The organism is Acinetobacter sp. ANC 4218 (assembly GCF_002135245.1).
Classification (GTDB): Bacteria; Pseudomonadota; Gammaproteobacteria; order Pseudomonadales; family Moraxellaceae; genus Acinetobacter.
Genome location: NZ_NEGD01000014.1, coordinates 1 through 57,671 on the forward strand (window position 1 = coordinate 1; position 57,671 = coordinate 57,671).

General features: G+C 41.3%; 48 protein-coding genes and 3 pseudogenes (1 of these 51 running past the window's edge). 23 read left to right on the plus strand and 28 right to left on the minus strand.

The window, feature by feature from the left end; translation table 11 throughout:
* Positions 1 to 171 precede the first annotated feature (171 nt).
* Positions 172 to 1,173, minus strand: coding sequence for a helix-turn-helix transcriptional regulator (locus tag B9T38_RS13310; protein WP_086197259.1), 1,002 nt, complete (start codon positions 1,171 to 1,173; stop codon positions 172 to 174).
* A gap of 234 nt (positions 1,174 to 1,407) precedes the next feature.
* Here B9T38_RS13310 and B9T38_RS13315 point away from each other — a divergent pair, with 234 nt between their 5' ends.
* From B9T38_RS13315 to B9T38_RS13330, 4 genes are read left to right on the plus strand one after another with little or no spacing between them, the layout of a single operon-like run.
* A complete protein-coding gene (locus B9T38_RS13315) occupies positions 1,408 to 2,967 on the plus strand; it encodes a circularly permuted type 2 ATP-grasp protein (protein WP_086197260.1) in 1,560 nt (519 codons plus the stop codon).
* 24 nt (positions 2,968 to 2,991) lie between these two features.
* Positions 2,992 to 3,594 (plus strand): alpha-E domain-containing protein, encoded by a 603-nt coding sequence (locus tag B9T38_RS13320; RefSeq protein ID WP_086197261.1) that lies wholly within the window; start codon positions 2,992 to 2,994, stop codon positions 3,592 to 3,594.
* Entirely contained in the window at positions 3,591 to 4,370 is a 780-nt protein-coding gene (locus B9T38_RS13325; protein ID WP_086197262.1) for a transglutaminase family protein, read from the plus strand. Before B9T38_RS13320 ends, B9T38_RS13325 begins: the two co-directional genes overlap by 4 nt.
* Positions 4,371 to 4,397: 27 nt before the next feature.
* A complete protein-coding gene (locus tag B9T38_RS13330) occupies positions 4,398 to 5,138 on the plus strand; it encodes a proteasome-type protease (protein WP_086197263.1) in 741 nt (246 codons plus the stop codon).
* Between the two features lie 66 nt (positions 5,139 to 5,204).
* Here B9T38_RS13330 and alr read toward each other — a convergent pair whose 3' ends face one another.
* From alr to ppsA, 12 genes are all read right to left on the minus strand, one after another.
* Complete coding sequence (gene alr, locus B9T38_RS13335; RefSeq protein ID WP_086197264.1) at positions 5,205 to 6,269, minus strand: alanine racemase; 1,065 nt, start codon at positions 6,267 to 6,269, stop codon at positions 5,205 to 5,207.
* 299 nt (positions 6,270 to 6,568) lie between these two features.
* Entirely contained in the window at positions 6,569 to 8,014 is a 1,446-nt protein-coding gene (dnaB, locus tag B9T38_RS13340; RefSeq protein ID WP_086197265.1) for a replicative DNA helicase, read from the minus strand.
* 260 nt (positions 8,015 to 8,274) lie between these two features.
* On the minus strand, positions 8,275 to 8,721 hold the full coding sequence (gene rplI / locus B9T38_RS13345; protein WP_086197266.1) for a 50S ribosomal protein L9: 447 nt from the start codon (positions 8,719 to 8,721) through the stop codon (positions 8,275 to 8,277).
* A gap of 9 nt (positions 8,722 to 8,730) precedes the next feature.
* A complete protein-coding gene (gene rpsR / locus B9T38_RS13350) occupies positions 8,731 to 8,958 on the minus strand; it encodes a 30S ribosomal protein S18 (RefSeq protein WP_004719336.1) in 228 nt (75 codons plus the stop codon).
* 12 nt (positions 8,959 to 8,970) lie between these two features.
* The gene (gene rpsF / locus B9T38_RS13355) at positions 8,971 to 9,357 is read right to left on the minus strand and encodes a 30S ribosomal protein S6 (protein WP_086197267.1); all 387 of its coding nucleotides are present in this window, start codon (positions 9,355 to 9,357) and stop codon (positions 8,971 to 8,973) included.
* 316 nt (positions 9,358 to 9,673) lie between these two features.
* Complete coding sequence (gene cyoE / locus B9T38_RS13360; protein ID WP_086197268.1) at positions 9,674 to 10,552, minus strand: heme o synthase; 879 nt, start codon at positions 10,550 to 10,552, stop codon at positions 9,674 to 9,676.
* A gap of 10 nt (positions 10,553 to 10,562) precedes the next feature.
* Positions 10,563 to 10,889, minus strand: coding sequence for a cytochrome o ubiquinol oxidase subunit IV (locus B9T38_RS13365; RefSeq protein WP_086197269.1), 327 nt, complete (start codon positions 10,887 to 10,889; stop codon positions 10,563 to 10,565).
* Positions 10,889 to 11,509 (minus strand): cytochrome o ubiquinol oxidase subunit III, encoded by a 621-nt coding sequence (gene cyoC, locus B9T38_RS13370; protein WP_086197270.1) that lies wholly within the window; start codon positions 11,507 to 11,509, stop codon positions 10,889 to 10,891. Before cyoC ends, B9T38_RS13365 begins: the two co-directional genes overlap by 1 nt.
* Positions 11,510 to 11,513: 4 nt before the next feature.
* Positions 11,514 to 13,502 (minus strand): cytochrome o ubiquinol oxidase subunit I, encoded by a 1,989-nt coding sequence (cyoB, locus tag B9T38_RS13375; protein ID WP_086197271.1) that lies wholly within the window; start codon positions 13,500 to 13,502, stop codon positions 11,514 to 11,516.
* Between the two features lie 3 nt (positions 13,503 to 13,505).
* Complete coding sequence (gene cyoA / locus B9T38_RS13380; protein ID WP_086197272.1) at positions 13,506 to 14,576, minus strand: ubiquinol oxidase subunit II; 1,071 nt, start codon at positions 14,574 to 14,576, stop codon at positions 13,506 to 13,508.
* A gap of 318 nt (positions 14,577 to 14,894) precedes the next feature.
* Complete coding sequence (locus B9T38_RS13385) at positions 14,895 to 15,665, minus strand: RDD family protein (RefSeq protein WP_086197273.1); 771 nt, start codon at positions 15,663 to 15,665, stop codon at positions 14,895 to 14,897.
* An 89-nt stretch (positions 15,666 to 15,754) separates the two neighbouring features.
* Positions 15,755 to 18,133: a phosphoenolpyruvate synthase gene (ppsA, locus tag B9T38_RS13390; RefSeq protein WP_086197274.1), complete on the minus strand. Its 2,379-nt coding sequence runs from the start codon at positions 18,131 to 18,133 to the stop codon at positions 15,755 to 15,757.
* 153 nt (positions 18,134 to 18,286) lie between these two features.
* On the opposite strand from ppsA, the gene ppsR reads away from it, so the two are divergent.
* Together ppsR and B9T38_RS13400 are read left to right on the plus strand one after the other, a co-directional pair.
* The gene (ppsR, locus tag B9T38_RS13395; RefSeq protein WP_086197275.1) at positions 18,287 to 19,123 is read left to right on the plus strand and encodes a posphoenolpyruvate synthetase regulatory kinase/phosphorylase PpsR; all 837 of its coding nucleotides are present in this window, start codon (positions 18,287 to 18,289) and stop codon (positions 19,121 to 19,123) included.
* Positions 19,124 to 19,189: 66 nt separating this feature from the next.
* Positions 19,190 to 19,960 (plus strand): hypothetical protein, encoded by a 771-nt coding sequence (locus B9T38_RS13400; protein WP_086197276.1) that lies wholly within the window; start codon positions 19,190 to 19,192, stop codon positions 19,958 to 19,960.
* A gap of 43 nt (positions 19,961 to 20,003) precedes the next feature.
* Here B9T38_RS13400 and B9T38_RS13405 read toward each other — a convergent pair whose 3' ends face one another.
* The 5 genes from B9T38_RS13405 to B9T38_RS13420 form a co-directional block, all read right to left on the minus strand.
* Positions 20,004 to 20,534, minus strand: coding sequence for an NAD(P)/FAD-dependent oxidoreductase (locus B9T38_RS13405; RefSeq protein WP_251992248.1), 531 nt, complete (start codon positions 20,532 to 20,534; stop codon positions 20,004 to 20,006).
* Positions 20,467 to 20,610 (minus strand): hypothetical protein, encoded by a 144-nt coding sequence (locus B9T38_RS17035; protein WP_251992249.1) that lies wholly within the window; start codon positions 20,608 to 20,610, stop codon positions 20,467 to 20,469. Before B9T38_RS17035 ends, B9T38_RS13405 begins: the two co-directional genes overlap by 68 nt.
* Before the next feature lie 461 nt (positions 20,611 to 21,071).
* The gene (locus B9T38_RS13410; protein ID WP_086197278.1) at positions 21,072 to 22,073 is read right to left on the minus strand and encodes an LLM class flavin-dependent oxidoreductase; all 1,002 of its coding nucleotides are present in this window, start codon (positions 22,071 to 22,073) and stop codon (positions 21,072 to 21,074) included.
* 157 nt (positions 22,074 to 22,230) lie between these two features.
* Entirely contained in the window at positions 22,231 to 22,749 is a 519-nt protein-coding gene (locus B9T38_RS13415) for a YMGG-like glycine zipper-containing protein (RefSeq protein WP_086197279.1), read from the minus strand.
* 194 nt (positions 22,750 to 22,943) lie between these two features.
* The gene (locus tag B9T38_RS13420) at positions 22,944 to 23,375 is read right to left on the minus strand and encodes a hypothetical protein (protein ID WP_086197280.1); all 432 of its coding nucleotides are present in this window, start codon (positions 23,373 to 23,375) and stop codon (positions 22,944 to 22,946) included.
* A 365-nt stretch (positions 23,376 to 23,740) separates the two neighbouring features.
* Here B9T38_RS13420 and prfA point away from each other — a divergent pair, with 365 nt between their 5' ends.
* The gene (gene prfA, locus B9T38_RS13425; protein ID WP_086197281.1) at positions 23,741 to 24,829 is read left to right on the plus strand and encodes a peptide chain release factor 1; all 1,089 of its coding nucleotides are present in this window, start codon (positions 23,741 to 23,743) and stop codon (positions 24,827 to 24,829) included.
* Positions 24,829 to 25,647: a peptide chain release factor N(5)-glutamine methyltransferase gene (prmC, locus tag B9T38_RS13430; RefSeq protein WP_086197282.1), complete on the plus strand. Its 819-nt coding sequence runs from the start codon at positions 24,829 to 24,831 to the stop codon at positions 25,645 to 25,647. Before prfA ends, prmC begins: the two co-directional genes overlap by 1 nt.
* 37 nt (positions 25,648 to 25,684) lie before the next feature.
* Here the strand turns inward: prmC and B9T38_RS13435 are convergent.
* The 4 genes and pseudogenes from B9T38_RS13435 to B9T38_RS13450 form a co-directional block, all read right to left on the minus strand.
* Positions 25,685 to 26,471 (minus strand): annotated as a pseudogene (locus tag B9T38_RS13435) (ABC transporter permease).
* Positions 26,472 to 26,515: 44 nt separating this feature from the next.
* Positions 26,516 to 27,479, minus strand: a pseudogene (locus B9T38_RS13440) (aliphatic sulfonate ABC transporter substrate-binding protein).
* Between the two features lie 528 nt (positions 27,480 to 28,007).
* Positions 28,008 to 28,361 (minus strand): hypothetical protein, encoded by a 354-nt coding sequence (locus B9T38_RS13445; RefSeq protein ID WP_086197283.1) that lies wholly within the window; start codon positions 28,359 to 28,361, stop codon positions 28,008 to 28,010.
* A gap of 213 nt (positions 28,362 to 28,574) precedes the next feature.
* The gene (locus tag B9T38_RS13450; RefSeq protein ID WP_086197284.1) at positions 28,575 to 29,594 is read right to left on the minus strand and encodes an AraC family transcriptional regulator; all 1,020 of its coding nucleotides are present in this window, start codon (positions 29,592 to 29,594) and stop codon (positions 28,575 to 28,577) included.
* Positions 29,595 to 29,751: 157 nt separating this feature from the next.
* On the opposite strand from B9T38_RS13450, the gene B9T38_RS13455 reads away from it, so the two are divergent.
* The 7 genes from B9T38_RS13455 (at position 29,752) to B9T38_RS13485 (ending at position 36,917) form a co-directional block, all read left to right on the plus strand.
* Positions 29,752 to 30,522, plus strand: coding sequence for a 3-hydroxyacyl-CoA dehydrogenase (locus B9T38_RS13455; protein ID WP_086197285.1), 771 nt, complete (start codon positions 29,752 to 29,754; stop codon positions 30,520 to 30,522).
* Between the two features lie 213 nt (positions 30,523 to 30,735).
* Positions 30,736 to 31,872 carry an acyl-CoA dehydrogenase family protein gene (locus tag B9T38_RS13460; protein WP_086197286.1) on the plus strand — a complete coding sequence of 379 codons (1,137 nt, stop codon included), beginning with the start codon at positions 30,736 to 30,738 and terminating at the stop codon, positions 31,870 to 31,872.
* 240 nt (positions 31,873 to 32,112) lie between these two features.
* The gene (locus B9T38_RS13465) at positions 32,113 to 33,759 is read left to right on the plus strand and encodes an AMP-binding protein (protein WP_086197287.1); all 1,647 of its coding nucleotides are present in this window, start codon (positions 32,113 to 32,115) and stop codon (positions 33,757 to 33,759) included.
* A gap of 151 nt (positions 33,760 to 33,910) precedes the next feature.
* Positions 33,911 to 34,666, plus strand: coding sequence for a HesA/MoeB/ThiF family protein (locus B9T38_RS13470; protein ID WP_086197348.1), 756 nt, complete (start codon positions 33,911 to 33,913; stop codon positions 34,664 to 34,666).
* Between the two features lie 58 nt (positions 34,667 to 34,724).
* On the plus strand, positions 34,725 to 36,023 hold the full coding sequence (locus tag B9T38_RS13475) for an ABC1 kinase family protein (protein ID WP_086197288.1): 1,299 nt from the start codon (positions 34,725 to 34,727) through the stop codon (positions 36,021 to 36,023).
* Positions 36,024 to 36,142: 119 nt separating this feature from the next.
* Positions 36,143 to 36,523: a dihydroneopterin aldolase gene (gene folB, locus B9T38_RS13480; protein ID WP_086197289.1), complete on the plus strand. Its 381-nt coding sequence runs from the start codon at positions 36,143 to 36,145 to the stop codon at positions 36,521 to 36,523.
* A complete protein-coding gene (locus tag B9T38_RS13485) occupies positions 36,480 to 36,917 on the plus strand; it encodes a 2-amino-4-hydroxy-6-hydroxymethyldihydropteridine diphosphokinase (RefSeq protein ID WP_086197290.1) in 438 nt (145 codons plus the stop codon). Before folB ends, B9T38_RS13485 begins: the two co-directional genes overlap by 44 nt.
* 435 nt (positions 36,918 to 37,352) lie before the next feature.
* Here B9T38_RS13485 and B9T38_RS16800 read toward each other — a convergent pair whose 3' ends face one another.
* From B9T38_RS16800 to B9T38_RS13510, 5 genes and pseudogenes are all read right to left on the minus strand, one after another.
* Positions 37,353 to 37,595: a hypothetical protein gene (locus tag B9T38_RS16800; RefSeq protein WP_171263245.1), complete on the minus strand. Its 243-nt coding sequence runs from the start codon at positions 37,593 to 37,595 to the stop codon at positions 37,353 to 37,355.
* Between the two features lie 92 nt (positions 37,596 to 37,687).
* Positions 37,688 to 38,962 (minus strand): annotated as a pseudogene (locus B9T38_RS13490) (S8 family peptidase); the annotation flags it as partial.
* Positions 38,963 to 39,555: 593 nt separating this feature from the next.
* Positions 39,556 to 39,882, minus strand: coding sequence for a pyrimidine/purine nucleoside phosphorylase (locus tag B9T38_RS13495; RefSeq protein ID WP_086197291.1), 327 nt, complete (start codon positions 39,880 to 39,882; stop codon positions 39,556 to 39,558).
* 755 nt (positions 39,883 to 40,637) lie between these two features.
* On the minus strand, positions 40,638 to 41,273 hold the full coding sequence (coq7, locus tag B9T38_RS13505; protein ID WP_086197293.1) for a 2-polyprenyl-3-methyl-6-methoxy-1,4-benzoquinone monooxygenase: 636 nt from the start codon (positions 41,271 to 41,273) through the stop codon (positions 40,638 to 40,640).
* Positions 41,274 to 41,277: 4 nt separating this feature from the next.
* Positions 41,278 to 42,600: an MFS transporter gene (locus B9T38_RS13510; protein WP_086197294.1), complete on the minus strand. Its 1,323-nt coding sequence runs from the start codon at positions 42,598 to 42,600 to the stop codon at positions 41,278 to 41,280.
* A gap of 177 nt (positions 42,601 to 42,777) precedes the next feature.
* Between B9T38_RS13510 and B9T38_RS13515 the strand changes: the two genes are divergently transcribed.
* The 3 genes from B9T38_RS13515 (at position 42,778) to B9T38_RS13525 (ending at position 50,515) form a co-directional block, all read left to right on the plus strand.
* Complete coding sequence (locus tag B9T38_RS13515; protein ID WP_086197295.1) at positions 42,778 to 45,504, plus strand: autotransporter assembly complex protein TamA; 2,727 nt, start codon at positions 42,778 to 42,780, stop codon at positions 45,502 to 45,504.
* 38 nt (positions 45,505 to 45,542) lie between these two features.
* Positions 45,543 to 50,057, plus strand: coding sequence for a translocation/assembly module TamB domain-containing protein (locus B9T38_RS13520; protein WP_086197296.1), 4,515 nt, complete (start codon positions 45,543 to 45,545; stop codon positions 50,055 to 50,057).
* A 257-nt stretch (positions 50,058 to 50,314) separates the two neighbouring features.
* The gene (locus tag B9T38_RS13525) at positions 50,315 to 50,515 is read left to right on the plus strand and encodes a hypothetical protein (protein WP_086197297.1); all 201 of its coding nucleotides are present in this window, start codon (positions 50,315 to 50,317) and stop codon (positions 50,513 to 50,515) included.
* Positions 50,516 to 51,008: 493 nt separating this feature from the next.
* On the opposite strand, the gene B9T38_RS13530 is transcribed toward B9T38_RS13525, so the two are convergent.
* A complete protein-coding gene (locus B9T38_RS13530) occupies positions 51,009 to 51,218 on the minus strand; it encodes a cold-shock protein (protein WP_086175076.1) in 210 nt (69 codons plus the stop codon).
* Positions 51,219 to 51,664: 446 nt separating this feature from the next.
* On the opposite strand from B9T38_RS13530, the gene B9T38_RS13535 reads away from it, so the two are divergent.
* The 5 genes from B9T38_RS13535 to B9T38_RS13555 form a co-directional block, all read left to right on the plus strand.
* Positions 51,665 to 52,024 carry a hypothetical protein gene (locus B9T38_RS13535; protein ID WP_086197298.1) on the plus strand — a complete coding sequence of 120 codons (360 nt, stop codon included), beginning with the start codon at positions 51,665 to 51,667 and terminating at the stop codon, positions 52,022 to 52,024.
* A 142-nt stretch (positions 52,025 to 52,166) separates the two neighbouring features.
* Positions 52,167 to 52,439, plus strand: a complete 273-nt coding sequence (locus tag B9T38_RS13540) for a hypothetical protein (RefSeq protein WP_086197299.1) — start codon at positions 52,167 to 52,169, stop codon at positions 52,437 to 52,439.
* Between the two features lie 296 nt (positions 52,440 to 52,735).
* Positions 52,736 to 55,375 carry a bifunctional aconitate hydratase 2/2-methylisocitrate dehydratase gene (locus B9T38_RS13545; protein WP_086197300.1) on the plus strand — a complete coding sequence of 880 codons (2,640 nt, stop codon included), beginning with the start codon at positions 52,736 to 52,738 and terminating at the stop codon, positions 55,373 to 55,375.
* 356 nt (positions 55,376 to 55,731) lie between these two features.
* Positions 55,732 to 56,871, plus strand: a complete 1,140-nt coding sequence (locus B9T38_RS13550; protein WP_086197301.1) for a GGDEF domain-containing protein — start codon at positions 55,732 to 55,734, stop codon at positions 56,869 to 56,871.
* Positions 56,872 to 57,202: 331 nt separating this feature from the next.
* Positions 57,203 to 57,671, plus strand: partial view of a tyrosine-type recombinase/integrase gene (locus B9T38_RS13555; protein ID WP_086197302.1) — the beginning only. 551 nt of this gene lie beyond the right edge of the window; only the first 469 of its 1,020 coding nucleotides appear in the window; its start codon is at positions 57,203 to 57,205; the stop codon falls past the right edge of the window.

Sequence of the window (57,671 nt, forward strand, 5' to 3'; positions counted from 1 at the left end):
GTCTAAAAAGTGGAATATGCCTATTCGCGACTGGCGTTTAGCCATGAGCCGCTTTATTATTGAATTCGGTGACCGCTTAAGCAATCACCTTTAAATTTATGAAAAGCAATTACACAAAATTATTTACAGGCTCAAAGATTGGGACTTTTTTTATTGTTTATTTGAGTGCTTTTATTCATCCGCGATTTGACGAACTGTATTTGAAACATCAATCGGCTCAATGTGCTGAATCTTGTTGCCAAAACTCCTTAACCACCATGCCAGTTGTGAAGTGAAAGGCACGGTTGCAGTGACTTGGGCCAAACCATTCTCTAATTTTTCAATCACCTGGTCCGTGCTGAGCTGGCTTTCATCAAAGTAATGTGCATTTTCTTCTGTCATTGTCAGTTTTAATGTCACATTTTGGGTCGGTTTGTTATAGTCGACCCTAAAGCCTAAGGCACCGGATTCAATATAGGCATCAATATCAAAGTTAACCGGATGCATCGCGCGCGAATTTAGCACCGCAGCCGATTTAAAACGATGCAGGGCAAAGGTCTGAATATCGGTTTTATCATGGCGGGTACAAATCAAATAAATAATCGCACCTTTTTGTACCAACGCTAAGGGATTTAAAATATAGGTTTTTTCTTCGCCAGAATGGCTGCGTCCCTGGTAAACACATTCCAGCTGTTTGTCTTGCAGCAAGCCTTCATAAATGGACTGTTGTGCCAGTTTGTCGACGACAGGGGGAATCAGCGGTTGAGTCGCCGGGACAATACGCACACGGTTAATCCATTGGCGTACATTGTTTTGGGTCGACAAGCTGCGACGCGCCAGATCAAACCACGGATTCATCTCTTCAATCAGGCTAGGCGGCAACAGGTGTTTTAAATGTTCTTCAACCATCATAAAGGTGACCGCTTGCGAGCTGGTCATATGCGGCAAACTTTGAATAGGCGCATCTGAACGCCAGCGCCAGCCTTGAGGTACGGTTTTACTGCTTTCAATCGGAAAACGTAGCGAGATCTGATTTAAATCACGCTGAATGGTACGCAGGCTGATATCAATACCTTCACGCTGCAAAATTTCCTGTAATTCACGGGTGCCCATCCATTTCCCGGTAGAAAGACGAGATAAAATTTGCCACTGACGATACAGGCTATTTGATGTTTCTTTTTCTTGTGAAGACATAACTAAAATTAAAGAACCAGTAGAGTGTTTATATATCCATTAAATGATGAACACAATAAAAAAACTGAATTATTTTCGCAAGTATGGGTGTCTGTAACTCTGCATATTTTGCTCCAGATTTATGCAAAAAATGCCGTTGAATGCATAAAATCATCATAGCTTAATAACTTAAAGAATGATTGGCATGTTTGTTGCTAGAGTCTAATCACAATAGAAAACAATGACGAGGTTTGTATGCTTAAAGAGAATCAAGATACAAATTCAATTTCTTTATTAGAAAATTTTGCTCACAGTGATATCGGGACTAATAGTAGCGTGACTACGGTAAATCAAGTAAAGCCACAAAATAAGGTAAATGCATTATTTCAACAGTTCAAATCACATTTCTTTAATGAGCTGGTTGATGATCGAACCATGTCCGGGGAAACCTGCCAAAAGATAGAACATTGGTTATCACAGCATACCTTGGAAGAGTTAAAGTCGCTTAACCAGACCGCCAAGGAGCATTTTTTATATGACGGTATTACTTTTACCGTCTATGGGGAATCGGAAGGAATTGAACGAACCATTCCTTATGATCTGATTCCGCGTGTCATTGAGAAAAAACAATGGAACAAGGTGTCCCTGGGTTGTGCGCAAAGGGTACGCGCGCTGAATTTATTTTTACACGATATTTATCATCAACAGGACATTTTGAAAGCCAATATTGTGCCTGAGTTGCAGGTGTTGGCTCATGAAGCTTATCAGCCACATATGTGTGCACATGACCTAAAAGGAAAAATTTACAGTCAAATCAGTGGGATCGATATTATCCGTGACCGTCATGGTGAATTTTATGTACTGGAAGATAATTTAAGAACGCCATCCGGTGTGTCTTATATGCTGGAAAGCCGGAAAATTAGCCAGAAAATAATGCCACAGCTGTTCCAGCAAAATAATGTTTTGGGCATTGAGCAATATCCTCAGTTACTCAAAGAGATCCTTGTTGAAAATGCCTATGTAGATAAGCCTTTTATTGTGGTCTTGACTCCGGGTCGTTATAACAGCGCATATTATGAACATTCCTTCCTGGCAAGGGAAATGGATGTGCCTTTAGTGACATCACGTGACCTTTTTGTAGAGAACGATAAGGTTTATGTCAAAACGATTCGTGGCAGACAGCGTGTTGATGTAATTTATCGGCGAGTCGATGATGCATATCTCGATCCTTTATGTTTTTTGCCGGATAGCACCTTGGGTGTGCCTGGCTTAATGTCAGCATATTTAAATCACAATGTGGTGATTGCCAACGCGCCGGGTACCGGAGTGGCTGATGATAAATCGATCTATCCATACGTGGATAAAATGATCCATTTTTATCTTGGCGAGCAGGCCATCTTAAAAAATGTACCGACTTATCTGTGTCGGGAAAGTGAAGATCTGGAATACGTCTTAGCCAATCTGGAACAACTTGTGGTGAAAGAAGCACAGGGTTCAGGTGGTTATGGCATGTTGATTGGCCCACATGCCTCAAACAGCCAGATTGAATCTTTTAGAGACAAAATTAGTGCGGCACCGCATTTGTATATTGCTCAGCCGACACTGGATTTATCAGTTTGCCCGACTTTAACCGATTTTGGCGTGGCAGAGCGTCATATCGATTTGCGTCCATTCGTCCTTAGCTCACCATATCGAACCGAGATTGTACCGGGTGGCTTGACACGGGTAGCCATGCAGGCAGGGTCGCTAGTGGTGAATTCTTCACAAGGTGGTGGCATTAAAGACACCTGGGTTGTCGATAATCTGCATTCATAGACCTTTAACCATGGGAAGGAAATCATGATTTTATTAAATAGTAATGCTCAGCACATTTTTTGGTTAGGTCGTTATTTAACCCGGATTCAATATGCCTGTAGCCAGTTCCCGTTTGTGGAAGATCAGGAGGCGTTGCAATATGCCTATGCTTTTTGCTTGCCGGCTTTTGATGCGAGTTCACTCAATGCATTATTGCTGGATGCTGAACAGCCGTCGTCTTTTCATCAACAATTTCAATATGCCAAAGACAACATACAGGACTTGCGTGGCATACTTTCAGCCAAGACCTATGCAGAGCTGAATCAGCTAATTAAAAATGCTCATGCAAATGCGAGCTATATATGTGACGTGGCAGCGGATTGTCATGATGTGATAGAGGCTGAATCGGCAGATGTGTTTCTGTTTTTTAGTTTGGGGCAGAATATTGAGCAATTGGACAGACAAATTCGTCTAAAACAGGACCAAAACACAACTTTAGATAATATTGATAAAATTGTTGATCTGCTGACTCAGATTGGCTGGGATAAGCTGGATGCTGCCTGGCAGCAGCTTAAATTAAACCCTGATAGTATGAATTTTTATCACTTTAGTGATCATATTCAACAGCTGTTTGAGGTGGATGTATGAAGTTGATGATCAATCACCAAACGCATTATCAATATAGTGATCAGGCTTGTAACAGTATTCAGTATATTAAAATGACACCGACCAGCAATGGCCATCAGCAGATACATTGCTGGGATGTCAGCGTGCCCGGACAAAAAGAAATAAAAAACGATGCCTTTAATAATATCTGGATTACCAGTTCGCAGCGCCAGCCTTACAGCCAGATGACCATCATGGCACAGGGCATTGTCGAGATTAATCCTGCGACGCAATTTGGAATTGATACACACATCAATCCGCAATTATTTTTGCAGCCTACCACAAGTACGCTGTGCAATGCCGACATGAAAAGTTTTGCAGATTGCTATGTTCCTCGCATTAATCGGGCTAACCTGATGGTGCTGTCTGAAGCCATCTTGAATTATATTCCCTATACACCTGAGCAAACTTCGGTCCATACCTCTGCAATCGAGGCTTTTCAATGCCGACAGGGGGTATGTCAGGATCACAGCCATGTCTTTATTGCCATGTGTAAATATTTAGGCTTGCCGGCACGTTATGTATCAGGTTATTTATTTGTACCCTATACCTCTCATCTTGCCAGTCATGCTTGGGCAGAGGTTTTTTTTGAAAATACGTGGTATTGTTTTGATACCAGCAACCAGTTATTTACGCCTAATGCACATATATATGTCGCCATAGGCCGGGATTACTGGGATGTTGCGCCAGTGCGAGGTATACGAGAGCGTGGAGGTATTGAATCCATGAGCTCTATTGTTCAAGTGCTCGCTTGCTGAAAATTTTAAAGTCATAAGGAGTTTCTAATGACTTATTGTTGTGCGCTACGGTTAAAAGACGGCCTGGTTTTTGTAAGTGATACCCGTACCAATGCCGGAGTTGATCACATCTCGGTATTTCGCAAGCTCTATATCTTTGGTGTGGAAGGAGAACGGTTTTTAACCATCCAGACATCAGGGAATTTAGCCACAACTCAAGCAGTGATTGGTCACTTAAACAACCATCTGGAACTTAAACAGGAACCGAACTTATATAGTGTAAACACTATGTTTGAGATGGCGGAACTGGTGGGGCACACCTTGAAAAAAGTGATTGCCGATGTGGTTGAAGATGCTCACACGCATGAACAAAGTAATTATTATTGCAGCATTTTGTTGGGCGGGCAGATTCAAGGGTCAGAAATGCAACTGTATAATATTTACCCGCAAGGCAATTTTATTTGTGCCACAGAAGATACGCCGTATTTTCAGATTGGTGAAAGTAAATATGGCAAGCCCATACTCGACCGGGCTTTAATTTATGAAATGCCTTTAGATGAAGCCGTACGCTGTTGTTTAATCTCTTTTGATTCTACCTTGCGTTCCAATGTTTCTGTAGGGATGCCACTTGATACGGTCGTGTATAGAAAAGATTCTTTGCATATTCCGAATGGCAAACGAATTTATGAAGAAGATCCCTATTTCTGGAAACTCAGTAAACAGTGGTCAGATACTTTGCGCCGTGGCTTACAGGAATTGCCAATCCCGACTGATGATTATCTAGAGTAATAAGCAGTTGTGAGATTGTAAAAAAACCCAAGCACAAGCTTGGGTTTTTTATTGGGATTTAAAATATTATTTTCTTATAGGACGTGCACTTAAACGACAGAGTAGCTCATAACCAATGGTGCCATTGGCTTCGGCAACATCATCAACCAGACGGTTTTTACCCCAGAGTTCAACTTCAGTTCCAAGCGGAGCATCCATACCGGTCACATCAATGGCAATCATGTCCATGGCAACGCGGCCAATCACACGGGTCGCTTGACCGTTAATAGATACATAGTTCTGTTTAGGGAAGGCACGAGGGTAGCCATCTCCATAACCAATTGAAACGATAGCGAGGTCCATGTCTTTGTCAGCGCTAAAGGTGGAGCCATAACCGACATGTTCACCTGCCTGAATGTGATTTAGGGCAATAATTTCAGCCGTAAAAGTCATGACTGGTTTAAGTCCTAAATCATGGACGGATTGATCTGCAAATGGTGATGCACCATAAAGCATGATTCCTGGACGGACAAAATCAAAATGCAGTTCAGGCCATTTATAAATGGCAGCGGAATTACAGCAAGAGCCCATCACGGGCGCACAAGCTTGTTTCACTTGCAGGAACTGATTTTTTTGTTGTTCATTTAAAGGATGGTTGGCATCGGCATTGGCAAAGTGCATGGCCAGTACACAAGTAAAACCCTCAGCTTTAAGTGAATTAATTACTTCAATAATTTCGGGTACTTTAAAACCAAGACGGTTCATACCGCTATTCAGCTTGACCCAAACTTTTAATTTTTTGCCAATATAAGCATTTTTATGTGCTCGTAACCAATCAAGTTGCTGATGGTGATGGATTACACATTCAATATTGTTCTCTATCACCACCTGCATTTCATCTTCAGAAAAAATGCCTTCAATGAGGGTAATCGGTTGCTTATAGCCAAGTTCACGAATTTCTAAAGCTTCTTCCAGGCAGGCGACACCAAAAGCATCCGTTTCACCCAAGGCTGCTAAACAGTCTTTGACTCCATGTCCATAAGCATTGGCTTTGACCATACTGACAATTTGAGCAGTTGGTGCAAGTTGTTTGACACGGTTTAAATTATATTGAAGGGCTTCTCTATCAATATAAACTGTTGCTTGGCGCACCCTCGTCACTCCTTGGGATTACAATAAAAAATTACAGCAATTTGTTATATCAAATCGCTTATAAGCTCTACATAAGAATATTATAGATATGCTATTCCTCAGTCTTGAAAATGAGGAAATTAAGCAAAATGGAGAGAGATATTGTAGTCCTATGACTGAAAATAAACACTAAGTTAAAGTGTATTTTTCACCAAATATTAAACAGAAAAATTTATGTAATACGTAGCAGTGATGAATTAAAGCAATGGTACAAGAAAAATAAATTAAAAAAAACGAGGTCAGCACCTCGTTTTTATATCTTATTCTTCATCATCATATTGAGCGTAGAACTCAGGAGAGAGATTGCTAAAGCGCGTGTATTGACCTTCAAAAGCTAGACGAACCGTACCGATCGGTCCGTTACGCTGCTTGCCGATAATAATCTCGGCAGTACCGGCTTCTTTGGATTCCTTGTTATACACTTCGTCACGGTAAATGAACATGATCAAGTCGGCATCCTGCTCGATCGCACCAGATTCACGTAAGTCGGACATCACCGGACGTTTATTTGGACGGTTTTCCAGTGAGCGGTTCAGCTGGGAAAGTGCAATGACAGGACAGTTCATCTCTTTAGCCAAGGCTTTTAAGCTGCGAGAAATTTCTGAAATCTCGCCGACACGGTTGTCACCCATACCAGGTACTTTCATGAGCTGAAGATAATCGACCATGATGCAGCCAATTTTTCCGCCATGCTGTTTGGCAATACGACGGGCACGGGCACGTAATTCCGTCGGAGGCAGGGCAGAAGAATCATCGATGTACAGATGTTTTTCCTGTAGCTGTAAAATGGTACCGGTGACTTTAGACCATTCATCGCCATCCAGTTTACCGGCACGCAGATGGCCCTGGTGGACTTTACCGTAAGCAGAAATCAGACGCATGGCAATCGAATCTGCGGGCATCTCCATAGAGAAAACCAGGGCAGGCAAGTCACAGTTAAACAGCACACTTTCCACCAGGTTCATGGCGAAAGTGGTTTTACCCATAGATGGACGTGCAGCCACAATAATTAAATCACCAGCCTGCATACCTGAAGTTTTATTATCCAGTTCCACGAAACCTGATGTTAAACCGGTAATGTTCCCTTCCATTTGGGAAAGTTCGTTCAACTTGTCAAAAACATCGGCGACTACTGCATTAATTGGTTTTGGGCCTTGGGCTTTGGCATTGTTGTTATGCTGTTCAGCAATCGAGAAGATGTTGGTTTCAGCTAGATCCAGAATTTCACTCACGCTACGACCTTTGGTGTCGTAAGCATTCTGTAAAATTTCAGAGCTGACTTTAATCATGCTGCGTAAGGTTGAAAATTCTTTAATTTTATTGGCATAAGTTTCCAGGTTATAAAAGCTAGAAGGTGAATCTGCCATCAATTGCATTAAATATTCTTCGCCACCCACAGCTTCAAGTAGATTCTGTTTAATCAGCCAGTCATTGACCAATACGGCATCATAAGGCGAGTTTTCCTGGGCTAATTTTTCAATGGCACGGAAAATATATTTATGACGTGTGGCATAGAAATCATTTTCACTTAATACATCACCGACTTGCTCAAAAGATTCGGCTACCGTCATCAGCGCGGCAAGAACAGCTTGTTCAATTGCCAAGTTATGCGGAGGGGTACGAAACTCTTTGAGTTGGCCTGACTCATTTGCTTTATTATCTACTTTAACTGAGTTAAGCATAGCGCTGGCATTCGCCTGTGACATATAAAACCCTAATTTTAAATGCAATAAATGAGTAATTTGAAAAAAGTGCCGAAGAATAAAAAAGGTATTATCTTCGTATAAACAGATGATACGCGCTCTTAAAAAAAATGCGAATCGAAAATTTCATTTATTTTAGTATCTAAAAACAGTCAAAATAAATGAAGTGAACAAGGTCTATATCAGGGTTAATTCAACTATTTTGACTATTTTTAGAGATAAAAAAAGAGCATGCAAAAGCATGCTCTTTTTCTTGCAGGAAATTACTCAGATACGATAGTAACGAGAACTTCAGCAATAACATCATGATGCAATTGGATTGCGATGTTGAATTCACCAGTGTGACGAAGCGCACCGTTTGGTAAACGAACTTCTGCACGGTCAACTTCAAGACCTGCATTAGTTAAAGCGTCAGCGATGTCACGAGTACCGATAGAACCGAATAGTTTACCTTCGTCACCAGCTTTAGCAGTGATTACGATGTTAACTTCGTTCAATTGGTCAGCACGTGCTTGAGCAGCAGCTAAAACGTCAGCTTCAGCTTTCTCAAGTTCAGCACGACGAGCTTCAAAAGCAGCAGTGTTCGCTTCAGTCGCTGCAACTGCTTTACCTTGAGGGATAAGGAAGTTACGACCGTAACCAGCTTTAACTGATACTTTATCGCCTAATTTACCAAGGTTTTTAATGCGTTGTAATAAGATAATATCCACAGCTCAACCTCACTTATGATTGTCAGTGTAAGGGATCAACGCTAAGTAGCGAGCTTGTTTGATAGCAAGCGCCAATTGACGTTGGTAACGAGCTTTAGTACCTGTAATACGGCTAGGAACAATCTTGCCGTTTTCAGTGATGTACTGTTTCAAAGTATCGATATCTTTGTAGTCGATGTACGTAACGTTCTCAGCTGTAAAGCGGCAGAACTTGCGACGACGGTAAAAACGTGCCATGTAATGTTCTCCTTATGCTTCAGCAGAGTCTTGAGCTTGTTGTGCTTCTTCACGTTGAGCTTTACGCGCACGTTTTTCTTCAGCACTCTTAGCAAGTAAAGACTCTTCAGTGATAGCGTGTTCACGACGAATAATAACATTACGAAGGATTGCATCGTTATAACGGAACAATTCTTCTAATTCATTAAGCGTAGCTTGACCACATTCAACGTTCATTAAAATGTAGTGAGCTTTGTGAATTTTGTTAATTGGGTAAGCCAATTGACGACGGCCCCAATCTTCTAAACGGTGAATTTGACCTTCAGCTTCTTTGATGTGAGTTAGGTAACGTTCTACCATACCCACAACTTGATCGCTTTGGTCTGGATGTACCAAAAGTACGATTTCGTAGTGACGCATTGTCAGCTCCTTACGGTTTATACAGCCTCTGCAAATACAAGCAGAGGCAAGGAGTCACAACCAAAGTTGTGTCGCATAAATTGCGAAGCGTGAATTTTAGAGCCTTTGCATGTTAAATACAAGGTTTGGGGAGAGCAAAAAGAAAAAATACTGAAAATAGTGCTGTGCTAAATCTTGCTGAACATGAAATGAAGAATAAAAGGAATTTACTTACTGAAAGTGTGTGAATGAAAATAAGAAGGGTAAGCAAGGTATAATGAGAAAGGTGCAAAGTGTATGACATATCTAATTAAAAGATAGAGCAGGACTCTATCTTTTAAAAAAATATGATGGGTAATTGTGGGGCTGTTGAAGTGAAACTAAACAACAGGCTGATGACAGTGATTAATTTGACAGAGAACATAAAATATTGCTTTGCCCATAACTGATCATTTTCAGCTTTAAAGCCTTGAATACTCAAATACACCCAGTACAGACACAAAAGGTTCAGTACGACCACATAAATCCAATTTGTATAACCATAAACAAATAATCCATTCATGGTGATACAGAACAATACAACGTAAATAAGAGACTCGATCTTGGTACGATGAATTGAACGTGCTACAGGTAAAATTGGAATCCCTGCATTTTTGTAATCTTCAAAGCGGTAAATTGCAATTGCCCAAGAGTGAGGCATTTGCCAAAGTGCATACCCAATAAAAATAAGTAAAGCACCCATGTCAAACTGGTTTGCAACAGCGGTATAACCAATTACAGGCGGAGCTGCACCGGAAATACTACCGACAATGGTTTGGTGAATGGTTGTCCGTTTTGTCCATAAGCTGTAAAAACCAACATATACAACAAAACCAATAACAGCAAATAAAAAAGCGTACTCATTGACCCAAAACCACAAAATGCTAAAACCAGCGAATCCAAGTACCAGGGAATAAACCAAAGCAACAGGAATGGAAACTGATTTTTTAACCATCGCACGATTTTGCGTACGTTGCATCTTTTGGTCGATGTCTTGGTCAATGATGTTATTGACTACACAACCTGATGCTACGACCAGAGTGGTACCGAGAAGGGTAATGAGAAGAAAAAGGAAATCTACAGAACCTTGGGCAGCTACAAAGTAGCCACCCAAAGTGGTAACGAAGTTACCAAAGAGAATTCCTGGCTTAGTCAGGAATAAATACTTTTTCAGCATGACAACCAGTTTAGATCATCATGTTGTAGTGAAGGTAGTTCATGATCCATACAGAACCAACCAAAAGGATGGCAATGGTCAGAATCGTATAAACGAATGCAATAACGTTCCAGCGTTGCTCTGAAGAAGAGTTCATGTGCAGGAAATAAATTAACTGTACAAGAATCTGAGCAACTGCAGTAATTGCAATCACGGTAATCAGGATACCGCGGCCAAAACCACCAGCCATCACCATTCCGAAAGGAATGATGGTCAGGATGATAGATAGGATAAAGCCAACTGTATATTGTTTAACGTTACCGTGTGCTGCACCAGCTGAATTGTGATCGTGACTCATTAGAGAACTCCCATCAAGTAAACTACGCTGAATACACAGATCCAAACGATGTCAAGGAAGTGCCAGAACAAGCTTAAGCATGCAAGACGACGAGTGTTTGGAAGAGTCAAACCATATTTCTTGATTTGAACCATTAACACGATCATCCATACCAAACCAGAAGTTACGTGAATACCGTGTGTACCTACCAGCGTAAAGAACGAAGATAAGAATGCACTTGTGCTAGGGCCATGACCTGCATGAACTAAATGATTGAACTCATATAATTCCATGCCGATGAACGAAGCACCAAATACCCAAGTAATTGCAAGCCAAGTCAGAACTTTAGATACGTCTTTCTTGTAGGCAGCAAGAACAGCAAAGCCGAACGTTACAGACGAAATCAAGAGGGCGAAAGTTTCAGTTAATACAAAACTGAGAGATTCACCAAAAAGATCTCGTGCACTTGGAGTACCAACTGGAACGTGACTGCTTAATACAGCAAACGCGATGAAGAGTGTACCGAATAGGATCAAGTCACTCATCAAGTAAGACCAGAAACCAAAGACTGTGATGTCAGTATCATCATGATGATGATGTTCATCGTGTCCGTGGTTATCGTGATGAAGTACTTCAGCCATAGTCTTAGTCCTTCTTCAAGTGTTTTTCAAGTTGTGCATAACGTTCGTTTTCGATGCGTTCAACTTCAGCAGCTGGAACATAGTAATCCACTTTCTTGGTGAAAGAAGATACGATGAAGCTAATGATCGCAGAAACGAATGTAATCGCTACTAACCACCAGATGTGCCAGATTAAAGCAAAGCCCATAACAGTAATGAACATCGCGATAACAAAACCAGCCGCACGGTTGGTTGGCATATGAATGTCTTCATACTTGGTTGGTTTAGTGTATGCAATACCGTTTTCTTTGTCAGTCCAGAAAGTATCAATACCGTTGATCTTTGGAAGATAGGCAAAGTTATAGAACGGCGCTGGAGAAGAAGTAGACCATTCAAGCGTACGGCCATCCCAAATGTCGCCAGTAACGTCCATGTTTTTCTCGCGTTGCAAGAAACCCACCACGATTTGCATAACGAAACATGCAATACCCAGTGCAATAAGAACTGCACCAACCAAAGCAATATTTACATATGGATCCCATTCAGGGTTGTCAAATGTATTCAAACGACGAGTCATACCCATGAAACCAAGGATATAAAGTGGCATGAACGCAAAATAGAAACCGATGAACCAGAACCAGAATGCTGCTTTACCCCAAGCTTCATTTAACTGCCAGCCAAACATTTTTGGCCAGTAGAAGATGATACCTGCGAACATCGCAAACACTACACCACCAATAATTACGTTATGGAAGTGAGCGATCAGGAATAAAGAGTTGTGTACCAGGAAGTCCGCTGGTGGAACTGCCATCAATACGCCTGTTAAACCACCGATACCGAAAGTCACAAGGAAGCCAAGTGTCCAAAGCATTGGTGTTGTAAAGGTAATGCGGCCCTTGTACATGGTGAATAACCAAGAGAAGATTTTCACACCAGTTGGGATCGCAATAATCATGGTCATGATACCGAAGAACGCGTTAACGTTGGCACCTGCACCCATGGTAAAGAAGTGGTGAACCCAAACAACAAGTGATAAAACACCAATTGCTACAGTAGCGTACACCATTGATTTGTAACCGAACAAAGCTTTGCGGCAGAATACGGCAGTAACTTCCGAGTAAATACCAAAAGCTGGTAATACCAAGATATATACTTCCGGGTGACCCCAAGTCCAGATCAAGTTTACATATAACATTGGGCTACCACCCAAGTCATTTGTAAAGAAGTGGAAGTCGAAGTAACGGTCAAGTGACAACATTGCAATAGTCGCAGTTAATACTGGGAATGTCGCAATGATAAGTACAACAGTAACTAAGGATGTCCAGGTGAAAATAGGCATATCCATAAGGGTCATGCCAGGAGCACGCATTTTAATGATGGTAACGAAGAAGTTAACACCAGTTAAAAGTGTACCCAAGCCTGAAATCTGCAGTGCCCAAATGTAGTAGTCTACACCTACGCCAGGAGAATATTCGATACCTGATAGAGGAGGATAAGCCATCCAACCTGTTGCAGCGAATTCACCTAAAGCAAGAGAAGCCATTACCAGACCGGCAGCGCCAGCGAATAGCCAGAAGCTTAAAGAGTTTAATAGCGGGAAGGCAACATCACGTGCACCGATTTGAAGTGGTACAGAAATGTTCATCAAACCAACCACAAGCCCCATCGCTACGAAGAAGATCATGATTACGCCATGCGCAGTAAAGATCTGATCGTAATGTTCTGGGTGCAAGTAACCTTCACCACCACCTTTTGCAAGGAACTGTTGAAGACGCATCATGATCGCATCGGCAAAACCACGCAGAAGCATGACAATCGACACAATGATATACATGATACCAATTTTTTTATGGTCTACAGATGTGAACCATTCGTTCCACAAATAGCCCCATTTTTTGAAATAGGTGATACCTGCAAACAGTGCAAGACCGCCTAGGACCATCATGGCAACTGTCACCAGCACGATTGGATCGTGAGGGATTGCATCCGGACCTAACTTACCTAAGAAGCTCATGTCTTATTCCTCTACAGAAGCAGTCGCATGTTCAACATTTGCATGAGCTTCAGAAGCAGCAGCTTCATGACCAGCAGCGGCTGAGTGATCAGCACCGTGGTAATTACTCATGTATTTGTTGATCACAGATTCGAACAGTTTAGGTTCTACTGAAGAATAATAAGTCACTGGGTGTGGCTTAGTCGGATAAGGCTTCAACGCTTCAGCAGCAGCCTTCTCTTCAGGAGTTTGCGCTTTCGCAACGATTGCTTCGATTTGGTGCTTAGAGCGGTTACCGTCACGTAAGGTTGCAAATTCAGCTTGATCTAAAACTGTTTTTTGAACAGCTTGAGGATTAATGGTATTACCATTACCCGCTTTAACTGCAGCAACCCATTCAGCAAACTGAGCATCAGTCACAGAGTGTGCACGGAAACGCATTTGCGAGAAACCATAACCTGAATAGTTAGAAGAGAAACCGCGGAAGCCTTCAGCAGGACTGGTTTCATTTGCCAAGAAGTTCAGGTGAGTTTGCATACCCGCCATAGCATAAATCTGACCAGACAATGCAGGGATGAAGAACGAGTTCATTGTGAAGTTAGAAGTTAAACGCAGGCTAACCGGAGTTTTTTCTGGGAAACGAATTTCGTTAACAGTCGCAATGTTTTGTTCTGGATAGATAAAAATCCATTTAAACTGTTCAGCAATAACCTGAACATTTAAAGGTGCTTTATCTGATTCTAGCGGACGGTATGGGTCATACTTGTGGGAACCCCACCAAGTTAACCAAGCTAAAATACCAATAATAATAACAGGAACACCCCAGACTACAATTTCAATTGCAGTAGAGTGTGCCCATGTAGGTTTATAGTCTGCATCTTTATTCGACGCGCGATATTTCCATCCGAACCATAATGCCATAATCGCTGATGGAATAACCACCAATAGCATTAAGTAAATCGCAGTCAACATGAGGTTTGATTGACCTTCAGCAACTGGACCTTTGGAGTTCAGAAGTACTAAATCACCACCACACCCAGTCAAGAGTGCAGCCATCGCAGATAAAGACAATACAGCTAAAATTGTTTGTCTCATTTTACAACCTCGGTGAAGAGTCCCATTCCCTAATTTAATATGGGATAGCGATTAAAGTGTCGCATGATTGGAAATGTTTATTTTTCACTTAGAAAATCCAAGCACAGTAAAGCCTTCCCAATCATGAGGCACCGCTACGTTGTAGGGCATTATGCCTGATATCGACAAACTAAGCTATATGTAAAGTGGCTTTAAATATCTGTTATAAAAACTGATTTTTTTACTCGGAATTAAGCTTTTATTATATGAATTTTATTTTAATATCAATATTCTGCGGAAAAACAGGGATATAAAAACAATCCCTGTCTAATTATATGCTTATTGTTTAACCACTTTGGTTTTGGCTAACTTATCATGTAAGGTCTGGCGCTTTTCGCCCAGTGAAAAAACATGATCAATAATTGTAATAAATGGCATAAATAGCAAATTTAAAACGATAAAAATAAAGCTACGTAAAGTGAATGCACGCATCAGGCTGACTTTTTCACCATTGTCGGCATCTACAATTTTAATTTTGGTCAGTTTTTTACCGATGCTTTGTCCGGATTTTGCCAACATAAATGCCTGTATACCTAGCATAATAACGAGGTAAATAAACATGGTCTGCCAGGCTTCAGAAGGTATAAGGGTAAATAATTCCTGTTGCAATTGCATGGCTTGAGTGGAAGTCTCGGCCGATTGCATTTTTTGCTGAATCTCGGATAACTGGTTAAATTGCTCCGGTTTTAGGAAAAATGACGGAATTGCAGCTGCCGGTAGCCAGAGTAGCAAGTCAATGATTTTTGCCAAAATACGGGTTGGAATTGCAGCCAACTCCTGTCGAGCAGTTGCTTTTTTTTCCACCTGAACTTTACGAATAGCTGAATTCTGTACAGGGCTGGGTTCTGGAAAAGCTGCAGGTGCGATATAGCCTTCAGGTGTATATACAAGTTTACCTTGGGTTAATTCACCTAAAGCCTTCCATTCGGTCATACCTTGATGCCAGGCCAAATCTGTTAGCAGCACTTGTTGGCTAGCGAGCATTTGATTAAGCTGCTCTAAGGTGTAAGGACCGGCTTGTTGATTATTTCTCGCCAAGTAAATTTGCATAAAACTCAATTCTCAAAATAAATCTAAAAATACAAAAAATCGCAGAAGAAAAAAAAGACCCACGAGTGGGTCTTTTTTAACATGTTTTATTACGCTTGTTGAGCTTTTTCTTCTGCAAGGAAGAACCAAGTGTCTAAAACGGAGTCCGGGTTTAAAGAAACAGACTCAATACCTTGTTCCATCAACCATTTAGCCAAGTCAGGGTGATCAGAAGGACCTTGACCACAAATACCTACATATTTGCCTGCTTTACGGCATGCATGAATCGCCATAGAAAGAAGCGCTTTAACCGCTGGGTCACGTTCATCAAACAGGTGAGAAACGATACCAGAGTCACGGTCAAGACCCAATGTTAACTGAGTCAGGTCGTTAGAACCGATAGAGAAACCATCGAAGTGCTCAAGGAACTGTTCAGCTAACAATGCGTTGGTTGGTAATTCGCACATCATGATTACTTTCAGACCATTCTCGCCACGTTTCAGACCATTCAATGCCAATAATTCAATGACACGTTTCGCTTCGTTTACTGTACGTACGAATGGAATCATGATTTGAATGTTGGTTAAGCCCATTTCGTCACGAACTTTTTTCAATGCACGGCATTCAAGTTCGAAGCAGTCACGGAAGTTGTCAGAAACGTAGCGGCTTGCACCACGGAAACCAAGCATTGGGTTTTCTTCTTCTGGTTCGTATAACTTACCACCGATCAGGTTGGCATATTCGTTTGACTTAAAGTCAGACATACGCACGATCACTGGTTTGTCAGCGAATGCAGCAGCAAGGGTAGAAATACCTTCAACCAGTTTCTCTACATAGAACTCGATTGGAGAAGCGTAACCTGCAGTACGTGCCATTACAGCAGCGCGAGTTTCGCGTGGAAGGCTGTCAATGTTGAGTAATGCTTTAGGATGCACGCCAATCATACGGTTGATGATGAATTCAAGACGTGCCAGACCAATACCTGCGTTTGGAATTTGTGCGAAGTCAAATGCACGGTCAGGGTTACCTACGTTCATCATGACTTTAAATGGAAGCGCAGGCATAGATTCGATAGAGTTACGTTGAACTTCGAAATCTAAAGCACCTTCATAGATAAAGCCTGTGTCACCTTCAGCACAAGAAACAGTTACTTCTTGACCATCGGTCAGAACTTCGGTTGCGTTACCACAACCTACAATCGCTGGAACACCAAGTTCACGTGCAATGATGGCAGCGTGACAGGTACGGCCACCACGGTTGGTGACAATAGCAGCAGCACGTTTCATCACTGGTTCCCAATCCGGGTCAGTCATGTCAGATACGAGTACGTCACCGTCTTGTACTTTATCCATTTCTTTAATCGAAGTGACGATGCGGACTTTACCAGAACCGATACGTTGACCAATTGAACGGCCTTCACAAACCACAGTACCTTTTTGTTTAAGCAGGTAGCGTTCCATGGTGCCGACATTTTCACGGCTTTTTACGGTTTCTGGACGTGCCTGAACGATATAAAGCTGACCGTCATCACCATCTTTGGCCCATTCGATGTCCATTGGGGCACCGTAATGTTCTTCAATGATCAAGGCTTGTTTTGCAAGTTCTTGCAGCTCATGATCATTTAAGGCAAATTGTTGACGCTCTTGTTTTTCAACGTCGACGACAACGACAGATTTACCTGCTGCACCTTCTTCACCATAAATCATTTTTTGGTGTTTAGAGCCCAAGTTGCGACGCAGGATAGAATGCTTGCCATTTTTAAGAAGTGGTTTAGAAATATAAAATTCGTCAGGGTTAACAGCACCTTGAACGACCATTTCACCCAAGCCATAAGAAGCGGTAATAAATACTGCATCACGGAAACCAGATTCTGTATCCAGTGTGAACATTACACCAGCAGCACCAGTTTCAGAGCGGACCATACGTTGCACGCCAGCCGACAACGCTACGATGTCGTGAGCAAAGTTTTGGTGTACACGGTAAGAAATTGCGCGATCGTTGTAAAGTGAAGCAAATACTTCCTTAATGGCTACAAGAACGTTGTCGATGCCACGGATGTTCAGGAAAGTTTCTTGTTGTCCTGCAAATGATGCATCTGGCAAGTCTTCTGCTGTTGCAGATGAACGAACGGCAACCGCGATGTCAGGGTTGCCGTTTGAAAGAGCAGCGAAAGATTCGCGAATTTCCTTTTCAAGTTCTGCTGTAAGCGGAGTTTCGACAATCCATTGACGGATTTTTGCGCCAGTTTCTGCTAGAGCTTTTACGTCATCAACATTAAGCGCTGCAAGCTCGGCGTTGATTTTAGCGTTTAGGCCACTTTGCTCGAGAAATTCACGATACGCAGCAGCTGTGGTTGCAAAACCACCCGGTACTGATACACCAGCATTAGACAAATGGCTGATCATTTCACCCAGTGATGAGTTTTTCCCACCAACGAGTTCAACGTCGTGTTTCCCTAATTTTTCTAGACCAATTACGCGCGCTTCCAAAGTTGTTACTCCACTTATGCAGTATTAATCACTATCTTGGCATGAAATTATAACAAATCGCCCAGCTTTTTGATTTACTCGGCGACAGTCATGTAAGATCGGTTTACTATAAAGATTTTACAGCACTTAGACAAATATTTAAGGAGAATTTTAATGTCAGAAGGTAAACAGATTAAACGCAGTGTGTTTTTTATCTCCGATGGGACTGCAATTACTGCTGAAACCCTTGGACACTCACTGTTAGCACAGTTTCCTCATGTAGATTTTGACATTCATATTATTCCTTATATCAGTTCCGAAGAAGCTGCGATGAATGTGGTAGCTGAAATCAACCAGCGTGCCGATCAAGATGGGCAACAACCTTTGGTGTTTGATACCTTGGTAGACCCGTATGTGCGTGATATTATTAATACAGCAAACGCAGTAAATCTTGATGTTTTTGAAGGTCTTATTGGTAAATTGTCTGAGGTTTTAGGTACTGCGCCTACAACTTTAGTCGGACAAACCCATGCTGTAACCGATTCTGAGTCATATAAAGCACGTATTGATGCAGTGCATTTTGCCCTAGATAACGATGATGGCGCACGCACACGTCATTATGACAAAGCCGATCTGATCCTGATTGGGGTTTCCCGTTCCGGTAAAACACCGACTTCAATTTATCTTTCATTACAGTTTGGAATTCGTGTGGCGAACTATCCGCTGACCGAAGAAGACCTGGATGACAACCGTTTACCTGCGGTGTTAAAGGCACACAAGCATAAGCTATTTGGCTTAATGATTGATGCTGAACGACTTGTAGCGATTCGTAGCGAACGTAAAGCCAATAGCCGTTATGCAAGTTTTAATCAATGCCAAATGGAACTGCGTGCCGTAGAAGGCATTTATATTTCAGAAGGCATTAAATATCTGAATGTTTCTGAAATGTCGATTGAGGAAATTTCAACCCGTGTTTTACAGATGACAGGTTTAAAACGTCGTATTGGCTAATTTAAAAATGGAGTTGAATTCAGATTTAACTCCATTTCTATAATCGAAAATATAGAGCGTAATTATATGAATAAAGTATTAAAAATAAATAAAATAACTCTTGGTTTTGCTTGGTTTAGTCTGATAACTGCACATGTTTTTGCTCAATCTGTAGCTGATTTTGAAACCCAAATGATCAAACAATATGATCAAAGGCGTTTAGCAGACAGTTATGAGAGTGAGGGTGTTAATCAGGAGGTGGCTGTAAAAGTAGCCGATTTTATTCAGGGTCATCCACAAAGTTTCCACTATAATTTTAAAAATCTAGCCAGCAAAAACATGGTTTCTATACATTATAGCCCTGATCAAAAGCTGAAATTTTATACATTTGATATTTCAGCTGGCGGTACGATGCGGGAATTCGAATCTTATGTGCAATTTAAACAGGGCAATAAAGTTGTTACTCAGGCTGTGAATGATGGAGGATTTATACGATCCATTCAGCAAACTGAGCTGAATAAAGCCCCCACTTATTTTATTTCAAGTACCTATATTGGCAGCAGTTGTGTAGGGGCCTATGCTATTCAGGCAGCGCAAATTAGAAATGCGAAATATCAAGCTGCTGATGTATTTAAAATCGGAACGAAAGTACTGAACCATATTGATGTCAGTTATGACTGTCATTATTATCCAGAAAATATCCAGCCTTTTAATATGAATCGGCACTATATTCGTGTTTCTAAAAATCTTAAAAACATCGATATTTTAGTTATTAAGCCATCAGGTGAATTAACTTCTAATTATTTGCGTTATCAAAAAGCTAAACATTATTATCAATATATTGGCATAGTAAAATAAAATGCATAAGAGCGGCTGATATGTCTCTTTTTATGTTGAAACGTCAATAGGTAGTGATAATGACATCTACTAAATGTTCAACACCTTCCATGCTTTGTACTGCATTTTCAGTAATTTTTACCACAGGCCAGGTAATCAGCTTACAGTTATCCTGTTGCAGCGCAGTGTAATAATGATCCGATTTGAGAAAAACCTTGTTTCCAGATGCCGAATTGGGCATTAGCTGGCGTTTTAACCAGGTATCTTGAACTTGGGAATCCAGATAGCGAATAGCCAGTAATGATTTTATGCGGGTATTAAATAAACGGCGATTCTTGATAATCAAAGGGTGCGAAAGCAGTTTGTGAATGCCTTTTTCAGTTTGAGGTAAGATAAAAAGTGGTGTAATTTGAAATACTTCTACAAATTTTGCGGTATTGCAAATGTGTTCCAGATGCATAACTGTCATCTGGTTGCCCCCAACAATAGCCACATTTAAATTAGTGAAATCAAAATTGTTAATATCTTCAGAAGAGACGATTTTCCCCTTGAATTTCTGGAAAAAATCGGGTGAGTTTTGAAAGAATCCATCCAATGGATTCTTTTTCTTGTTGACCATTTTTATATCCTTTTTTATTTTTACTTTTGTTGCAGTTTGTTCTGTACTTCATAGGTATATCCAAGATGGAACTTTGGGTAAAGATTTTTCTGGAATCTTGTCAGTCATCGCCATCATGGCATCGGCAGGAATATGAAACCATTTTTTTAGGTCTGTTGAAGCCATTATGTACACCTCTAAAATCATGGTTTAATGGCAAGTGTATGAAAAAGCCGGACAATCTAATTTGCTTAAGTACTTAAAGTGATATGAGCATTTTTGTTAATCATCTAGTGTGCTTATTTGTTGAAATAATTTATTTAAATATTTGATATTTATAACTTAATTAATATGGTTTTTGGTCGGGTTGTATCCTTAAAATGGATTATTCTTTATAGAGCGATGCCTCGAACACACAAGTTCGTAAATGTTGTCCAGTCTTATTGCTAAAAATAGATCAGATGATCAACTGAATGAGCAGTTGTGATAAAAAAATAGCACCTCAAGCAGGTGCTATTTACGATTTTAAAAGAATTAAGCGTTTTTGATATTCATCAATAATTCAAAGTTTTCAAGACGTTTATCTGTGTCATAGATATCACAGGTAAAGATAAATTCATCGACATTATATTTTTCTAACAGGTTTTTTAAACCAGCTTTAACCGTTTCAGGTGAGCCAATTTGTGCCATGGCATAGAAACTGTCAACCGACATTTTTTCTGCAGGTGACCAGATTTCATTAATATTTTTGATTGGCGGTTTCAACTTGCCACGTTGGTTACGGAACATTGAAATAATACGCTGATAGGGTGATGTTGCTAAATATTGCGCTTCTTCATCTGTCTGAGCGATTACCGTTGGAACACCCATTGAAACATAAGGCCGATCCAGGTATTCAGAGGGTTCAAAGTTCTCTCTATATAGCTTGATCGCCTGATCGAGCATTCGCGGTGCAAAATGGGAGGCAAATGAATAGGGTAGACCCAACTTTGCGGCCAGTTGTGCGCTAAACAAACTTGAACCGAGTAACCAGACGGGAACATGGGTACTTTGACCTGGAGTTGCCACAATACGTTGCTGTGGTAGAGGATCTTTAAAGTATTGCAGAATTTCCAGTACATCTTGTGGGAATTGATCTTCAGTTTCCTGACGGCCACGACGCAGTGCACGCATTGTATTTTGATCCGTACCCGGTGCACGACCAAGACCAAGTTCAATACGGTTTGGATAGAGTGTTGCCAAAGTACCAAATTGCTCTGCAACTATTAAAGGGGCATGGTTCGGTAGCATGATGCCGCCTGAGCCGACTCTTAAAGTTCGAGTATTTGCCAATAAATAACCTAAGAGAACAGCAGTTGCTGAACTGGCGATGCCGGACATATTGTGATGCTCAGCGAGCCATAAGCGTTTATAACCTAATTTTTCGGCATGTTGAGCTAAAGCAAGTGCATGATGTAATGAAGATTGAATGCTTTTATTTTCACGAACAGGAACTAGGTCCAGAATTGAAAATTGGGTATCTCTTAAAGAACGCATTGGTTTTCTCTAATATCAGGGCTAAGAAAAGCATACGCTGCCTACTTGAACTTGTATATCGTTTTTTTTCGATATATGGGCGATGCCTGTGATTTGGCTTGTAGCAAGCATAAAAAAGCACCCGAAGGTGCTTTAAGGCAATTTGTATTGCGATGAATTAACGTTTACCGTTTTTGTACCAACCTAAATGACGACCATTGTCGTGGCGGTCACTGTAACGATAACTGTTATAACGGCGATCATAGCGGTCATCATAACGACGCTCATCACGATCATAGCGACGTTCATCACGGTCATCGTAGCGACGGTCTTCGCTTACTTTTTTACCCAGTACCGACCCMCCTGCAGCACCTAACCCGGCACCGATATAACCGCCATTAGTACCACCCATATTTTTACCTACGGTATAGCCACCAGCACCGCCCAGAGCACTACCGATCACGGCACCAGTACGGTCACGTTTGTTGGAAGCAACACCGGCACCGGCTCCAGCACCAATCGCTGAACCAATCATTGCGCCTGTGGTACCACCCATCTGTTTACCCACGGCGGCACCTACAACACCGCCCAGAGCAGAAGTTAAGGCTGTATTTGTTGTATTGCCTGCATTGGCTGTAGTCATGGTTAAAGCAGATGAAGTCACTACAGCAGCAAGAATGATGGAATTAAATTTCATGGCAAACTCCTTTTGGAAGCTTTTGTTATTTCTTGAGTTAAATGTAATAAAAGATGTAGAAATGATAATGGGTGAGTTGTTTATCATTTGTATTTTTATCTTTCAGATTTATCCATAATTAATAACGGATCATTATGATAAAAAATCAAAAAAGCACCTTTAGGTACTTTTTTGTTCTGTCTTAGCATCATCTATTAACGATGGCTACGATAATATCTTTTAGAATGTTTCTTGTATTTGCGTTGATCCGCACGACGGTCTTCTGAAACTTTTTTACCCAGTACCGAACCACCTGCAGCACCTAGTGCAGAGCCGATATAGCCACCAGTAGAACCACCGACATTTTTACCTACGGCATAACCACCAACACCGCCTAGACCACCACCGATAGCAGCACCTGTACGATTACGTCGGTCTGCAGAAACTGCCGCACCACCCGCACCCCCGATAGCAGAGCCAATCATTGCACCGGTATTGCCGCCCATCTGTTTACCAATTGCAGTACCTGCTACGCTACCTAATGCGGATGTTGCCGCAATACGAGTAGAGTTGTCTGCATGAGCAGTAACAGTAAACATTGATGCAGCCGCCATTGTTGCGCTGAGTAATAATGCATTCAGTTTCATAGTTAACTCCATGTCCAAAATGAACGTTATAGGTAAGTTATTTCGATGTCGGCAAATGTAACAAAAATTTTTTCCAACAATGTGGAGAGGTTCAACTAGAGTTGTGGCGTTTAGTGTCTGCTTTGTAAAGTTATATTAACAATATTTAAAAGTGCTCATAAAATGCACGTTTATAAGGCAAATATGAATAAAGCTGGTATCAATACAGTTTTTATCTTAAAAAAATCCCTTTCTATATGTGGGTTTGTCCCCACAATATCTATGTTATTTAACCCTTAGAATCGTTACACTAGGCACAATTTTTTTGCGCTGATCTATGTCCTTTAAGGCATGGAGATAGCCTTTGTATTGAGATATTTAGCAAAATGAAAGAATCGTTACGTTTACGATTAGATCAACTTTCTGACCGTCATGAAGAATTAAACGCATTACTTGCCGACGTTGAAGTGATTTCAGATAACAAACGCTTCCGCCAATTGTCTCGTGAGCATAGTGATTTATCTGAAATTACTGAAGTCTGGACTAAATTCCGTCAGGCAGAAGAAGATATACAAACTGCTGAAGCCATGTTGAGCGATCCTGACTTTAAGGAAATGGCCCAAGAAGAAATAAAAGACAATAAGGTGCTGCTGGAACAACTGGAAGCAGACTTAAATATTCTGATGATTCCGAAAGATCCAAATGATGCCAATTCTGCCTATCTGGAAATTCGTGCCGGAACCGGTGGTGATGAAGCTGCGATTTTCTCGGGCGATTTATTCCGTATGTATAGCAAATATGCTGAAACTCAGGGCTGGCGTCTGGAAATCCTGTCTGAAAATGAAGGCGAGCATGGCGGTTATAAAGAAGTCATCTGCCTGATTAATGGTGAAGGTGTTTACGGTCGCTTAAAATTTGAAAGTGGTGCACACCGCGTACAACGTGTTCCTGCAACCGAATCACAAGGTCGGGTACATACCTCTGCCTGTACGGTTGCCATTTTGCCTGAAGTCGATGTCGATACTTCGGTAGAGATTAACCCGGCAGACTTGCGTATTGATACTTATCGTGCATCGGGTGCAGGTGGTCAGCACATTAACAAAACCGATTCGGCAGTCCGTATTACCCACATTCCAACCGGTACGGTGGTTGAATGTCAGGATGAACGTTCACAACATAAGAACAAAGCCAAAGCCATGGCACTTCTGGTTTCACGTCTGGAAAATGCCAAACGTGCGGCGGCAGATGCGGCAACTTCGGAAATGCGCCGTGACTTGGTTGGTTCCGGTGACCGTTCGGAACGTATCCGTACTTATAACTATCCGCAAGGTCGTATGACTGATCACCGTATCAACCTGACTTTATATAAGCTGGATGCCGTGATGGAAGGTGACTTGACGGAATTGCTTGACAGCTTGCATCGCGAATATCAGGCAGATCAGTTGGCACTTCTTGCACAGCAGAATGGTGGTTAATGAATATTGCACAGGCTTTGGCCTTACGTGGTGATGCAGAAAGCTATGAACGCCAGGAAAATGCGTGGTTACTTGAGCACATTACCAAAATTGATGCTTTTGATTTGCCATTGAAAAAAACTCTGGAATTAACAGCAGAGCAAGAACAGGCATATCGTAATGGCCTGGCACGTATTGCAGCAGGTGAACCTCTGGCTTATGTGACGGGTTCTCAGCCATTCTGGACACTGGATTTAAAAGTCACTAAAGACACCTTGGTGCCACGTCCAGATACAGAAGTACTGGTGGAAACGGTACTGAAACTCGATTTGCCTGAAGATGCCCGAATTGTCGATTTAGGCACCGGAACCGGAGCCATTGCCTTATCTCTTGCCAGTGAACGTCCGGATTGGTCTATTACGGCAACCGATATTTATGCACCGACTCTAGAAGTTGCTCAGTTTAATGCCGAAAAGCATGATCTTGAGCATGTGCGTTTTGTTTGTGGTTCCTGGTTTAAACCTCTGGGCCGTGAATTCTTTGATGTCATTGTTTCCAATCCGCCGTATATCGATGCAGATGATATCCATATGCAGGATTTGGCGAATGAACCGGAGCGGGCTTTGGTGGCAGACAAACATGGACTTGCTGACCTTGAGCAAATTATCCAGCAAGGCAAAAAGCATTTAACCGTCAATGGCAGGGTGGTGTTGGAACATGGTTATGATCAGGGCGATGCTGTGCGGCATATCTTTACTCAAGCCGGGTATAAGCAAGTGCGTACGGTAAAAGATTATGGTGGTAATGACCGTGTCACTTTGGGGCAGTGGCCACATTAATCTTAAAAAAGATAAAAAATAAAGCGCATCATGCGCTTTATTTTTTGACTACATCCCGCCAGCGTAACAGCCATTTTTTCAGCAATTTTCATTAAGCTATCCGTCATTTTGCCTAAAATCGCCAATAAAATAATTGCAATAATCACAATGTCAGGTCGAGAGGTTTCCCGTCCATCACTAAGCAAATAACCAATCCCTTGAGTGGCCGCGATCAGTTCAGCAGCAATCATAAACATCCAGGACAAGCTCAGGCTGTTGCGTAAACCGGTTAAAATACCCGGGGATGCTGCCGGAAGTACAATCTCCTTGATCTGTTGCAGGTATTTCAGACGGTAGACTTGCGCGACTTCAATCAGCTTGCGGTCTACGCCCTGAATCGCGGCAACGGTATTGGTATAGGTCGGGAAAAATGCGCCGATGGCAATCAGGGTAATTTTGGATGCTTCATCGATGCCTAACCACAGCAGTAACAGGGGAATCCAGGCTAGACTTGGAATCGACTTAATCGCTGAAAAAGAAGGTTCTAAAAATTCTTCAGCTTGCTTATTTAAACCGACCAAGATGGCGAAAACCAGCGCAAGTCCGCTACCAATAAAGAAGCCTAGAAATACCCGCCAGGTACTGGTCCAGATATGTAGCCACAAATCACCTGTAGACAGTTCTAATAACGATTGCCATAAACTGCTGGGTGCGGGGAGCAGGTAGGGTGCTATAAAACCGTTTCTAACCAAAAATTCACACAGGATCAACGCAAGAACAGGGATGACCAGCCCCTTCAGCTTGCTTAATAATTTAAGCAAGCCAGGTGCTGGGACTCTATCCATTTCAGGTTGAACCGGTACCTTATTCGTTGTTACAGACGAACTCATTATCTATTTACAACCTTGTTTGCATATTTTGCATCAAACAGTTGATCAATCACCTGATTGACATTAGTGCCTTTACGAACTAAATCCTCTTCGGTCAAAATGGTTCCTGATTTTTTCAATGCATTGAGATGTTTTACAGTCGGGATGTTTTGCTCAAAATTGGTACGACTGAGTTGCAGTTTGGCCACAGCAATAGGCAGTTTCGATTCACGTGCCAGCAATTCGGCCAGTTTGGCTGGATTGGCTTTGGCCCATTTACGTGCCTGTTCATAAGCTTTAATCACCGCTTCGATGGCTTCCGGGCTTTGGCTGGCAAATTGCTCCCTGGTACTTAATACGCTGTAACTATTAAAACCGACATTTCGATACAGCAGTTTTGCACCTGACTGGACTTGTGCAGAGGCCATTAGCGGATCTAAACCGGCCCAGGCATCGACTTGTCCACGTTCCAGTGCCGTTTTACCATCTGGATAAGTGTACAAGCTGAACATCCTTTTTATTCAAGCCTGCTGTTTCCAGTGCCTGTAAGGTAAACAGGAAAGGGTCTGTACCTTTGGTGGCGGCAATTTTTTTTCCTTTTAAATCTTTTAGGTTTTTAATGGGAGAATTTTTTGCAACCAATAAGGCTGTCCATTCAGGCTGACTCTGAATGTAAACTGTTTTAATCGGACTGCCATTGGCACGGCTGAGTACGGCTGCCAAACCGGCGGTTGAGGAAAAATCTACACTGCCACTATTTAAATATTCGAGTGAACGGTTACTCCCTTGACTAAACACCCATTTAATCTGGGTTTTAGGTAAAGCTTTTTCCAAAAGTTTTTGTTCCTTCACCACCAAACTGGTCGGAGCATAATAGGCATAATCCAGCTTTAGCGTATCAGGTAGGGCTGCCATGCTATATTGACTGACCAAGCCGAATGTGATCGCTGTGAGTATTTTCGTTTTGAAACCAGAATTTTGCATATAAGTCCCGATAGAATGATTTGAATGAGATGCGGCAAATACTGCCAGTAACTCAAGGGATAAGACAAAAGAGTAATTTTTATAAAATTATCTTAATTCTGGATATATTAAATTTATGTGAAGTAAATTATTGAATTTTAATGAATTTATTTTATTTGTTTAAATATTTTGCACTTTATATCAAAAAGTTACATCAGCATGAATAAAAGTAAAATATGAAACAATTAAGAAAGATGAGATTTTGTTATTTCAATGTCATTGCTATGTAATTACATTAATGGTTGCGTTTAGCGATTGCTGAAAACGATGACTTAAAGAAAATGGTCAAAACCATGTTTTTAAATGGCGATGCAAGCCGACGACAGGATTTGATGAGTAATTCAGATCTGTCTGGTGCAATGCATGAGAGATGTGACTAGAAAAAGATATGTGGGAAAATCTACTTGGGGCGTGATATAAAATCAAACAAATTAAATTGATTTAAAAAAAGCGACTCACTGGAGTCGCTTTTTTTAATGGGTTTTAGATTTATATTAGAAAATCTTGTAAACCATCAGATATGTCCAAGTGTGCAAGCGCATCGGTTTCAAGGGCTAAACAAAGCGCCACAATTTTTGCAGTATCTGCAAGATATTGCGCATCTTTTAAAGCTACGCCAGTTTGTAAAGCTTGAATACGATCAGCACTGATATCCAGTGCCTGAGCTGATTCAATGGCATCTGCACGATTGAAGAAATTGACCACCACATTTTGAAGTGCAGAATCAGCAGTATTTAAAATACCTTGATTGAATAACTCATCAAATTGACTGGTGTGAGAATTGAGAGAATGAGTAAAATTTTGCACCAAGCTTTGCTCTAGTACATCAATCATTTTAAGCATGTCAGAACCTTTAATATAAGGTGATTTAACAGGGAGATTACAGCAGGGGTGGCATAAAGATATGCCTTTAAGTTGGTTGAAAAGTAATCTATTTTGTCGCTTTTTGCAAATAAATTCCGACGAAAAATGCATCATTTTTTAAGTTAATGAAAAGCAAAGAATTATCAAATTTTTAGAAAAGCAGCTATATTCTTATGGCTTATATTGAATTTATTACTCCTTATTTTGCCGATAAGCCCCGGGACTGACGCCGGTCCATTTTTTGAAAGCACGATGGAATGCACTCGGATCGTGAAAGCTGAGTTCATCACTAATTTGTTGCAAAGTTTTCTCTGTTTTAGTCAGAAATTCAATGGCGGTATCACGCCGGATATCATTTTTAAGTTGTTGATAGCTTACACCTTCGCTTTTTAAACGTCTTTGCATGGTGGCATCCGAAATATTTAAGCGCTGGGCAATTTCATTCAATTCTAACCATTCAGCAGGTGGAACATTCATTAAATGTTTACGGATTTGAGAACTAATCGCATGTGGATTTTTAAAGCGCACCAGCAGGTTATGCGGTGTTTGTCTAATAAACTGATGCCATGACTGTTTGTCCTGTTTGATCTGAATATTTAAATAATTGGCATCGAACTGGATATAGTTTTCATGGCTATTGTATTGAATATTTTCACAAAAACGGACTTTATAGTCCTGATCATCCAGTGGGGCATCACATTTGAGCTGAATCTGGTTCAGTAAGACCCGTTGTCCGCTTAACCAGCACATCAAAGCATGAATCAGCATTAAATAGGTGGCATAGCTGAACATTCTTTTGGTGTGTTTCTGTTCATAAATCACAATATAGGCATAGTTTTCCTGCACAGATAATTGACTGATAAAATCATCCAGTACCAGATTTAAAAACTGCAAAATTTGCTGTAGGGCTTTTTCCAGAGTTTCGGCATGCATTACCGATTGTGATAACAGTTTGAAACTGCCGCGCCGCATTGGGTGGCTGTCCATCCCAAAAAACTCGTCATTCATGACATCGGCCAGCTCAGTCCAAAGCTGGGCATATTGTGAAACTGAAACGCGAGCCTTACTGGAATGCAGCAGCTCAACAGGAATACCGGATTTGAGCAAGATATTTTGCGTGTTCAATCCCTGATGCTGGGCAGATAAAAGCGCTTCATGCACCAGACTGATCGAGATCGTGCCTTTACTGTAATTTAAGTCTTGTTCATTCATGTACAGATATCCGTATTCCGTATTTTTTGCTGTGCTGACCTGGATTGTCCAAATCCATCATAAAAGATGCAAGGTTTGGAAATTGTACTCTAGCTGAACTGCCTTTACTCTGCATCTTAAGTCGAGTGTTTATTCAAATAATTAACAGGAACAAAAAATGAAAATTCAAGGAAAAGTATTTGTCGTGACAGGCGGTGCATCGGGTTTGGGTGCAGCCACAGCCACTTATCTGGTGGGTCAGGGCGCTCAGGTGATTATAGTGGATATGAACCAGGAGCTGGGTCAGGAAATGCAGCAGCGCTTGGGTGAGCATTCGGTCTTTGTCAAACTGGATGTGACCGACGAGCATGCAGTCAAAGTTTTCTTTGAAAATATTGAGCAGCAGTACGGTCAGTTAAATGGTCTGGTGAACTGTGCCGGGATTGCACCGTCTGCCAAAGTGTTGGGTCGTGATGGCATTCATGATCTGGGTCTGTTCCAGAAAGTATTGAATATCAATGTCAGTGGTACCTTTAACATGATCCGTTTTGCGGCAAGTTTGATGGCGAAATATCCATTGCAGTCAGGTGAAGAAGAGCGTGGGGTGATTGTCAATACTGCTTCAGTGGCTGCATTTGAAGGACAACTTGGGCAAGCGGCTTATGCTGCTTCTAAAGGTGCTGTGGTGTCCATGACTTTACCTCTGGCACGTGAACTGGCGCGTGAGGCGATTCGGGTGATGACGATTGCACCAGGCATTATGGAAACACCAATGCTGAAAGCCATGCCGCAGAATGTGCAGGAGGCTTTGGGGCAAATGGTGCCGTTTCCACCACGTTTGGCTAAACCGGAAGAGTTTGCACATCTGGTTGGGCATATTTTTGAAAATACCTATTTAAATGGCGAAGTGATTCGTCTGGATGGCGCGATTCGTATGCAGCCTAAATAATTATTGATAATGGCGGCGGCATGACGGAGTCTTTTCAATATGTATAAAACTCTGTTTAAGCTTCGGTTCGACCTACTTTTCTTTCGGGAAACTGAAGATACCTCCTTGTATCTCAGTTTTACAGGCGACATCCATGTCGCCGTCATGTACTCCAGATACAGTCATTTTTAAAAAGTTTGAAATGAATAAAATAGATATAGAAAGGGAAGCTCAATGATTTTAAATGACGAACAAAAGATGGTTCAGGACATGTTGCGCGATTATTCGCAAAACAAGTTAAAACCTACTGCCGCAGAACGTGATAAAACTGCGCAATTTCCTGCACAAGAACTGAAAGAACTCGGTGAGCTGGGTGCTTTGGGCATGACCGTATCCGAACAATGGGGCGGTGCTGGTTTGGACTATGTTTCGCTGGTGCTTGCTTTGGAGGAAATTGCTGCAGGTGATGGCGCAATTTCCACCATTGTCAGTGTGCAAAACTCTTTGCCGTGTGGCATTACCCAGCGTTACGGTACAGAAGCACAGAAAAAGAAATATCTCACTAAACTTGCCACCGGTGAATGGCTTGGATGTTTCTGTCTTACCGAACCGCAAGCCGGTTCCGATGCCGGTGCACTGGAATGCAAAGCAGAACGTGATGGAGATGAATGGGTATTGAATGGTACCAAACAGTTCATTACCACAGGCAAACATGCCCAAGTAGCGATTGTCTTTGCTGTGACCGATAAAGCCGCAGGGAAAAAAGGCATCTCCTGTTTCCTGGTTCCTACAGACACAGAAGGCTATATTGTTTCCCGTCTGGAAGAAAAAATGGGACAGCATTGTTCCGATACCGCCACCATCATTTTTGAAAATTGTCGTATTCCTGTTGAAAACTTACTTGGCAAGGAAGGAGAAGGCTACAAGATTGCATTATCCAACCTTGAATCCGGCCGAATCGGGATTGCCGCACAATCGGTCGGCATGGCGCGTGCTGCACTTGATGCTGCTGTGGAATATGCCAATCAGCGCAAAGCATTTGGGGTGGAAATTGTACAGCATCAGGCCGTTGCATTCCGTCTGGCAGATATGGCCACACAGATTGAAGCGGCGCGCCAACTGATTTTCCATGCGGCAACCTTAAAAGATGCAGGGCTACCATGTTTGAAAGAAGCGTCTATGGCCAAGCTGTTTGCATCCACCATGGCGGAGCGGGTGTGCTCCGATGCCATTCAGATTCATGGCGGTTATGGCTATGTCTCGGATTTCCCGGTAGAGCGGATTTACCGCGACGTACGGGTTAGCCAGATTTATGAAGGCGCTTCGGATATTCAGCGTCTGGTGATTGCCCGCGAGGTGACTAAAATCTAAACTGGCTAAAGCTTCAAATGGCTAAATTTTAGACTTTAGCCGGTGTTCAAATCCTGCACATTTTCTGATGGATAAGGAAATTGCAGGAGCTGGGAAATCATGGTTATCTAAGTCAACTGTGAAGTAAAAAACTTAAAGATGCTGAATCAGCTTTGGCATTTTTAGAGTCAGAACAATAAGCAAAATGGATCAGCAAAGCACGAGCTTTGTTTATAAAATAACGGATGAGAGGTTGTCGTCATGAAGACACTACAACAAGCATATCAAGAGTTTAATTTTGATGATTTTCTTGCACAGCAACTGGTCGGTACGGCTGAGTCAGTCAATGCCTATGTTGAATGTTGCGAGCGTTATCTCGGTTTAAATAAAACGGCCTTAATCTGGGAAGGCAAAAACGGCGAATCTGCCGAATGGACATTTGAACAGCTGGCAGAAGCTTCAGGAAAACTGGCAAACTATTTTAGCTCAATTGGCTTAAAAGCTGGGGATTGTATTGCCGGTTTATTGCCGCGTACGCCTGAACTGCTGATTACCATTTTAGCCACCTGGCGTATGGGCGCAATTTACCAACCATTGTTTACTGCATTTGAATCCAAAGCCATTGAGCACCGGATTAATACAGCCAAAACCCAATTGATTGTCACCAATGCAGAACAACGCTCAAAACTGAACGGTGTCACTGTCCCGCATATTCTTACAGTACATCCACAAGATGTTTCAAGTCATGCAGATGCCGATTTCTGGACAGAACTGGCGCAACAGTCAGAATCTTTTGAACCGGTAATGCAGACTTTTGCAGATGATTTCCTGATGATGTTTACCTCAGGAACCACAGGTTTGGCAAAATCGGTGCAGGTTCCTTTAAAAGCACTGCTGGCATTTAAAGGCTATATGATCCACGCGGTGGATTTGAGTGAAGAAGACTCTTTCTGGAATCTGGCCGATCCGGGTTGGGCTTATGGTTTGTATTACGGCATTACCGGACCTTTAAGTCTGGGGCATAGCATTATTATGGATGAACGTGCATTTAGTGTAGATAACGCCGTGCAGATCATAAAGAAATATAAAGTCAGTAACTTGACCGGTTCACCAACGGCATTTCGGATGTTTTTTGGATTCAAGGAAAAATTTGATCCATCCATTAAAGAACATTTACGTGCCGTCAGTAGTGCCGGTGAGCCATTAACCCCAGAAGTGATTCACTGGTTTAATCATGACCTGAATGTGAATATTTATGATCAATATGGACAGACTGAATTGGGGATGGTAATTGCCAACCATCATGCTCTGGACCATGAAAAGAAAGTCGGTTCCGCAGGTTTTGCCAACCCGGGTCATCGTTTTGTGGTCTTGAATCAAAACCATGAAGAAGTGGAAAGAGGCGGAATCGGCACTTTGGCTATTGATTTTTCGCAATCACCTTTAACCTGGTTTAAAGGTTATGGCGGCAATAACCGTAAATCATTCGTTGGGCATTATTATTTAACCGGTGATACGGTGAAATTAAATGAACTGGGTGGGGTAGATTTTATTGGGCGTGCTGACGATGTCATTAAAACGTCAGGCTATCGTGTGGGTCCTTTCGATGTGGAAAGCACTTTACTGGAATGTGCCGAGGTTTTGGAATCTGCAGTCATTGGCAAGCCAGACCCAGAACGTACCGAGGTGGTGAAAGCTTTTGTCGTGCTTAAACCGCAATTTTCGGCTTCGGATGCGTTAAGCCATAAACTTCAGGAATATGTGCGTTCACGTTTGTCTAAACATGCCTATCCTAAAGAAATCGAATTTGTCGAAGGTTTACCTAAAACCACGAGTGGTAAAATTCAACGCAATTTACTCAAGCAGCAGGAAATTGCCAACATGCAAGGAATTCAGAAAGTCAGTTAAACCTTTTTCGTTTTTTTAAGTTTCATGCTCTTGCACCCGAAAGGGTGCTTTTTTTTAGTCCTATGCAAAATTCATTTTGAACTATAATGCCTGTCTGGTTTAAGCAAACGCAAGTAATAGACAGGATAAGCAAGTGACCCAAGCACTCGACATGGATCTAGAGTTAAGCGATGAAGAAATGCATCTTTACAGTCGGCAAATTTTGCTGGATGGCTGGGACATTGAAGCCCAGGAAAAACTGAAACTTGCCAATGTCCTGATTGTCGGTTGTGGTGGAATTGGCTGTACTACAGCTGAACTTCTTGCTCGGGCAGGTGTGGGGCAAATCACTTTAATCGACGCCGACACTATTGAAATGAGTAATCTGCAACGGCAAATAGCCTATGTAGAAGAAAATATTGGTTTCTATAAAGCTGAAATACTGGCCAAGCGATTACAGCAGATCAATCCGCATATCCGTGTTGAATCTCAAACAGTAAAACTGGACGAGAGCAATGCAGAAGCATTAATTTCAGCTCAAGATCTGGTTTTAGATGGCTGTGATAATTTCACTACACGTTATCTCGTCAACCAAAGCTGCAAGCAATTCAATGTACCTTTAATCAGTGCTTCAGCGATTGGTTTTCAGGGACAGCTGTTTATGGTAGAAGGCGAATCTGCCTGTTATGAATGTCTATTTCCCAAAGAACAGCATGCCAATGAAAACCTGCGCTGTGCAGATTCAGGCGTATTAGCTACGACTCCGAATGTTATGGCGAGTTTGCAGGCGCATCATGCTTTACTCTACTTGGGGCTGGGCAAAACACCATTGAAACAAAAACTGATGCTTTGGGATGGATTAAGCATGAAACAACGTCTACTTGCTTTCGAAAAAGATACAGATTGTCCAATCTGTCAGGCAAGATAGACCTGCAAGACCATATTTTTTTGCTACACTCGCTATAATTTAATTCTAAGCTGACATTATGAAAAACAATATCTGGTTAGATGGCCTGCGTTCAGTTGCCCGTGTTGGGGAAACGGCTGTAATTGCAGCAAAAGCAGGCTTTAAATACGCCACAGAAAAACCAAGTAACGCCAAGCTGATGCGTGAAACTTTTGAATCCTTAGGTTCAACCTATATCAAGCTCGGACAGTTTATTGCCAGCACACCGTCATTATTCCCACGTGAATATGTGGAAGAATTCCAGGGCTGTTTGGATCAGACCCCATCTTTGCCTTTTAGTTATGTACAAGGGGTGTTGGCATCAGAATTTGCTGGGCGTGATCTTTCAGAAATTTTTGCCTCTATAGATGAAACACCTTTAGCTTCAGCTTCTATCGCACAGGTTCACGCAGCCAAACTCGTGACTGGTGAAGATGTGGTGATTAAAGTGCAAAAACCGGGTGTGGAAACCATTCTGTATACCGACTTGAATGTCTTGCACTGGGCCACCAAGATTTTGGAAAAAGCCGTACCGAAAGTGAAATTTGCATCACTTGCCGATATTGTCGAGGAAATTAAAACTCGGATGGTACGCGAAGTCGACTTTATTGAAGAAGCGCAAAACCTGGATGATTTCGTTAATTATCTGAATATAACGCAAAACCAAAAAGCTACTGCACCAAAAGTTTATCATCAATACTCAACCCGCCGTGTACTCACCATGCAGCGCTTATATGGCGTGCCATTGACCGATTTTGATGTGGTAAAAAAGGTGGCTAAAGACCCGTCTCAGGTGCTCATTACCGCCATGAATACCTGGTTTGGCAGCTTGATGATGTGTAACAGCTTCCATGCAGACCTGCATGCTGGAAACCTGATGTTGCTTGAAGATGGCCGGGTCGGTTTTATCGATTTTGGTATTGTGGGCCAGCTAAAACCTGAAGTCTGGACAGCTTGTATTGCCTTCATGGATGCACTGCAAAAAACTGATTACAAACTCATGGCTGAAAACATGCTAAAAATGGGCATGACCGACAAGAAAATTGATACTCAAGTTTTGGCGGCTGACTTAGAACGCCTGTTCAGTGGTGTCCTTTTGGCTGATCCTCAAGAGTTACTCACTTCCAATCCTGCTGATTTAAACGACATCATGATGGATATGGTGGGAGTGGGCGAGCGTCATGGCATTCGCTTCCCGCGCGACTTTGCCTTGCTGTTTAAGCAAATGCTGTATTTCGATCGCTTTATGCGCATCCTTGCGCCATATACCGATATTTATGCAGATCAGAGACTGCAAATGGTGCAAACTCTTGACCCAAATGTGTTGTTAAAACATTAAATTTGAATATTAATAAATCCCCCTAAATCCCCCTTTTTCAAAGAGGGACTTCAAAGCTCCTCCCTTTTTTAAAGGGAGGTTGGGAGGGATTAAAGAATCTAAGTCTGTTAGGGGCAAACATGGACGCAATTATTATTGAAGGTTTAAAGGTTGAAACAGTGGTGGGATGTTTCAATTGGGAACGTCAAATCATGCAGCCTTTAATGCTGGATATGACCATCCAGACCAGTCTGGAACAGGCTTCCAATTCGGATCAGCTGGAACATACGCTAAATTACGCTGAAATTTGCGAGATTTCTGCCAAAGTCATTCAGGATGCCAAGCCGGAATTGATTGAACATGCAGCAAAACTTGTGCTAAATGCGCTTTTTACTACCTTTCCCACAGTAGAATCGATTATGATTACCATCCGTAAGCCTGCCATTATCGCGCAAGCAAATTCTGTAGGAATTCGTCTTGAACGCCACCGAAACGATATTCGCCTTAGCTCTGGCGAGTAATTGTCATCCCCAACAGCATTTTCAAAACGCTATGAAACAAATCTCTGGTTTGGGAGAGGTTCAATTCTCTCAAATTTATGTGATTCCATGTCGTGATGCGGTGGGGGAGGATTACTGGAATGCGGCGTGTTTGTTAAAAGCTGTAATGTCGCTGGATGATATCATTGCATTATTAAAAAGAATGGAAGCGGATTCTGGTCGGATACGTCCTTCACATCAAATTTCATTGGATATGGATTTAATTGCCTGGGGACAGGATTTACAGCACATGCAGTTTAATCCGAAAAAATTACCTTTGGCTTTAGATGTCAAAATTCCAATGCTGGATATCTGGCAAAGTAACGACTTTCAGCACGAAAAACATCAATTTCCAGTGGTAAATTGGATGAAATAACTTTTATTGTATTCGATGAATTAAGTATAGTCTTTTTTATTAAATAGCCTAAGCTAAATAAGATTAACCTGATGACCTAATTTGATTAATCATCGAACAAACATTGAGTGAAAGATGAGTGCTTGTGGTTTGAGTTATTGGAATTATAAGAATAATCGAATAAGAGAGGCAGAATATGATCAATCCTCAAAAAGCCCAATTGGTGAAGCGTTGGTTTTTGTATTGACGATAAGTTTGTAATTTAAAACTAAAAGAAATCATGTTGTATAAAGTTGATTAAGTTTAATGTAATAGAAAATTCGCTCCCAAAAAAAACCACCTACAGTATTACACTCTGGATGCCATTGTGCGGTAATCGGCAATTTATGGGGAAGTGCCAATCATTCTATAAGAAACGCAACCTATAAAGTTGCGTTTTCTTATTCTAAAGACTGTTTAGCGGTAAATAGTAATCGAGCTGACCGAATTACTGCTGGCTGCATAGGTCAGGTTGCTACCACTAATATTGTTGATGTTAAAGGTAGTCTGCGTTGCACTTTTGATGGTGCCGCTATTGATTTGGCATTGCCCCAAGTTGTTTGTCGTACAGTTAAGATTGCTGCCACCTACAGAGAAACCGCCGGTTACTGTTGCATTCGGCACGGCAAGGTTATTGCTGTCGACCACAGAAATGGTCACATTGGCACGCCATGTAGGGTTGTTGCGTTGAGTTTGCTGATATGCGCAATAATACTTGGTACTGGAGTGATGGTCTGTGTGTCTACCAAGTTATAGAGCAATCGGTTTGGGCTACTCATCGGATTTTGAATCAGATTTACAGTGCTTTGGTTGAGCAGTTGATCAGTAATACTTTGCGGTGTTGCAGTACTGTTATTTTCCAGCATTGTCGCGACTACGCCTGCAACATGTGGCGAAGCCATTGAGGTTCCGCTGGCAGTTGCTGCCGAGCTATTGCTACCAATCCAAGCAGAGGTAATCTGACTGCCTGGAGCGAAAAGATCGACACAACTGCCATAGTTCGAGTAGCTGGCACGGGTATCGGTTGAATCTGTGGCAGCAACGGTAATGGCTTTGCCCGCGCGAGCAGGAGAGCTGGTACATGCATCGGTATTTGAATTGCCTGCAGCAACCACTGGTACATAGCCGTTATTAAACAGGTTATCTATAGCAGTATCGAGGGTACTATAGGCACTGCCACCGAGAGACATATTCACCACTGCGGGTTTTCGACCATTTTGAATAATCCAGTCCAGTCCGGCAATCACACCACTCATAGCACCTGAGCCTGCACAATCGAGTACCCGTACAGGTACCAAGCCCACATTTTTTGCGATTCCATACGTACTGCCACCTACAGTGCCAGCCACATGTGTACCATGGCCGTTACAGTCATTGGTGCCATTGTTATCGGCAATTGCAGAATAACCGGTTTGTACACGACTGTTAAATTCCTGATGTGAGGCTAAAATACCGGTATCGACAATATAGGCATTCACCGCAGAACCGGTTTTGTTATAGCTAAATGATTTGCTTAGTGGCAAATTGTGCTGGTCAATACGATCCAGACCCCATACAGGATTGCTTTGCGTGATTGTATTAGTCTGCATCAGAGTATCTTCTTCTACATAACTGACTTGCGGATTTTTCTGCATAGCCGTAAGGAAAGCTGACGTAGCCTGTTCTGGAATACGTACGGCAAAACCACGAATCGCCCGGTTATACGTAAATAAAACTTGCCCCCCATGTTGTTTTGCTATTGTTGCAGCAGCTTGTGCAGGGAGATCTGAACCCGTTTGGAGAACTACAATATACTGGTTCTTGATGGGTGAAGCTGTTGTCGAGCTGGTCAATGTGGGTGCTAATACGGTCGGTGAAGAGTTTGCTGTCGTTGTGTTGGGTGTGGAAACTTGTTGGTTGGTCAGTACTTGATCTTGTTTTACTGCTATTGTTGTAGCGGCTTTATTCGATGGTGTGCTTACCGCATAAGCCAGGACAGCAACAGCTGAACTTGCTGCAAAGATGGAAATTTTATGGATCCTGTTCATTCGATACTCCTGACCCCAACCATAGCGGCTGAAAATTTAATTAATAAAATAGGGTAATTGTCATGCATTGTTCTGCTCAAAAGATAGCAGAATAAAATGAAGTTTTAATGGCATCATCAAATAATAATTTTTCTCGAAATCTGTTTTTTTATTGGTTTTTTAAATATTTCAAGGATGGTTTGGGACGAGAAATATATGTGATTATAAGTTGATTGAGCATAGAATTTTCTTTATTTACCGTTCCAAATTGTTCCTGGAGAAAGATGATCTGGAATTTTTGTTAATAAGTATCGGGTGATTTTTACTTCGTTTTGTAAGCATTTGCTCACATGAATTTAATGTTATAGCTTCTATTTGAAATATTTGAAATATTTGAAATATTTGAAATATTTGAAATATTTGAAATATTGGAAATTTCATATGATGAGTTCAACAAGAACAGGAAGTTCTGCAAAAGAATAATAACAAACAAGCACAAGGACAGTCAGGTACGACAGGAGTTATACCGAGCGAACCCATATGAAAAAGCCCGACAGGATGCCGGGCTTTTTTATTGTCGACTAATTAATGTGTAATAAGGGTTGTTACCAAACCTAACGGTCTTCCAGATGGCAAACGTAATCGACAATATCATCCGTGATAATTTTAAATTGGGTTTTTTTAGGCACATAAAAAGATTCACCAGCATGATAGGTTTGGCTCTCTGTATTGTTGCCAATTTGAACCAAACACTTGCCTGAAACAATTTCTATGCGTTCAGCGACCACAGTTTCAAATACCAGAGGACGCTCTGTGGGCAGAATCACACCTAAGGTTTTTTTTCTTCCATCTGTTAACTCAATCACATGACTGATAGAACAGCCATCAAAATGGATGTTTGATTTTTTCTGGACAGAGACAAAATTGAACTGGGTAGACATACCTTGCTCCTTAAATTATTTTTGTTGTTGGTTTTTTGTTCTTTATGCAGCTAATATTTATTTTTATAAAGTATACGAATGAATCTTTTTATATGTTTTGGTCATCGTATTGTATAAATTTTACAAAAATAGAAGCTTTACCGGGTGCTATAAAAACCTATTCATCCCATTAAAATTTTAGACACGTGTTGTAAGCTAAAACTCACAAGGAAGGAGGTTTATTTCTAATATTTTTAGATTTATTTTTTGGATAGAAAAGTCTTTTAAAAACAGCCTATTGTAAAGGAGTAAGACATATATAAATAATACCCTGCCTATAAAAGCCTAAAAAACATCATATTGATAAAATGATATCTGCCAAGCAATCACTTTATTGTACTGATGAAACATAAAAGCTTAAAAAAAATTAGACTGGTCTTTGCAATAAACAATGATCTGGCACAAAAAATTGTTCAGATCAGCAGTGTCATCGACAATCATCCCGTGCTGAACATTTTATTGATGCAATTCTCTTGGGGGAGTTCAGAATCTTTCTGCCCATTTTTATCGGAATCAAAGCTTATCCTTTGGGAAAATATGTATTGCTGAGTCTGCTTGCCTGCTTTATCATCATGATATTGATACTGTTCTTGCGGTGGTAGTCTGTATCTTATTGTTTCAGATTATGTATTCTATAGTCGTTCGTTAGAAAAAATCGTGATGAATAGACATAAAAAAGCCCACATTTCAAGTAGGCTCAATCATGCAAATGTAGATTAAATATAATAACTGGTCTTGGTCATCAGTTTGGAAATAGCGGTCATGGTAATACGGACCGGTACTGGCAAATCTACACCACCAGCCTTCAGTGCGGTATCTCGATGATGCAATTCATCTTCATTCATTTGCACTAATATTTTACGTGAACGTTCATCCTGTTCAGGCAACTGGCTGATGTGATGCTGTAAATGCAAGCTCACCTGACGTTCGGTTTCTGCCACAAAACCAAGGCTATATTTATCCCCGGCAATACCGGCAATCGCACCCATGCCAAAAGACAGGCCATACCACACCGGATTCAGCAAACTGGTGTGGCTATCCAGTTCTTTTAACCGGTCTTCACACCAGGCCAAATGATCCTGTTCTTCAATTGCAGCCTGTTCCATTTCACGGCGTACATTCGGGAGTTTAGCTGTTAATGCCTGACCATGATAAAGCGCCTGAGCACACACTTCACCGCTATGATTGACCCGCATTAAACCGGCCACATGGCGCGCTTCACTGACACCGAGTTTGGTTTCAACTTCATTTCCCGGGTTTTCACGGTGTGCAGAGGTTGTGCCCGGAACCAGGCTGCGTAGTGCCTGGTCAAATGAATGAATAAATTTGTCAATACCGGTATATTGGCGCATAAAATTAATCCTCTAAAGCATCTTGTTGCTGTGCTGCAAGCATGGGCTTGAGCTTAAACAAGAGCCATGTAGTGAAAATGGCGCTTAGAATCGCTGTGATACTAAAAAGTATTTTAATATCAATCTTAAGTACACTTAAGATGATAATGGAGAATATTGCAGAGGATACCATGAATACGGCATTGAGAATGTTGTTTGCAGCAACTACACGTGCGCGATGTGATGGCGGCGAAAAAGCCTGCATCATGGCATAAAGCGGTACGATATAAAAACCACCACTAATCCCAAGTAATGTCACAGCAAGCATGACATGGTAATAACTCCAGCCTTGGGTAAAAACATCTTTCAAGCTGAGTAATTCACCACTACGTTCTGGCACAAAAGCCAAACTCGCTGCCAGATAAAAAGCAAACATGGTTAAGCCAATCGCTCCAATGGGAACCATTTTCAAATTGACTTCTGTACCACCAATTCTGCGGCACAATAACGAACCGATGCCAATCCCGACAGAGAAGAAAGTTAATAGCAGGCTGACTACGTTTTCAGAAGCATGCAGGTTTTGTTGAGTCAGCTGCGGAATTTGGGTGAGATAGGTCGCGCCATAAAACCAGTACCAGGAATTGCCGAGTAAAATCAGGAACACCTTTGGTAAACTTTTGGCATAACCCAGGGTTTGAAAGCTGGTTCTAAAAAAGTTCCAGTCAATGTGTACGTCTGTTGGAGTCACTTTTTGCTTTAATACGAAACGACTGGAAAAATATCCCAGCAAGGCAATCGTCACAATCGTTAAGCTGATCCACAATAAATTGCCGTCCGAGGCAGAAATGACCGCACCGCCTAAAATCATCCCGACTAAAATGGCAATTGAAGTTCCTGACTGAAATAAGGCATTTCCGGACATCAATTCATTGGGCTTTAAAATTTCTGGCAAAATGGCATATTTGATTGGCCCGAAGAAAGTCGAGTGAGTACCCATTAAAAATAAAGCCACCAATAAAAGCCACAAATGACCGAGTAAAAAACCCGCCGAGCCAATCAGCATAATCACGATTTCGAGAATCTTGATGCCCCGTACAAGTTGTGAACGTTCGTATTTGTCGGCAATCTGTCCGGCTGTGGCAGAGAAAATGAAATAGGGTAAAATAAACAACAAGGCTGCAAGGTTATTCAGTGTGCTTACGCTGGCAGTTTGCTGGTTAATCCAACCATAGGTAATGACCAGTAACAAGGCTTGTTTATACACGTTGTCATTCAGGGCACCAAAAAATTGAGTGACAAACATCGGTAAAAACCGGCGTGTGCCTAACAGATGTTCATTTTTTTCCATGGTTTGTGGACTTCATTAAGTTTTATTAAGAAATGTGAGCATTTGGTAAAACACTATAAAAATCATGTATGATGTTTTTAACCTATACTTTAGTGAAAATTCCAATAGATTTGAGTTTGTTAGCGAGCTTTCATTGGGCATTTCCATTACAAATATTATATGAGTTTAGAGTTTTTTATGCTTTCGAAACTGAATTTTAAAAAGACGACGCTTACTTTAAGCGTCAATTCCATTTTACAGTGGAACAATGAGCATAAACGATTCGGACTCAGTATTTTACTCATGTTACTGGCTCAACACGGTTTTGCACAAGTGACTCAGCCAAATAGCATCATCACTGAAGCAGAATTTCAGCAACAACTCAAAAATGAAGCTATTCAGCAGGGTGTGGGCAGTGGTGCAGAACTGGAAAAACCAGAGAACATTCAGCAAACCCCGACTGAACCTGATAGCCTGCAAATGCTGGAGCAGCAAGAACAGGCAACCCAGCCTTTGGAAGAATTCAAGCCGATTGAATTTGAAGATCTGGAAGAACTGCCGATAACCCCTGTCAATGCAGAAATGGCAAATGAAATTTTGCGGGTTGCTGAAGATGCTAAACGAGAAGCCCAGCAATACCGCGCCGGTCAGGGCACAGAGGTAGCGGTTTCTGATGCCACACAACAAGAGTTGGTTGAAATTAATCAGGCACCGGTAAATATCGATCAGCTGATGTCGAATATTGAGGCAGACAGCCAGATTGTGGTTGAAGCCAATGCAGCCGGTAAAACTTTACCTGAACTGGCCCCCACTGATGAAATTGAAGAACCGAATTTCTTTAAACGCTGGTTATATAAAATACGCCCGCCGCGTCAATTGAATACTGCCAAGCTGGATCGTATCAGTGCTGATGTGATTATTGTCCCTACACCAAATAGTAGCGATGTTTCAGCCAAAGCTTATGCGCAGGCTATGGAAAATCTGAAAGAAAATCTCAGAGCTAAACTTTCCAGTTTTACCCGGGAATCTTTTAGTGATTTCCCTTCAGCATTGCCGCAGCTGAGGACATTGTCAAATCAGGCTGCACAAGCAGTTGGCTTTTATAATGCCGAATTTAAATTCGAGAAACTCAGTGAAAGTCGTGTTCGGGTCAGAGTAACGACAAATGCACCGGTACAGATTAAAGCACAGAATATTGAATTTAGCGGTGCAGGAGAAAATCAGCCCCAGTTCCAGGTGATCCGGCTTTTGCCCGATCAGGATGTAGGGGATATTTTCAACCATGGTCTATATGAGGAAACCAAAAACCGTATTAGCGATGCCGCAACCAACAACGGTTACTTTGACAGCTATTGGCGCCTGCATGATGTAAAAGTAGCCCAGCCACAAAATACGGCCGATGTGAACCTGCGCTATGAAACGGGCGAACGCTACAAGTTAGGCCCAGTCGAATTCCGCATGAGTGATCCGTCACAGCCATTTCCAATTGACATGGATGTTCTGCAAAGTATGGTTTCCTGGGAGGATGGTGCCGATTATACTTTCTGGCGTGTCAATGGTTTAGCCAATAACCTCACCAACTCGCGTTATTTTAATTACACTCTGGTGGATGCAATACATCCAGATCCAGTTGAGAAAGCGCTGGAACTGCCGCCCGATATTCAGGCTTTGGTCGATCAGCAAAAAATATCTGAAAGTGAGGCTAGCGTTCAGGATAAAAAACGGGTCGCTTCCGCTAAAGAAGTCACCCAATCTGTAGCCGATGAAACCCAGTTTGCGGGTCAAGAGGAAACTGAAGGGGATGAAAATCTCCGTCAGATGCGTGCACAGCAGGAAACCAAACAATCTGAAGAAGAGCGTTTAAAAGTTCAGGCACGTGAAGAAAAGAAAGTTCCAGTGATCGTGACTTTAAATGCTGATCGTTTAAATAGTGCAGAACTGGGGGCGGGTTATGGTTCCGATACAGGAGCACGATTACGTGCTCAGTACCGCCGTGCCATCGTCAACCGCCGTGGACATTCTTTTGATGCCAACATGGAAGTGTCGCAAATTCGCCAGTCTATCGACGGACGTTATAATATTCCCTATCACGATCCTATCAATGACTACATCAGTATCGTTGGCGGTTATGAACGTGAAGAACGTGATGACGTGGCACAGGGGAATAGCCTGATGATTGAATCTGCTGTGGCTGGTGCTGACAGAATTATTAAAAGACCGCGTGGTAGCTGGCAACATACTTTTGGTCTCCGTTATCGTTTGGACCAGATTACCCAACAGGGAACCATTAATACCAATGAAATTCCTGATGCATTTATTGCCAATGCCAATGACCAGCAGCAATCTTTATTGTTGGGTTATGAGGCATCACTTGCGACCAGCGATAAACGGGTCAATCCGGGTAAAGGCTTTAAGCAGACCTATAAGGTCGAACTTGGCAGTGAGTCATTATTGTCTGATGCTGATATGGCCATTCTCAATGCAGGCTGGCGTTTTATTTATTCATTGGGTGAAAATGATAGTCACCAGTTTGTCGGGCGTGGCGATTTAGGTTATATCTTGACCCAAGATTTTAGCAAGGTGCCTTATAACCTGCGTTACTTTACTGGTGGTGACCAGACAGTACGTGGTTTTGACTATAAAAGTCTATCGCCGGAAGAAAATGGATTTAAAATCGGTGGTCAGGCTCTGGCTGTAGGATCACTTGAATATAACTATCAATTTAAAGAAGGTTGGCGTGCAGCCATTTTTAGCGATGTCGGTAATGCCTATGATAAAGATTTTAATACACCTACTGCATACAGTGTGGGCTTGGGGCTGCGTTGGGCATCGCCAATTGGCCCTATTCGTATAGATGTTGCTTCAGGTATTTCTGATGACAATCATCCAATACGTCTGCATTTCTTTATTGGTTCACAATTATAAATACTGGTTTTTATAAATCTTAGTTTTTAGAGAGTATTATGGCTGAAGTAGAACAGCAACCGGAAACGGAAACACCTAGACCGAAAAAGCGTCGTATTTTAAGGAGTGTGCTATTCACACTGCTGATCGTGTTTGTGTTGCTGATTGCTTCTTTCGCCGTGATGTTTAGTACCGATAAAGGCAGCAAGTTTTTACTGGACCGTGTTTTAGAGCGTCAGCAAATTATTCATTATGAATATGAGGGCGGCAATCTGCTCAGCGGTATTATCCTAAAAAATATTTTGGTCACGCTCAAACCTGTAGACGTGAAGATTGACCGAGCAGATGTCACTCTGGGCTGGCGTGCCATTCTTAAAAAAGAAATTCATCTAAATCGTGCTGATGTACGTAATCTGCAAATTATTAGCAAACATCCACCGAGTGATAAGCCATTTAAATTTAATGAAATCCGTTTGCCCTTTGTTTTGCGTTTAGATACGGCAGATGTCGATCATCTGCTGATTAAGACTGCTTCGGCGAGTGTAAAGTTTCACGATATTCACCTGAATGACGCGCTCTGGTCAGGTACTGAACTGAAGTTCGAAGATTCCCGAATGGATATGGGCTATCTTTCGGTGAAAAATGCTACGGGAAATATGAAGTTTGAAGGGAAATATCCTTTGCATGCCGTGGGTGACCTGAATCTACCCTCATTAAACAAAAGCCTGAATATTCATGATATCAAGGTTGTGGCAACCGGTTCTTTAGACACGATTCAGGCAGGCGTTGCGACCAATACCCCAGACCTGTTAACCGGTTGGGTGGTACTGCATCCGGTACGCAAACATGTGCCGATGTTTGGCGAGTTAAATTTTAAAAAATATCATTGGCCATTGCTGAAGGAACAAGAATTATATACCAAAAATGGTGTGGCTAAATTTAATGGTGATATTCAGCGTTTAAATATCGATGCCATTACAGATTTAAGCGGTAAAAATATTCCGCAAGGTCAATATAACGGCAGTATGCATACCGACTTGGTGCATCAGCTCGACATTAGCAATTTAAATGGTCAGTTGATGAGTGGTGCGGTGAATGTTGCAGGCGTGGTGAGCTGGAAAGATCATGTCACTTGGGATATGAATGGCCGTGTCGATAAAATCAATCCCAAAGACAAACTGATTCCGCAAATCATTCAGGACTTTCTACCTCCAACTCTGGATGCCAAAATTGCCTCTAAAGGCCATTTGCAAAATGGTCTGCATTTAACCGCATTGGTAGATTTTGACCGTTATGAAACATGGAACTTAAAGCTCGATCAGGCCGAGCAGAAAGGCAAAAAACCAAATTCGATGCTGCTGAATGTGGCCTGGCAAAATATTGATCGCGCCGTACCTTATGTGGGCTGGTTAAGCAGTAAATCGGGTGACGTAAAATTGGCGCTGGTTGAAGGCAAGCAGGATATTCATGTCGCCACTGCAGTGACCAAAAATGATAAGGGCAGGTTGCCTGAAGGCTTGTATACTGCCCAGCTCAATTTCAAAAATAATGACTTGAATATCCCGAGTTTTAATTATGTAGCGGGTAAAGGTAGTTTAAGCGGTAGTGCTAAAGTAGATTTGCCGACCCAAAAACGTCAATTGAAATGGAATGCCATTCTCAATGCCAAAGATTTTAATCCGCAAACTGTTGCAGCAGCTGCACCGGTGAATTTGCTTAATGGTCAGGTAAAAGCCAATGGTTTTGCCAAACCGAATCAGCAAATTATCCATCTGGATGCGATTAATTTAACCGGTCGTCTAGCACAGCAAAATAACAACGAAACTGTACGCTTAACCGGTCGTAGCACCATCGCCCTTTTATTTAATACCCAAAAAGCGGGTGGTGCATTTAAAAGTTTTGCCGTCAATTATGATGGCGCACTCAATGCTAGTCAGATTCCAGCCAGCGAAGGCATGCTCAAGTTCAAGATCTCCGGTACACCTGAACTAGTTAAAGTCGATGAACTGAAACATTCAGGTATTGCTGGGAAAATTTATGCTAGTGGTCTGGTCTATCTTAAAAATGGTTTGGGCTGGAATATCAATGCCTCTTTAGTACGTTTTAAACCGCATTATTTTGTCTCATCTGTGCGCGGTGAATTGTCCGGTAACGTGAAAACTGAAGGGGTTTGGTCAGACAGCTTAAAACGTATTAATATCCAGAAACTGAATATAGCCGGTATCATCAACAATAAACCTGTTCGCGGAACAGGAAATCTAGCGATGGTGATTAATTCAAATCAAAAAGGCTTCCTGCCACAACAGTTTGAAGCAAATAACCTCTATCTTTCTTATGCCAAAAACCAGCTTCAGGCCACAGGCAATGCACAGAACCTCAGGCTGAAAATCAATGCACCGGCCTTGTATGAAATTTATAGTGGTCTGCGTGGTCGTGCCTATGGCTATTTGAATGTGCAATCACAACCACGCCTGCAAGCGACGGCCAATCTGGCGGTAGACGATTTCGGTTTTAACCAGTTATTCAGTGTTAAAAAATTACGTGTACAGGGTGAGTTGCCGACTTCTGAATCGACTCCGACCTTGATGACAGCAAAAATGGAAAACTTGCGTAGTGGTACACGTGAGATTCAGCAGGGTGAAATTTCACTGGCCGGAACGCGTAAAGCCCACATTTTGAAAGTACAGGCGCAAAACAGACTGTCTAAATTTTATGTGCAACTGGCTGGTGGTTTTAATGCACAGAATGACTGGTTGGGACAAATCCAGAAAGGTGATTTTGACTCCTTGCGCGCACGTTTGGTACAACGTCAAAATGCCTCGGTGATTTACAGTTCTGCCAAAAGCGAATTATTTGTCGGAGCACATTGCTGGTCGAGTCAGCAAAGCCAGTTGTGTTTTGATCAACCGATACGGGTCAGCAAAACCAGAGGCAATGTTTCTTTCATTACCCGAAATGTCGATTTAAATGACTTTGCTGCCTTTATGCCAGAAGGTCTGGAAATTACCGGTAAGGTCAATGGCTATACCAAAGCAGCCTGGGCACAAGGCAGCAAGCCAAAAATTGATGCCAGACTGGTTAGCCGTAATGGCGTGATTGGGCTGGCAGCTGAAGATCCACAAGATATAGGATCTACACTTAAATATAATGAAATTGCTGTGGTGGCAAAAAGTATTGCTGCGGGTTTACAGGTTCGTTTAGATGTTAAAACCCCTGAAATTGGTACCGGTTATGCCAATGTCATTATAGACCCTTATAAAGACAGGATGCCGATGCGCGGTGAGATCGCCTTCGATCAGGTACAACTGAAAGTCTTTAAACCGTTTATGCGGGATGTTCGTTCCCTGGCGGGCAACTTGTCTTTTGCTGGAAAAATTAGCGGTACTTTAACGCAGCCTTTGCTGAATGGTGAAATGCGCCTGAAAGATGGTGCGATCAGCATGATTTCCTTGCCGGTGAATTTAACCAATATTCAGGTCTATTCTTCCATTCGCCAGGATCACGCTACCATTAACGGTGCATTTAATAGTGGTCAAGGTGCAGGTGCATTGACTGGTAGTGTAAATTGGAAAGATGATCCCCGCATTCAGTTGCATTTAAAAGGTGAAAACCTGCTTATACGTCAGGCGCCGTTAATTACCGCCGTAGTTACGCCGGATTTGTCTTTAGATGTGCTGCCATTTAAGAAGAAATTAAGCTTAAACGGTAAGGTGGATGTGCCACGTGCGTTGATTTCGATGCCTGAAGCTTCCGCACCGGTAATCAATGTGTCTTCAGATGTTCGAATCGTGCGTGAAGGACAAGACCAGCTTGCAATATTAAGGGCAGCCCGTCCTTGGGATATCCGTGCCGATGTGATGGTTAATTTAGGTAATCAGGTAATTTTCCAGGGCTTTGATAGTCGTATTCCACTGGCCGGACGTTTGTATCTTTCACAACGTGGACTTGAAACCGCCATGCGTGCTAATGGTGCAATTGGGGTCAGTCAACGGGTAAAAATTGAAGCCTATGGACAAAGTCTGGATTTGAATCGTGCGATTTCACGTTTTAACGGTCCTTTATATAACCCGACCCTGGATATCGATGCTAATAAGACTGTACAAGGTAGTCTGGTTGGGGTGCGTGTAACAGGCACAGCAACCAGTCCGAATATTCAGGTCTATAACGATGCCGGATTGTCTGAACAGGAAGCCTTAAATGCCATCATTACTGGCCGTATTAATGAGGGGGCTAGTGGTATTAGTCAGGAAGCGGGCTTTAAGTCCGATGTCAATAATACCATTGCGGCTGCCGGAATCAGTATGGGCTTAGGCGGTACACGCGCTCTCACCAACCAGATTGGACGTACTTTTGGTCTGAGTGGTCTGGCGCTGGATGCACAGGGAACGGGAGATGATACTCAGGTCAGTGTGACAGGTTATATTACACCGGATCTGTTCATCCGTTATGGTGTAGGGGTGTTTACACCAGTGAATAAATTGACCTTGCGTTATCAAATGAATAAACGTTTATATCTGGAAGCGAGCCAATCGCTAGAACGTGCGATAGACGTGTTCTATAACTGGCGCTTCTAATGGCTTGAGAATATAAATTCTCAACTATTTGTTATATTTAAAATTTTATCAACATTGGTCTGCATTGTTTTTAGCAGTGTAGACCATATACAGCTTGTTGCATCATTTCGGACTTAAATACAAGTGTTGCATTTGTGGTTTTAGCTACAACAAAATATCTCATCATCAGTTACACAAATAAGGATAGTTCACTATTGAATAACACTGTCGAATGTTTGAGCATGATATTTTGTTGATCAAACAAGTGATGGATTGTCATGATAGATGAAGAAAAGCCTTTAGATTTTGACGATGATAATGAGCCTCAAGATTTCGAAGATGAAGAATTTATCGACGATAAGAAAGAGGATGAAATGTACAACGCCATTACTAAAGATGGCTCAAGTGTTGACCCTGCAGATGATGGAACTCGTCATATACGACCTGAAGATGGCGATCCGATTGAAGTTGAAGAGTAAAGAAAAGTCCAATTCAATCATGGGCTCATTATTGTTCATGATTGGGACATGAATGCAAACATATTTCCACATCATTTTTATTCTGGTTTCATTAATATCATGAGCAATATACAGCATTGCGTCCTGTTTTTATCCGTTGTAGCGCTTCGATAAAAATTAGATTAATCCAGCCCAGTCATGAGCCATTTGATCAAATGGGGGAGTTGTCAAGGCTATGTTTTAGCAGGTAATTTACACGATGGTTATTGTCATGATTGAAAAGTCATTTACTGCTCAATACCTCGTTAATGGGCCAGTTTACTAAGTCTAACGAAAAGTGATCTACAGCTAAAAAATTGGTGGCTATTGAACGCGGATAGGTGAATGATGCAATAAAATAAAACACCATAATGTAGAGTAGAGCATAAACGGTTTATAAAGCTCAAAAAAAAAGCGAGAGTTTAACTCTCGCTTTTTTAAATCATGCTTGCAGTCGGCAAGCGTGATTTTTAAATTATAGTGCTACGATGTTTACAGCATTCGGGCCTTTTTGACCTTGAGCGATGCTGAATTCAACTTGTTGGCCTTCAGCCAAAGTTTTGAAGCCATTACCAGTGATTTCGCTGAAATGAGCGAAAACGTCAGGGCCATTTTCTTGTTGAATAAAACCAAAACCTTTAGTTTCGTTAAACCACTTAACAGTACCTTTTACAGTATTAGACATAATAAAATCCTTAAAAATGTTTTTAGCTTATTGAAAAGCCAGATAATTTAACTTGAAAATAAGAATGGAACTTTAAATCTGAAAAACGAAGGATTATGACTAAAACTGCGAAATACAAGAAGATTTACCAGAGCAAACTATTTTTCTAGTTGGCTTTAAGCATACAGTTATGTTTGAAATTATGCAAATGAATAGCTAACTATTGCTGCATATTTTATAGCTTAAATTTGTAACTTGATAATTATGTTTAATTAAATTAATAACTTAAAGATCAGTTAAAAATAAAAAATTCAATACAAAGTCTTTTTTAAAGCCATGAACTTAAAATAGAGCTTATTTTTATGTACTTGATTTTAGTTTGCTCATGATTTTTGGGGATATCTTGTTTTGATGATTTCGTATTTTCATGAACTTTGATTATGATAGGGGGCAATAGGAGAACATTGATGAAAAAGTTATTCACTTTGATGGCATTGGTTGCCTTGGTGGGCTGTGCTGAAAAGAAGCCGCTAACACCTGAAGAGCAGTGGAAAGGCTATTGTACGAGTATGGGTAATGCGGCAAACAATATTATGTATGATCGTCAAAATACCATTACCAAAGAGGCCGCTATAGAACACGCCAACAAGATTGAAGATGAAATCACCAAAACCTTTATTCTGGATATTATTGAACAGGTCTATGCATTTCAGATTGAGGAAATTAATAAAGATCCGGAAGCAAGCCGTAATCAGTTTAAGCAGAAAATTACTGAAAAATGTATCGCCACGCCGCATGACAAAATGCCAAATTACAAACCGTTCTAATGAACGGTTTTTTATATCGATGCATAAAATAGCCTAAGCAAATTAAAAAATAAATTGTCACATTTGCTTAAGTAAAAATATAGAAAAGCTTATCTTGTTATTGAATAATGAAATCAAGAATTATAATGACTGGAGTAGAAATATGGATGTGATTAGCTACTTACATCATGAAGATTTGCTCTTGGAAGATGAGCACGGTGTAGCAATTATTGGTGGTGCAAATTATGTCCTGAGTGTAGGAGATAAAGTGTTTCTGCGCAGAAAATTGGCAGATCAGCATTATCCTCGTTATTTAGTTGATATTTCATTCGCCAGTAATCAACATCAAGGCCTGTTTGAAGATGAATGTGCAGTTAAATTTACCGGGAATCGTACAGAATTAGCTCAATATTTAACAGCCACCACTGTCCACTAAGGTTGAATATTTTTATATAAGCAAAACAGGCAACATGGAGTTGTCTTTTTTGTGTTGAATGTTCCATTAAAAGTAACTTTTTTCATCATTAAAAAGCTTTAAAAGTGAAGGATTTGCTTATTGTGTAATCGATATGCCCATTATTTAGCTATAAAATAATGGGCATCACAAAGAAACACTGTAGTTGCATTAACTTTTAACTGGAATTTTAGTAAAATTTAGCAGTCCATATTATTTGCGAAGCTTTGCATAAGCTGGAATTCGTAAATAATTTTTTAAAAAAGAGGAATAACACTGTGCTAGAAGCTTACCGCCAACACGTTGCAGAACGTGCCGCACTCGGAGTCCCACCGAAGCCACTTGACGATGCTCAAACAGCTGACTTGGTTGAACTATTAAAAAATCCACCAGCTGGAGAAGAAGCATTTTTAGTTGACTTGCTTGAAAACCGTGTTCCAGCAGGTGTTGACCAAGCTGCTTATGTTAAAGCTGCTTTCTTGGCTGCTGTGGCAAAAGGTGAAGCGACTTCACCATTAGTTTCTAAAGAACGTGCGGTTTACTTACTGGGTACTATGCTTGGTGGTTATAACGTTGCACCTTTAGTTGAACTTTTAGACAATGCAGAATTATCAGGTTTAGCTGCTGATGCATTGAAAAAAACTCTTCTTGTATTTGATGCATTCCATGACGTAGCTGACAAAGCGAAAGCGGGCAATGCAAATGCACAAGCTGTTATGCAGTCTTGGGCTGATGCTGAATGGTTCACTAGCCGTAAAGACGTTCCAGAAGAAATCAAATTAACTGTATTCAAAGTTACTGGTGAAACTAACACTGATGACTTGTCTCCAGCTCAAGATGCTTGGAGCCGTCCTGACATCCCATTACATGCAAATGCGATGTTGAAAAACGAACGTGATGGCATCAATCCTGAAAAACCGGGTGAAGTTGGTCCATTAAGCCAAATTAAAGAACTTGTTGCGAAAGGCAACCAAGTTGCTTACGTAGGCGACGTAGTTGGTACAGGTTCTTCTCGTAAATCTGCAACTAACTCTGTTCTTTGGTTCTTTGGTGACGAAATTGCTCACATCCCGAACAAAAAAGACGGTGGTTACTGCTTAGGTGGTAAAATTGCTCCGATCTTCTTCAACACAATGGAAGATGCTGGTGCGTTACCAGTCGAGATTGACGTTACCAACATGAACATGGGCGACGAGATCACACTTAAAATCGACCATGCTGCTGCTAAAGTAACTGCATTCAAAGATGGCGCTCAAATTGCCGAGTCTGAACTTAAAACTCCAGTATTGTTAGATGAAGTACGTGCTGGTGGCCGTATCAACCTGATCATTGGTCGTGGTTTGACTGGTAAAGCGCGTGAAGCTTTAGGTCTTGCACCTTCAACTTTATTCCGTACTCCAGTTCAACCTGAGAATACTGGTAAAGGTTTCACTCAAGCTCAAAAAATGGTAGGTCGCGCTTGTGGTCTTCCAGAAGGTCAAGGTGTTCGTCCAGGTACTTACTGTGAACCTAAGATGACAACTGTTGGTTCTCAAGATACAACTGGTCCGATGACTCGTGACGAATTGAAAGACTTGGCTTGCTTGGGCTTCTCTGCTGACCTAGTAATGCAATCTTTCTGTCACACAGCTGCGTATCCAAAACCAGTTGACGTTCAAATGCAACACACGCTTCCTGATTTCATCATGAACCGTGGCGGTGTGTCTTTACGTCCAGGTGACGGTATTATCCACTCTTGGTTAAACCGTATGCTTCTTCCAGATACCGTTGGTACTGGTGGTGACTCACATACTCGTTTCCCAATCGGTATTTCATTCCCAGCGGGTTCTGGCCTTGTAGCGTTCGCTGCAGCGACTGGTGTTATGCCACTAGACATGCCTGAATCTGTTCTTGTGAAATTCAAAGGTAAAATGCAGCCTGGTATCACTCTACGTGACCTTGTACATGCGATTCCTTACCGTGCGATCCAAGAAGGCGATCTTACTGTTGAGAAAAAAGGTAAGAAAAACATTTTCTCTGGTCGTATCTTAGAAATCGACCTGACTGAAATGGAAACTGAATTAACAGTAGAACAAGCATTCGAACTTTCTGATGCTTCTGCTGAACGTTCTGCTGCTGGTTGTTCAATTACGCTTTCTGAAGAGAAAGTTGCTGAATACCTCCGTTCTAACATCACGATGTTGAAATGGATGATTTCTCAAGGTTATGGCGATGCGCGTACTATGGCTCGTCGTGTTGAGAACATGGAAAAATGGTTGGCGAATCCATCACTTCTTAAAGCTGATGCTGACGCTGAATACACTAAAGTGTATGAAATCGACCTAGCTACAATCACTGAACCTGTTCTTTGCTGCCCGAACGATCCAGATGACGCTAAACTTCTTTCTGACGTTCAAGGCGTTAAGATTGATGAAGTATTCGTTGGCTCATGTATGACGAATATCGGTCACTTCCGTGCTGCTGGTAAATTACTTGATAAAGTACCTGGTGGCGTATTGTCTACTCGTTTATGGTTGGCTCCGCCAACTCGTATGGACGAGCACCAATTGATGGAAGAAGGTTTCTATAACATTTATGGTAAAGCTGGCGCTCGTACTGAAATGCCAGGCTGTTCATTATGTATGGGTAACCAGGCACGTGTAGCTCCGAACACTACTTGTGTATCGACCTCTACTCGTAACTTCCCGAACCGTTTAGGTCAAGGCGCTAATGTTTACTTAGCTTCTGCTGAACTTGCATCTGTTGCTGCTGTACTTGGTAAATTACCAACTCCAGAAGAATATCAACAATATGCAGCTCAAATTGACAGTATGTCTGCTGACATCTATCAATATTTGAACTTCGACAAGATGGGCGAGTATACAGATGCTGCTAAAGACATCGATACCAAAAAAATTGCTGCTGCTCAATTGTCTTGATTGAATAAGTAGTTGAAAATAAGGGCTGATTTATCAGCCCTTATTTTTTTGGAGTAATGACAAGTATAGAGAGTTGGTATTCTGGACTTTTTAAAAGCCTCAATGAATTTATACAAACGTCTGATCTTTGCTGAAAAGTAATATTTCCAAGCACTCTAATAGAACAATAACTTTAAATATCAAATAAAAGTGCGAATATTTTGTTGAGATGGAATATGAAAAGCGCATTTAAAAAATGACTGAGTTTTTAAAAATAATCAATTAATATTTTCTTATTAAAAATAAATATTTATTGAATAAGTTTAGCTAAACAATTTAGAATAAAAACTACACAGTTCTAGTGGTTATTCAAGTCCGTGAATCTACCAGCTACTCACTATTTCTTGTTGATTTACCCAATTTGCTTAATTCTGATTGGTACGGCCTTTATTGTTGCATATTTAAGGTTTAAAGCACCTAAGTATTTAATGTGGATGGGAGTTGGTTGTATTCTGTTATCTGTAGCATTCGCTACACAGACATTGATGACAAATACACAACTACGGCTAACAGCGCCTTGGTTTGCAATTCTGTATATAGGTGGGGTTTGGGCAGTCGTACATGGAATGTTCTTAAAAGCTAATGCAAAATTAAATATATGGATCTCTTCTGGTCTTATTATTGCGGGTATAACTTTACTTCTATATTTCACCTATATCGATGAGAATTTATGGTCACGAGTGGTCATAGTTAGTGTGGTGATTTTATGCCTGGAAGCTTTAGCCCTACCAAAAGTATATGCTTTATTTAAAAAAACCTATGCTTTAGAAAAACTTTTGTGTTTGAGTTATTTTTTCGTCGTTATCTATGCATTTATTAGAGCTTTAATAGTCATTGTGTATCTTCAAGAACTGCAACATATGACCGTGGCGACCACAACTTGGTGGATGATGCTGATTTCTATAAATGTTTTTATCAGTCTGTGGTTTGCCATTATTCTCTCGGCCGTAGCTGTAAAAGAAATGTTTACTAGCCTTAATGAAGAGCGGTTGAGAGATCCTTTAACCAAATTGTATAACCGGAATGGCTTCCTGGAAAAAACCAAAGACCTGTTTGAGAAAAAACAGTATGGTGAAGTTTATCTTGTGATGTGTGATATTGATAATTTTAAGAATATAAATGATACATGGGGACATGTTGTGGGAGATAAAATCTTATACGCATTTGCCGATATATGCAGATTTAATATTCGGGAAGGTGATATTGTCGGGCGGTTTGGTGGGGAAGAATTTATTATCTTACTGCAAAGTCCAAATGAGGAGGCTTCATGGGTTTTGGTTGAGCGTTTACGTAAAAAGGTTGAAGATCAAATTTTTATTCATGATATTAAAATTACTGCAAGTTTTGGAGCGGCTAAAATAGAGACAGAATCCCAGTTTATGAGTGCCTTGGAAATAGCAGATAAGCATTTATATGAAGCCAAAAATAGTGGACGAAACCGGGTATGTTTTAATTAAAAAAATTAGATTTACCTTTAATGTCCGGATTTTGAATTAAATAAAAATTATAGAACGCCATTATTTTTGTCCATCATATACAAGTAATAAATTTTAGACATTAAAAAGCCCCAAAGCCCCATGGTTAAGTGCTATCCAAAACTAATGAATTATAAGTGGTTTTCTAAAAAATAATTAATAAATACTTATAAAACAATAAATTAAGATAAAATATTTGGTTTTAAATCCTGAGATTATTACCCTTAAAAGTTCTTTTAATTGAACATATTGGACGTTTTTGACAAAAAATAAGTTAATATGAAATATTATTTACGCCAAGATTACGCCAGAAATGAAACTACCAAAAGCAAGAAAGCGTGGGGAATCATACCGTATTGAGTTAATGTTTAATGGTAAACGCATCAGTGCTACACGAGACACTGAAAAGGAGTGTGAGCAATGGGCTATGCTTAAACTTCTAGAATTAAAGACTGAGCAAAATAAGAATCAGAGCGAAGTTAAGCAACACTACCCATTTTCTGCACTACTGCATAAATACTATGAAGAGATAGGCAGGCATAAGAAATCCAGCAGAACTATTAGAATTTCAATCAAGCAGTTTATTGACAGCTATCCGGTTATTTCGCAAATGTCTGTTCACGATATTACACCTCAGATATTGACGGACTGGCGCAACTCAAGATTAAAAAGTGTCAGTATTGGTACCGTACTTCGTGACATATCTTTATTCTCAGCAATTTTTACTTATGCACAGAAAGAACTTTTTCTAATTGAAAGTAATCCGTTTTCTATGGTGAGCA

Bases quoted from the DNA above. Each gene is read 5' to 3' on its own strand.
- dnaB (WP_086197265.1), bottom strand. From the start codon at position 8,014: ATGTCACAGGCGAATGCCAGCGCTATGCTTAACTCAGTTAAAGTAGAT.
- cyoB (WP_086197271.1), bottom strand. From the start codon at position 13,502: ATGAGCTTCTTAGGTAAGTTAGGTCCGGATGCAATCCCTCACGATCCA.
- B9T38_RS13455 (WP_086197285.1), top strand. From the start codon at position 29,752: ATGAAAATTCAAGGAAAAGTATTTGTCGTGACAGGCGGTGCATCGGGT.
- B9T38_RS13510 (WP_086197294.1), bottom strand. From the start codon at position 42,600: ATGGAAAAAAATGAACATCTGTTAGGCACACGCCGGTTTTTACCGATG.
- prfA (WP_086197281.1), top strand. From the start codon at position 23,741: ATGAAAGAATCGTTACGTTTACGATTAGATCAACTTTCTGACCGTCAT.
- folB (WP_086197289.1), top strand. From the start codon at position 36,143: ATGGACGCAATTATTATTGAAGGTTTAAAGGTTGAAACAGTGGTGGGA.
- prmC (WP_086197282.1), top strand. From the start codon at position 24,829: ATGAATATTGCACAGGCTTTGGCCTTACGTGGTGATGCAGAAAGCTAT.
- B9T38_RS13330 (WP_086197263.1), top strand. From the start codon at position 4,398: ATGACTTATTGTTGTGCGCTACGGTTAAAAGACGGCCTGGTTTTTGTA.
- B9T38_RS13325 (WP_086197262.1), top strand. From the start codon at position 3,591: ATGAAGTTGATGATCAATCACCAAACGCATTATCAATATAGTGATCAG.
- B9T38_RS13465 (WP_086197287.1), top strand. From the start codon at position 32,113: ATGAAGACACTACAACAAGCATATCAAGAGTTTAATTTTGATGATTTT.
- B9T38_RS13540 (WP_086197299.1), top strand. From the start codon at position 52,167: ATGGATGTGATTAGCTACTTACATCATGAAGATTTGCTCTTGGAAGAT.
- B9T38_RS13315 (WP_086197260.1), top strand. From the start codon at position 1,408: ATGCTTAAAGAGAATCAAGATACAAATTCAATTTCTTTATTAGAAAAT.
- B9T38_RS13495 (WP_086197291.1), bottom strand. From the start codon at position 39,882: ATGTCTACCCAGTTCAATTTTGTCTCTGTCCAGAAAAAATCAAACATC.
- cyoC (WP_086197270.1), bottom strand. From the start codon at position 11,509: ATGGCTGAAGTACTTCATCACGATAACCACGGACACGATGAACATCAT.
- rpsF (WP_086197267.1), bottom strand. From the start codon at position 9,357: ATGCGTCACTACGAAATCGTACTTTTGGTACATCCAGACCAAAGCGAT.
- B9T38_RS13515 (WP_086197295.1), top strand. From the start codon at position 42,778: ATGCTTTCGAAACTGAATTTTAAAAAGACGACGCTTACTTTAAGCGTC.
- B9T38_RS13445 (WP_086197283.1), bottom strand. From the start codon at position 28,361: ATGCTTAAAATGATTGATGTACTAGAGCAAAGCTTGGTGCAAAATTTT.
- B9T38_RS13310 (WP_086197259.1), bottom strand. From the start codon at position 1,173: ATGTCTTCACAAGAAAAAGAAACATCAAATAGCCTGTATCGTCAGTGG.
- cyoE (WP_086197268.1), bottom strand. From the start codon at position 10,552: ATGCTGAAAAAGTATTTATTCCTGACTAAGCCAGGAATTCTCTTTGGT.
- B9T38_RS13410 (WP_086197278.1), bottom strand. From the start codon at position 22,073: ATGCGTTCTTTAAGAGATACCCAATTTTCAATTCTGGACCTAGTTCCT.
- B9T38_RS13400 (WP_086197276.1), top strand. From the start codon at position 19,190: ATGAATAAAGTATTAAAAATAAATAAAATAACTCTTGGTTTTGCTTGG.
- B9T38_RS13320 (WP_086197261.1), top strand. From the start codon at position 2,992: ATGATTTTATTAAATAGTAATGCTCAGCACATTTTTTGGTTAGGTCGT.
- B9T38_RS13460 (WP_086197286.1), top strand. From the start codon at position 30,736: ATGATTTTAAATGACGAACAAAAGATGGTTCAGGACATGTTGCGCGAT.
- B9T38_RS13365 (WP_086197269.1), bottom strand. From the start codon at position 10,889: ATGAGTCACGATCACAATTCAGCTGGTGCAGCACACGGTAACGTTAAA.
- B9T38_RS13525 (WP_086197297.1), top strand. From the start codon at position 50,315: ATGATAGATGAAGAAAAGCCTTTAGATTTTGACGATGATAATGAGCCT.
- B9T38_RS13385 (WP_086197273.1), bottom strand. From the start codon at position 15,665: ATGCAAATTTACTTGGCGAGAAATAATCAACAAGCCGGTCCTTACACC.
- B9T38_RS13530 (WP_086175076.1), bottom strand. From the start codon at position 51,218: ATGTCTAATACTGTAAAAGGTACTGTTAAGTGGTTTAACGAAACTAAA.
- B9T38_RS13420 (WP_086197280.1), bottom strand. From the start codon at position 23,375: ATGAAACTGAATGCATTATTACTCAGCGCAACAATGGCGGCTGCATCA.
- cyoA (WP_086197272.1), bottom strand. From the start codon at position 14,576: ATGAGACAAACAATTTTAGCTGTATTGTCTTTATCTGCGATGGCTGCA.
- coq7 (WP_086197293.1), bottom strand. From the start codon at position 41,273: ATGCGCCAATATACCGGTATTGACAAATTTATTCATTCATTTGACCAG.
- rpsR (WP_004719336.1), bottom strand. From the start codon at position 8,958: ATGGCACGTTTTTACCGTCGTCGCAAGTTCTGCCGCTTTACAGCTGAG.
- B9T38_RS13470 (WP_086197348.1), top strand. From the start codon at position 33,911: ATGGATCTAGAGTTAAGCGATGAAGAAATGCATCTTTACAGTCGGCAA.
- B9T38_RS13520 (WP_086197296.1), top strand. From the start codon at position 45,543: ATGGCTGAAGTAGAACAGCAACCGGAAACGGAAACACCTAGACCGAAA.
- ppsR (WP_086197275.1), top strand. From the start codon at position 18,287: ATGTCAGAAGGTAAACAGATTAAACGCAGTGTGTTTTTTATCTCCGAT.
- B9T38_RS17035 (WP_251992249.1), bottom strand. From the start codon at position 20,610: ATGAAGTACAGAACAAACTGCAACAAAAGTAAAAATAAAAAAGGATAT.
- B9T38_RS13450 (WP_086197284.1), bottom strand. From the start codon at position 29,594: ATGAATGAACAAGACTTAAATTACAGTAAAGGCACGATCTCGATCAGT.
- B9T38_RS13535 (WP_086197298.1), top strand. From the start codon at position 51,665: ATGAAAAAGTTATTCACTTTGATGGCATTGGTTGCCTTGGTGGGCTGT.
- B9T38_RS13475 (WP_086197288.1), top strand. From the start codon at position 34,725: ATGAAAAACAATATCTGGTTAGATGGCCTGCGTTCAGTTGCCCGTGTT.